A 57,671-nucleotide genomic window follows, 5' to 3' on the forward strand; every position below is an offset into this window, starting at 1 on the left:
TGCGGCTATATTCAGATACTGTAAATTGTTTTTGCGCAGGCCAGTCTTGCAGCATACCTACGAACTTTGCCTCTGGTTGGCGTTCCAGAACAGCTTTAACTGCTTGCCCGGCAACCTTGCTATATTTGGCTGGTGGCCAAAGCGTCTTGCCGCGATCCAGCTCATTGCCAAGTTCCCAGCGTAATACCGAGGGCTTACCAGCCTTGGCACGCTTAGCGGCATAAATGGCCCAGTCGGCAGCATCTTTTGCTAATACCGCAGCACTGCCTTCACCATCGTATCCGCCATAAATGTTGAGTACCACCCAAGGACGACCATCGACCATTTCGACAAAATCCAGATACTCATCGAACCCGAACCTTGGTGCAATGGGCCCCAACCAATCCACATGTGGACGCACTGGTCGAGAAGCCTGTTCACCTACCGTATCACGCCAATTCAGATAATTTGACCCTGTTCCACCTGGGTAACGATAGACCGCGCCATTAAAAGGCTTTAACCATTCAACCACAGAGGGCCTGACTTGCAGTTTTTTCGAATCCCACAAATCCTGCTGAAAATCTACCCATTCAAGGTTAAATCCAAAAAAACTTGGATTCAGAGTACGCATCAAAACATTATTAGGTAGCGTACTTACAATATTTTGTGACCCTGATTCTACAAACACTCGACCTTCACATTGAGAGCCAGAAGATACAGCCTCAACCGGCTTACAAGCTGTTGTGAGTAACAATAATAAGCAGACTGTCAAGCGGTTAACTTTTTGCATCATTTATCCAATAACTCTTGATATTGACGATAAACCTGAGCCGCAATATGGTCATAACGTCTATTCTCCTCCACCCAGTCAGGTCCTTTTTCGCCCATTTTCTTAGCCTCTTGTGGGTTAGAAAGCATTGATATTATGGCGTCAGCAAAACTTTGCTCATTCCAAGGTACGCATAACCCAGCCCCGCTAGAGGCTAGCGCATTCGACTGCTCTGGGTGTTCGTTGGCAATCACTGGCCTACCTAAAGCCATGTACTCATAAAGTTTGGTAGGTGAGCCTTGAAGAAAAATGAACGAAGGATAAATGGGACTTATACATAGCTCACTCTTTGCAGCCACTGCCCATGCCTGATCTATGGGAAGAAACCCGGTAAATATCACGCTATTTAAAAGCCCTAATTGTTTAACCATATTTTCCAGAAACTGCCTGTCTTCCGGAATATCACCCCTGCCAACCAAATACAATTTTGCACTTGGAAGTTGCAGAATCACCAAAGCAAACGCCTGGATAATTGTTTCCAGGTGCCGTGATCTGGCAAATGTACCCAAGTAAGTTACACTGCCGCGCTCAACTTCATGGTGCGCAGTTCTTTTCCATTCGAACAGTTTCATAGATACACCCATAGAGACTGGCGTCATCTTGTTTTTTGCCAGACCATAGGCCATTATGTTTTGTTTCATGCGTTCTGTTTGAACAAACACATGATCGGCCCTCGGGAGTACTATTTTGTAGAGCCACCACATAGTGAGTTTGCCGCGTAACCAGAAAATCAATTTTCGTAGCCCGGTTGATAGCTTGGCTTTTTCCAAGTCATTTTCCGGAAAAGGAAAAGACACCCAATAGATAAATTTACTGCCACGAATTCTAGCTGCCAGCCACGCAAAAAATGCTGCTGTATAACGATCATCCCGCACCTGTATAAAGTCATACCGCTGACCAAAAATGAGTTTTAATGTCAGAAAAATCTCACTCAACAGTTCCCCAAAGCGCCGAGCAATAGGCGTTATTATTGGAATCCCACTCAAAAAAAATGGCAAATAAATCGACTCACCATTTTTTCTGACAGTACGCCAGAGTCCGCTATCATCTCTACGCATACTCCAGTCGGTATGCAAACCGAGTTTCTTAAGTTCATGAGAAAAAAGCTCAGCCAAGTCGACACGCCAGGCTGGATATGAATCTGTAACAAAATAAAAAAGTCGCATAGTGAGTCAGTGTTTTATATTCATAAAATGGTCATGCTTGAAAAGAAGCAACATATTGATTACGTATCAAATATCCAAGATAACCGAGTACAGTTGCTGTAATCAATTCAAACGGCAGAAAATTGACCAAAGTACTATCGTAGAAGGTAAAAACTATAAACAAAGCGATACAGGCTTGAATAGCTAAAGCATCCGCACGTATTTGAGCGCTGCCAGCAATGGCTCTAAGGCGACCAGCCGATACCCAGGCAGCAATAAAAATAGTGAAAAACAACAGCAGCCCGATTAGCCCTGTATCCCACAGTATTGATGTTGCGGTAGTTAAATCAATCCCATATCCGATATATTGCACAGCAACATGACCTGCTATAGGGTTGGTGGGGCTAAAATACGAGCTTCCCAAGCCATGACCGAACAGTAAAGTGACGAGATCACTCAAGTGATGATTTTCCCACCAGAAGCTAATCACTGTTGTACGGTTAAGAATATAGGTACCATATCCTTTTGAACCGATATTAGAGTTCAATGCTTCTTTTAAGACATCTGAAGAGGTCAAACTACTAGCCCCAGTGTTAAGACCAAGATAAACAAGCGCAAAAATGGATGTCACTATCAACAGTCCGACAAATTGAAGTAAAAATCGACCTGATTTCTGCTTAATATCATCCCGCACCACTATTAACCAAACCATAGGCAGCAAGAAAATAACAATCTTGGTTTCCCCCAAACCGAGCGGAAGCAGGCAAAGCAGACACAGCCACACAACCCTTTTCTTCTCGATTAGCCCCTCTTTCCATCGCGCTATAAAAAATGCCATCGCCATGATAAGGAATGCCACCATTACTGAATTAGCACTACCTCCTTCTAGATTAGCTCCAAATGTTCCAGCAACTACATCTGTGGCTTCTGCACCGCCAACACCACGACCACCACGCATACCAACCAATATGAAATGTTCAAATAGAGAAAATGGAAGCTGCATTAAAGCGATAATCATCATCAACTTTAACCAGCGCTTATAATCTTCGGGTTTAAACGCCAGTAAAGCCAGCGCGAACATTAACCCGTACATTTGAAAATAGCGCTTGAATCCTGCAAAAAACTCTGAAAGAGAATTCAATTGCGCAAGCGTAGCTATCACCGTATAAATCATGAAAACCATAGCAAGCCAGATAAAAACAGGGATACGCTGGTTTTCTATGAATTTGATTGATACAGGTAATAGCAATAACATGCTTAACAAGGCCAGCGCCCAAGGCAGCTTGCTTAAACCTGGCACAAGGGACCCAAGAAAGCCAGAGAATAGGCCGATTATTAGCAACATCCAGACACTTACATTTGGCGCTTTTAGCAGCGCAACACCAGCAAACATTCCAACTAACAATGCCAATAATATAGGGTTGCCAGTAGAGGCTATGAGTCCGGTAAAGGCTGCTATTAAACCTGTTACGAGTATTACAACTATAGTTTTAATGTTCACACTCGCAAACATCAGCTTAATACGTTCAGACCTCATCAGCACGCCACACTTTTGACAGCTTGAAGAAACTCAGGCTCAATTTTCCGCCATAAATACGCCACACTGGCGCCGCTTGTGCGGCGTTTGATTAAAGGTAATTCATCTCGTGCTTGCCAGAGCCGCTGTATTGCATTTCCTAAACTTAAACTGTTATATTCGAAAATAACACCGTTGAAACCATCCAGAACATATTCGGTATGTGTCCTGATATTGCTAGCCAATACGGGTAAACCTGCCACTAAATACTCAAACAACTTGGTTGGCGGATTAAATCGGTACCACGGCAAATCTTCCCACAGGCACAAGCCAGCATCCGCCGCTTTCAAATAGTCCGGAATCATTTGTCCAGGCACTCTGCCGTGTATTGTGACTGAATGCGTGATTTCTAGTTTTTGCAGGGCTTCATGACAATAGGTTGATTGCTCAGCGGTAGCGCCGACAATTGTCAAATGTGCAATTTTCCCAGACTGATTGGCAATTGCCATTGCTTCCAGCATGACATCTCTTCCACGATCCTTGTGCACTGACCCCACATAAACCAGTTGTAGCGGCGCGTCTTCGTTCCGGATTAGGGCGGACAGGGAAACCTCGGCAAATGACTGCTCAACACCCATGTAGATCATCTGCACCCGATCACGCTTGCAACCATGAGCAAGCAGGTCGTCCCGATGCGCCTCCCCTATTGGCATTACCAGGCTGGATTTACGGGCACCCTGAAACATTAGCCACCGAACCAGTGCACGGGTTATGGCCTTGATTGGTGAAGCACCGGTTGGATCAGGGGCGACGTGCGTGGGGTGCTCGTTCCAGTAGGTAATAGTTGGAATACGGCCAACCAATAAAGCTACAGGAGCAGCCATCGAATGAAGCAATACCGCGACATCCGGCCGTTGTTGACGAATCAGTGAGGTGCAGCGCCAAAGGTAGCTCAACCAACCCAGCCGACCATCACCGGTGTGAATTACTACATAACTCACATTTGGCAGCTGCAGTTCTGACTGCGTGATCGGAAATGAGCTCACGACAGTCAATTGATAATGCTCAGCCAAAGACTTGATGCGATAAGAAAAATCAAGGAATCCCGGCTGACCTTCCGAGAAACAGGTTACAACAAGACAGTGTTTTTGATTCTTATCAGACATTGGGTAACCTACAGTCGTACTAACTTGATGACACAATTACTATAAACATCAGCATCTGACAACAATAAATCGGACTCAACCAGATTTAACATTGCCCATAGAACTCCATCCGTAATTTTCAAGCTGTTTTTAGTTGCACTAAAGAATAAACAAAATACCGCAACAACTAATTCAATGAATATACTAAGTTTTGTATAACACAAATTCATTACCGTTCACCAATCACACTATTTGCAAGAAAATTTTTCACTTCAATTGCCATAGGGTCAAAGTGTATATCGCTCCACCGAGGTGAAACATACTCATGAAATCCTTGCATTTCGGTTAATGCTGCTACCAGATCATCAGTCGAGTTAACTCGTTTGACATAATTAACATTGTCAAACCAATCAAACGCACTAGTAAGCTTGTGGTTATGTGTCTTCAATACTACGCATGGCCTTTTAACCAAGACAGAAAAAATCAAGCCGTGGTATCTGTCGGTAATAACTGCATCAAATTCACTTATGAATTTCAGATACTTGGTTAGCGTTTTGAACTTATCTTGATTTGGAAAAGAGTCATTTACATCTGTATCCCACAATCTCGGCTCATAACCAGCGTTTGAAAGTATCTTAGCAATGTCATTTTTATCATCCAGCCCATAAATACCCTCCTTATCATTGCGCATGATAAGGAGAATCCTTTTGAAATTTTGGGTTCGCCTCGATACTTCTTTGCTGAGTTGATTCTCAACAGTTTCCTGCAAAGATAGCACCATGTCAGGTCTGGATAAAATTGGAGTGTTGCAAAAAAGTTTTTTTGCAATTTCAGTGGACTGGAAGTCCCGACCAAAAATCAGCAATGAGATATGTTTGTTAATAACTTCCTTGCTACGGACAGATGCAAGATTGCCACTTTCCGTATCACTATAGAAAATGGTTTGAGGTAGCTGAATAATCCGATTACCTATCAACGATGATATGATGGATTCACGCATCAATTGTGTTGTGTACCAGTCATCCCCGAAGTTTCCACCACTATGCAGAAACACAATATCATTTTTATTGATATGCTTTTTAAGTAATGGTAAGCAGGATTTCACCTCATAATTTTTTATTTCAATAACAGGCATGTGAAAATGCTTCTTCATCCAAATAGGTATTGCAGCTGCTTGTGCTTGATCTCCCAGATTTGGAAATCTATCTCCGAGACCCATTAAATAAAAAATCCTTGGCCCAGCCCCAGAAATAAAAAGCCTACGGTAAAAATTAGTTTTCCATAGCGCAATTTTGATATTGGCTTTTATTTTTTTCAAAACATTTTTCATTTTTGTTCTATCTTCTCTCTAACAATAAGTGATTTAACTATCAACATTTCTTGCCAACTTATCGTTCTCATTGCCCACAGGGAAAGCGTGTAGATTGCAATAACCGCAAAGAGTGGAAACATAGCCATAAACAATGAACTAAAGTACCAGGACATTTCGTTAACTACATAACCAACTGATAAATACGAAAGCAGCCCAGATAAAGTGACTCCGCCAAGCATTTTCCAGGAAAGCTTGTAGCAGTGATTGGCAATGGCGAGTTGAAACACGATGTATAGGTTCATTGCCAGAGAGAATAAGATGGGCGCACTCAGTAGCCATATTGGAGAGGTGTTGATTGCAACCGCCATGGCAAGCAACAAGACTGGTAGTGCAACCATACTGGCGGTAATCAGCAGTTTGCTTTTTTCAAGGGAATTTAAAATGAGTTGCAAGAGCACAACATGGCTGCCAATGGTGAGCTGTATCATTACCAATATTAGAATCCATGACAAACCTTGAAATTTACCACCAGTCATGACAGCAACGATAGGGTCGCCAGCTACCGCGACCCAAGCAATCGCGGGTACCAATAATAGTAAATTTGACTTGTAAAGTAATTGGCAACGCTGACTTAGCACAGAAAAATCCCGATCTTTCAGATAACTGGCGATTATCATCGGCTCCAGCAACCCATAGAAAAAGTGTAATGGGATGTATTGCCTGATTTTTTCTGCAACACTGATAAAAAATCCGTAAGCAGCGACAATTTCAACTGGGAGATAAGCCGCGGTCAGTAGCTTCATGAAATATCCCTGCGGTGGCGCAGCCAGCAAAGTGAAGCCGTAATTATGCAAGCCGACTTCGGTTGCCTTTTCCCAATTAGGCCAATTTTCCCCTGCTACGCCAGAATTATCTGGGTCAGACAAACCAAGCAGATGCCGCTTGATAACCACGACAAATCCGATAATGCCAAGCATTTCTGGAATCGCAAAAATCCATAGAGCATCTTCCCAAGTAATTACAGATTTCATCCAAACGAAAGCAGCAATTAGCATCAGTCTGCCTGACCACTGAATAATCAATAAACGTGTTAGCGTTTTTTGCATAACAAGGGATTGTAAAACAGTCGAAAAATGCTGAAACATCACCTCAGCTACAATGAGACACGCCAATGCAATTGAAAAAAACTTAAATTCTGATACGGTGAGAAAGCGATCTACTACAGGCCATGAGACATAAAGCACCAACATAACAACCAAGCCGGCAAGCAGTCTGATAGCACTGGTAAACCAGATAAAACGACTAAGTTCAGTAACGGAATGATAAAGCCTGCCTTCAGGTATATAACGTGAAACAACCCGTTCCATTCCCAAACTAGCCAGCACACAACACAACGCGGCTAAACCAGTCAGTGCAGTATATGCGGCATAGTTATGCACATCCATGTACCGCACCAGCAATATAATTGAAATAAAACCAGCAATCCCCGCCGCCCCCCTACCCATTAGGTAGTGCTTTGCGCCATTCAGTGCTTTTTCTTGTGTATAAGGATTAGTATGCATGTCGTTCTTATGAAAACATCTGTTCGCTTAGAGCGACTTCTTCTAACTAAAGCTGATATTTTAGAAAGATCGGATTACGTTAATATGACAGACCACTGACTCGTGCGCGAAATTCCTGTGGTAGCGCTTTAACTAACGCTTCAATAAACATGCCCTGAATTTGATAAGCAGTTTGCGTGTCATCATCTATCGAAGATGCCCTAAATAATATTCCATCAGGAATCTGACCTTTGAGGGCATAACGTAATTTAGCTTTTTTACGATCCCAATCGTTATTTACCGCATAACTACCCACTGTAAACCAGTAAGTTATAGGCTCATGACGAGCGCCACTTGAAGCTTCCATACGACGCACTGGAATATCTCCGATACTAGTACGCAAAATATCCTTGCTTTTAGACATGATATGAAAACCTTGAGCAGGGTAACAACCTTCGGGGTCGTGTGCAGAAAGCCCGTCTGATTGATTTGCTCCGTATGGAATGGTTAGCATAATCCGATAACCTTGACTGTTAACATAAGTACGGTTAAGTACCTGAGTGTAAATTTTGTCTATTGACGCTTTAACTTCAGGGTTAACTTGCTGATAAACGACCTTATCATCTACCTTCCAGTTTTCAAATTGTGATGGAACCATTGAATCTAAATTTATTGGCGACCCTTGATTGGCTAAGTGATGGGTTGGCGTCGCTGCAACGGCGATGACTGCAGAAGCCAGCATAAGCCAGAAAACGTGTCTAAGTGCTGGATTCATGACTTAAATCTCCATGGTTACGATGCTTACGATTTGCTAGATATTGCAAGACAGAATCCACACCTATAATCAACGTTAACGCCACGATAAACAGCAACATTCCAGCAAACCCATGTATAAAGCCTTGCCCTGCCTCATTGCCAAAATGGTAGGTTACCAGAGTAAGTACTATTACACGGATGACGTTGGCGGTGAAAGAAATTGGAACAATGAGAATAGCCAGCGTAACATTACGGAACACCGAGTTATGCTTCACCATATTAAGATAGAGCAATCCTAAGGCTTCAAGCGAAACGAGCGTATGCATACCCGCACAGGCATCAGCTACCAGCAACTGATATTTACCGATTTGTAAAACCACTCCAGCTCGACCGATGTTGTAGCCAAACCAGTGCAAGACATGTTCAGCAACATATGACACGGCCATTTTCATAGGTAAGGTTACCGCATCAAGAAAAGCCCCAGGAAGCGGTATCATAAAAAATATGAAAAATAGTGGAAACCACATCGCTTTAAGTGCAGGCATACCACGCGTGATTAGCAGAATTCCAGCAATAACCGGGATTTGTGAACCAACATCAAGCAGTAGAATGTCTTGCGAACGCCCTGCGATATAACACAACAAGCCAAATACAATCAATAAGTTACCTAATACAGGCATTGTCTTAACCGCTGGGTTATAAAGCAACTTATCGCGATTTTTCCAAAAAAGAAAAAGCACTACTATCAGCACGATCGGTCCGTGTGCCTGATCTTCGTAGCTCCAAGCACCTTTACTTAAGGCGTAGTAAGTTGGCGCGTAAATTATAAATAAGCCAATAATGGCTGGTAACCATTCAATAAAATGGTCTTTAAATTTCAAAGCCCCTAAATTTGAAACAAAGTTGTTTGCGGCTGAACTTGACACCTAAAACTCCTGAAGTATACTGCCAACAACTTTAGCGCCAGCTTGCCCAAGTTGCAGATTAAGTTTTTGAATTTTGGCGGCTAAAGTATAGTCTTTCCGTGCCACTATCACGGCTGCCTTTGCCTTAGCTGCAACAGTGAAAACATCAGAGCCTAAGCTTAGCGGGGACGTATCAATTAGAATAATGTCATATATTTTCTCTAAATCCAGCAGTAATTCCGCAAACTCCTCCTTGCTTAATAATTCTTGCGGATTCGGCACCTCAGTTCCTGCAGTCAAAATATATAAATTAGGCAAAGACTGCTGCCGCGTTAACTGATAGCTACCTTGCTTATTGGCTAAAATATTAGCTAATCCCAACTTAGTTTCAACATCAAATAGCTTGTGCTGTGTAGCCTGGCGTAAATTAGCATCAATCAGTAATGTTTTTTTATTGAGTTGAGAAAAAACGATAGCCAGGTTTGCAGCCAACTGATTAGCACCATCTTCAACGTTTGCCGATGTCACTGCTAATGATTTATTCCCCAGATCAAACCAACGGGTCAATAATTGACCTCTTAAACTGCGCAGATTTTCCGCTTCTTCACTAAACGGCGCATGTGCTGCAATTAGTATTTGATTAAGCTGACGACTATCTTCATGAACATAGGCATAGTTAAACTGTTGCGATAATGCTTTTTTAAGATCAGCGTCACTGATTAAACCCAGCTGCTTGGCTGCATCACCAAACAAGATGTTTTTCTCTTTTTGCAATGCCAATATGCGTTCTTTATCTTGCTGTGTTAATTTCGCATGTGCAATTAAAGCATCACCAATCATCACATGATCATTCTCTAGAGGAGCATTCTGCTGATGATGGTGATTCTCCTGATGATCATTATTTAATTGATAGGTATTATTTGAATAATCCATTAGCAGCTTACTTTGCAAAAAGTTGATATTTCGGAATAGTGTGTTTTGGAGAAGGCTTCTTTTTAAATATTTGACGTAATTTGCTTAATACTCCCGCTGCATTTTTCGCCGTATTATTTAAATCGGCCAACATTGGCGTATCTACCAGTTGCGCTAAATCTTCAGCAGAACGCACGCGCCTATCTAACATTTCATAGACAATCGCAATACCAATGCCTAACAGCATGCCTAATATGATGGATAGGAAAATATTGAGGAAAATTTTAGGACTAGAGTGTTTGATTGGTGGCACTGCAGGATTAAGTATTGCTACATTAGTTTGACCGGATTTACTCTCCATGTTGGTCTGCCCAAACCTTAGTAGCGCATTATCGTATATCCGTTGAGCGCTTTCAGCTTCTCGCAAAAGCACCGCCATTTCATCCCGTTCACTTTTAAACTTCAGCACATGCTCTTTTTGCGCAGCAAGAGCAGCCTTGATTTCGCTTTCTCTTTGTTTTGAAACCCGCGCAGTTTGACCAACGCTACTGCTTGTTTTTGCAGTTTCGGCGTTAATTAAATTTCGCAAATTCGTAACTTCTGCCTGTGCGGCTTGATATTGAGGGTGATTGCTACCAAGATGCTGAGAAACATCCATCAATTTATTTTGCGCTTGAGCCAACTGCGATTTAAGGCCTTGGATAAGTGAGTTTGCCAGCACTTCAGGCGCTTCGGATTCAACGCCTCTTTTTAATTGACTATGCCGCGAAGTACTATCATAAGTTTGTGCTTGCGCCATCACCAGCTGATTAGAAAGCTCGTTTAATCGCCCAGTTTCTATATCTAAACGGTCATCTGAAGAAGCAATACCATGCTCTTTTTGATAAGCCGATAGTTTTTGTTGCGCAATCTCAACGTTTTGACGCAAACCTTTTATTTCCTGATCGAACCAAATTGCAGCTTGTTTTGCCGGTTCAATTTTTAATTGCAGATTTGTATTGATATAGGCTTGTGCAAAAGCATTTGCCAGCGATGCAGCAAATTTAGGGTCAGCACCTCTATAACTAATTTCAATCACACTGCTTTCGCGCGATGGTTTTACATCCAAATTTTGTAAAAATAGGTCTGCGTACCAATCGCGTATATCACCCTCACCTTTTGTCGCTTTTTCAAACTGGGATTGAGCTAATGGACTACGAACAACATCAAGCTTATCAACCACTTTTAACGCCACATTGTGACTCTGAATAATATCGACTTGAGTTGCCATATAACCAGGCATTAGTGTTGCTGGCAACATAAATCCTGTTACTGGGTCAGCACCCTTAGAATCAATCACTAATGATGCAGTTGCAGTATAGGTTTTAGGTAGTACCAAACTGATGATAATAGTTGTCGTAACCGTCACTAGGAACACCCAACTGAGTATTCCTTTACGAGCTGCTAAAATTGATAATATTTGCGAAAAATTCATCTTTACCTATCGATTAACTAATTTTTAGTACAAACTTTCGCCTACAAACACAACATCATCTGCTTGCAACAAATCACTAGCTTTAGCATTAAGCGTTTCCAGCACACCATTAACTAAGCGTTTAATCTTCATTCCACGCTCAGTACCTCTTGCTGAAAGCCCACCACCTGTCGAAAGCGCTTGTGATAAATTCATATTGCGCTCTAACCTAAATGAACCTGGACGTTGCACTTCACCGTATATATAAAATACTGGTGTTCTGGGAACGTAAATTGAATCACCATCAGCCAATTCAAAATTGCCTGATGTATCACCCGTGCGATAGAGCAGATCTACATCAATCTCACGCTTTAGTATTTTTCCATTGCGCTTGGTCACTACAATAATTTTGTCAGCACCACCAGCAGAAACACCACCAGCCTGTGATAGAAAGTCAATCACGGTACGCACGCCGCTCACAACCGAATATTTACCAGGTCGATTAACCTGCCCTAGCACAGAAACTTCACGGGCATTTACATAGACAATGTCGTCACCACTCACCTGAGGATTGCTGCCAGCATCGGCTTTTGTAATTAAATCTCTAAAATCGTAATTTTCTTTAGTCGTTTTTCCTGCTGTGGTGCGTATTAAGGTCACCATATCTGAACCGTTTGGGGTGATGCCGCCAGCTAAAGCCAGCACATCAGAAAGCGTGCTAGGTCTATCGAGGGAGTACTTACCGGGCTTATAAACATCGCCCAGCACAGAAACAAACTGACTTTGATATTGCAGAACCACTAGATTGACTTGTGCTTTTTTTACAAATCCGCCTTTTTCCAGTAAATCAGCAATTCTCTTTTCTGCTGCAGTAGGGCTGGTGCCACCTAGTTTCAGTTCACCAATCAATGGAAAAGTAATTGTGCCAGCAGCTGACAACCTTGCTTCTGTGAGCATATCAGGCGCACCGTAAACGTTAATTCTGACCAAGTCACCTGCACCCAGAATGTAATCACGACTTGCATTAACCTCTTTTTTAGTACTTTCTTTTGTAACGGTATCAGCCATACTTACTGAGCACGACAAAAACATTAACATCAGCAATATCATTCTATACATATTGATTTAAACCTTATTTGATAGACCCGCAAGAAAATGCATTAAAGACCAGACAAACCTTTATCCATATTCAATTGGTCTGCGTCAGGTTTAGCCTTTGATTCACTAGATTTATCAATAATCGACTGGGATTTTGCATTGGTTTCAGATGCAGGTAACGGTTCTGCATTATTGGAAACAGTTGCAGTGGGATTTACTACTTCTGATTTTGCTACTTCTGATTTTCCTATATCTGAAAATGCACCTAAGTATTCAATCTTCGCCTTATCTTTAATTTCAGACATGTCTTTTTTTGCCAGTTCAGCTCTACTCCGGTTCAGGAAAAACTGCTCAATAATCGGCGCCGCTTTTTCACGCGTAACTGGTGATGTCTGAGATGCTGCCAAATGAATAATGTTGATAGTGCGCTCTGATGGCGCCAGAATAAACTCACCGTCTTTAAGCGGTTGCAATTTTTTAAGTAAATCAGATGGGATTTGCTCAGCCGTTCTTACATTGCTGTTAGCAGTAAATACATATTTTTTAGTACTCAACCAAGTTGCAACTTCGTTAATTCCCTTGATATCTTTTAAACTGCTTTCAATTTCTGAAAATTTATCTTTACTGACATCAACTACAAGTTCTTGTAAGCGAAATATCCTACGGTTTGAAAACAGTTCTGGATGTTCATTGTAGAAAGTATCAATTTCAGTCGCAGATGGTTTAGCCGCTTTTGCCAACAACTGCTCTAAATAAGCTTGCGCCAATATTTCATCGCCAGAGGATTCAACCGCTTGCACAACTCTGGGATCACGATCGATCTTTGCTTCTAATGCCTGTTGCTTTAATAGTTGCTGCTCTACTAATCGCGTCAATATTTTTTCTGCTGCCGCTTTACTCTGTGCTTCATTCATCTGCCCCATACGCGTAAGCTGAAAATTAACTTGATGTATGGATATCTCATCGCCATTCACTTTTGCAACCACTTGTGTTTCTGGTTTTTCTGTGTTTTCTTGATCTTTTTTTTCACAGGCCGTGAATGCAACGGATGTGCCAATTAACATCAATACCAAATATTTTTTTGTAAAACTCATGCGGTTCTTTCATCCAATTCTAAAGTTCTTCTACTATAAGAATTAAATGTGAATTTAATATGTCAGGAATACGTCATATTTATGATGAGGGATATCGCAAGGATTATTTTGTATTGGCATTACTACGCAATTCTAACCAGCAATTTATTTGCCTAAAAATCATACCGCATAGAAAAATTGATATTGTTATATTGATAATTGGCGTTACTAGCATTGGACTCCCGCTTTTCGCCTTGATATTGCAATGCCACCAGTGATTTCATAGTCGGAGTATATGTGAGGGATACGCGTGCAAGTTTTGATTCATCGTACCGATCGAATTCGACGCTACTAAGCAGGATGCCTGCACTCCCTAAATAATTTCGTTCTTCGTAGCCTAAACCTGCCTGCACTGCAATTTTATCGGTCAATATCCAGGATGGATTCACACTAAAACCTGTAACTTTTACATAGGTTGATATGATGTCATCAACTGGCGCTATATCCTGATAAGCAGTTAGGTTAACATTTGCTTTACTTGTAAATGAGTGATCTAAACTCCAACGCTGGCTAATCCCATTAAAATTGCGTTGTGGTAAATTTTTTATATCCAAATTTACATTAGACAATCGTGTAGAAACCCTAGTTTTAGCACTAGGTAACCATACTGCGTTGACAACAATCTCTTTTTTTGAACTTTCATCGCCATAAAAAACCTGTTCGAAACCAGATCTATTTGGGAAAGTTGAATCAGATACCCGATATGCAACACCTAACTGTGTACCACGTTGATTTTGATAGCGAATTCCAGCCTCATAAATATCATCTTCTCTATTAAGTGCATTTAAACTACTGAGTTCATTTTCAGATTTACCATATTCACGTGTCGCACTCAGTGTCCAGCTCGGTTGTAGATTCCAATTGATATTAGCAAGTTGCCTACTGGTTGTTCTTAAGTTTTTAACTCGCTTGTTAATTTCATTAAATCCTGAAATTGCTTCATTTTCACTAGCACTTACCTCTCCATACAAATCATTACCCAAGCGCCAGCTCCAGTTTAATTTATTTGATTTACCAGTATTATTCAGAATATCGAATCGATCATAACGACTTTCATTGATACTTGATGACAATGTTACTAATTGACGACTTAATCTGAGATTGACAACAACTCCTAAATCAACTCGCTTCACTACATCGGAGGTGTTAGACGAGCCAAAGGTTGCTTTTGCTTGCTCAGAAGATGAAAACCGAAATAAGTTATCATCGTAATTGATGCTCGCGTTCACATAAGGCTTAATGTCTACCAACCCTTCTGCTAAAGTGTATGTAGAAATAAACAGCAGACTGCAAATAACTGTAATTTTAATTGCGTGATTAATCATTACCAATACTGCCAATTCCCGGTAGTCATTACCCAAAGGCCAAGAATGCCGTTGGTCACCGCGTGTGCAAAAATTGGCACCCACAAATTTTTATAAATCTTATATAACAGCCCATATATAACCCCGGCAAACAAACCAGCTAGCCATAGTTGATGTTCTAAGCCGAACAAACATGAACTTACGATAAGGGCATAAAATGAGATGTTTTTAGGGGATAAACTCTGAAACTCCTTGTTATCGATCCATCGCATTACAAACGACCGCCAGAATAATTCTTCCATCACTGGAACAATCAGCGCTGCACCACAAATACGTACGGATAACCACAGAATTAATTCAATTCCATCTGAATTTTTATTTGGATTCAAACCACTAACATCACCGCCAAGTATCGCCCAAGCAGGGTATGGCAATATCCAAAGCAGAAAAACCAACAGTCCAGCTAGCGCGCCGACACATAAGTCCTTCACCAGAGGCTTAACGCTAAGTTCATTGTAGTTACGGTAAAAATATATCAACAACGCAATTACCAATATAATTTTTATTGCATAAATCCACTTAGAATCAATGCCAACACTTTCTAATAGCGGAGATAAAAAATCACTCAACCCTAGAAATAATATATAAATAGCAAACGGCAGAACTCTTGGGAGTATTTTATTTAGATTTACCATATTTTCACTCATATAGTGAACAATGGATATTACGCAGAGATTATGACGGCATTATTTCTAACGTTACATTTTTAATGCAACGTTAGAAATTGAAAGTAAATTTATCTCTTAAGGTGAGGGGCGCCCGCTTTTGGTGAGTCCCTCTCGACCGTGAGGTTAGACTGCATACGCCAGCGCTGAAGCACAAGGAAATTAAGAATTGCCGGCGCTAGGAGCATCAGCCCGAGGAGAGGGAAGAGAATAAGCACGGCGGCTGGCTGTACTATCGTAAACGTAGCTAGAAAGATCACGACGAAAACAGAAAGAGCGAGATTCGTCAGGTAGATACCACGGTGAACATTGCTGTCTGGACGACGGTATGCATGTGCCGCTAGGGCGAGTGGAATTAAAACCAAGAACCCAACTACTAAAGCCACCACTAACCTGTCGCCGTTAAAACCTCGAAATGGAGCCGTCACGATCGCGAGTGTGAGAAGGAACACGGATGTCATGTTCCAGAGTTTGGCAATTTGTTCCATATGCAGTCTAACTGAGCTTAGTAAGTAGGTTTGCTTTTTACCAGATGCTCATCATTAAGTTTATCTTGGTAATTTTGCAGTATGTTTTCTAATTCCACACGTTTTAGCTGTAAGAAAGATTCTTTACGCATTACCGCGTCATAAGCAGTTGGCTTATCGTATATTTTGATAAGATCTGTACCAAACTGATGTAATTTGGTATTTTTTTCTTCGCAAACACTCAGTGACTTATTGGTTTGTGCCAAGTTAGTCGAAAGTGTTTTTCGCTGATTATCGTTAACCTTAATATCCGCTTGAGCCTGACTGTATTGCAACTGTAAATCTGAAAGTTTAGTCTGTGTAGTCTCTAGCATTAATTGCGTTTGTTGCAGTTTGGTATCCAACGCTGCTTTTTCAGTGTTAACTTTAGCAATATCGCTTTCTAGCTTTTTTACTTTTCGCTGTGAAGTTTCCAGACTCTTATCAAGCTCTTGCAATTGCTCATCTTTGCTTAGGATTTTATCTTCAAGCTCTTTTTTTTGTAAATCAAACTGAGTCTGCATCGCTGCTTTCTCCTGCTCTGCTTCTTGCTTGATTTTTTGCATCATCAGAGCAGCACGTTTAGCTGATTTATCTTGTTTTTCAGCTGCAATTACACTTTCTGGGGAAAAAAGCCCAATCAATAACGATGCAAAAAGTAGCCAGAAAATACTATAAGGAAGTTTTAATTTCATCATCACTCTCAATTAGAACTTAGCATTTAAATCTAGCATTAACACATCAATCGATAATGGTGAGAGTGAAGCACCAAATAGACTTGCGCCACGAGGTTCAATTTCATCTGCGCTGAACCATCTGGCTGTCAGCCATGTGTTTTTATCCAAGCCATAGCTACCACCCAAAACCCAGCCTTTTGCATTTGTACCACCTAGGTAAAAGTCTGAATCTGTATAAGCATCAAGCACAGAATCCGCTTCCAGGCGCTTGTATGCAGCGAAGGCTTGCCAGTCATGCGCTTTGTAAGTGCTAGGCATGCCTACAGTTAATTTCAACTGATAGGCATTCACCTGTTTTTTAGGAAGGAATGAATTATTGAGGCCTGTTCTCCTACTAATTTCCTTGCTATCAAAGCCAATATTTCTTACATAATCACCAGTCAGAATGACATGCACTGGATCAAAAGCCGCTATATCAACCTCCCCAGTTAAGTTAAGTTCCCTAAATTTAGAGGCTAGACTATACTTTGAAGTTGCGACATTATTAAACTGCTCGTTTATATCAAAATAGGAATTTCCTTTAGTACGGAAGACTGGAACGGTTGCATCGTAGGAATTTAAGTTATTTGGATTGGAAATACCTTCAACATTATCAAAATCATAGAGAGCAACGCCTACTTTCGCCGAAGACTTGTTGGCGGATGTCCACTTTATACCCGCTTGTGATCCATACATCCATTTGCTTTTGGCTTTATTTAAATTAGAACCTTCAATTTCATCTAATGGAAATGCGCCAATAGTGGCGAAGCCTGACCAATTGTCATTAATTTTTGGCGTGAAACTAACCGCCACCCCATCAAATGCCAAATCTGGGTCCCACACTAGATCTGTTGAGAACCATGGATTAGCAAATCGCCCACCGACCACATTAAGCCAAGGTTTGATTTCTGCATTCATATAAGCACGATCAACTCCTAAGGTATATTTTGCTGAAGCTGCTTCTTGAGTTTGATTGGGTGAAATCGGGTCACCCAGTGAACCAGTAGTCATTCTTAACCCAGCTGACATCCAATCATTCACTTGCGCTTTTACCCCTAATCTGGCGCGCAATCTTGTGCGACTCCTATCGTCAGAAGTGTTATTCAAATCTGCACCTCCATTTGCCAAGTTGAAGTCTCTTGGGTCAGGGTTGCCAGTAGGGAATTTATCATTTTGATATCTAAATCGTAAATCACCTTCCCAAACCATACGGTCTATCCATTCCGGCATGCCAAGGCGTGTACCTGCTTTATAGTTGAGCGTAGTCATCACTTCTTTTTTGATTTCTTCCCGCATCTCTTTTTTTACAATTTCAGGAACATATTGAACTCTGACCATCTTCTCATCAACAGCTTTATCCACAGTCGCATTTTGCGTGCTTGCTGCGTCAGCTACCGCATCTTTTTCTTTAGCCTTGAGTGCATCCTGTGTAGCTTGCTTTAGTAAATCATCAGCCTTACCTTTACTGAGCACACCTTCTTGAACCAATAAATTAACAAGATTAACTGTGGTCGAGCGCAACTGTTCTAAAGATTCACGTTCACCAGCATGAGCAGTGTTTATTGCTGTTCCAAGATAAATTGTAGCAATTGCAGCAACCATTGGTTTTAAAGTTGTACGTGCATCATGTAACCGAGCAGTGAAATCGCGATCTTGCTTTTTCGAGATTCCCTTGAGTTGTTGTGCTTGTATCATGTTAATTTCCGTTTCATATTCAAAAAAATTTGTCATCACATTCCTAACTTTAATTCCGATCATACTCAACCGACAGAACGTGCAGTGACTCTTAGTTTTACTGGCTGAGGCATATCGCCAGGAGGAGGATCAGATAATGGCGGCATCTCATCTAAAGCTTTTTTAACCAATGCGTCTTTATCTGCATCTCCACTTGAACCAACCAATTCATAACGCTGAATTCGTCCACTGGACGCTACCCAAACCTTAACAACCACCTTGTAAGAGCCATTTGCAAGTGCTTTATCTTTTGCCATAGCATTTTCAATTTGGCTTTTAATCAAATCGGTGTACCACGCAAACTGGTATTTGCTAGGTCCACCACCAATCTTGGTGCCAACTTCCCCACCTTGATATTCATTATTGACCGCACCTGCAGCAAACGGGCTAGGGCCATCGCCAGCGGCGCCTTCCATTTTAAGAACTTCAGCTGGAGGTGCTTGTTCAGGCTTAGGCTGTGGCACTTCTTTCATCTCCTTTGGCTGATCTTTGGGTTGCTCTTTTGGCGGCTCCTTAGGCGGAGGGGGGGGGGGTGGTGGAGTATCAGGCAGTAGCTTAATCGTTGTAATTGCTTTTTTGTGAGTTGTGCCGCCAGAGAACAACGATTGCATCGCGTAACCTAATAACCCTAAAACAACAGCCGCGACTAATATAATAGCTATACGTTTAAGCCAAATAGCGCTAGCCGTTGGCACTTGTTCATCATCTTCTAGATATATGTCAGCGCTTTGCATCAGGTACCTATCTTCCCAGTTACCAAGCCTACATTCGCGATCTCCATCCTGGTAACAAGATCAATCACACTAATAACACCTGCATAAGGGGCATTAGCATCGCCTCGAATCATGACGGAGAACTGAGGATCTTTTAACTTCGCAGCATTAAGTTGTGTCTCAAGCTCGGCGATGCTTACTCCTATGCCATTGATGAGTACACCCCCACCTTGCTGCACCTGTACAATTTTTACGTCGTGCTTTTCAGTACTGGGTTTGTTAGATGGTTTAGGTAAGTTCATAGTGAGGCCCTGCACACCAGCAGTGGTCATCAGAATAAAAATAACCAGTAGCACATAAGCCAGATCCAGCATGGGCGTGATGTTAATGGTGTCATAAGGCTGTGCGTCGTTTTGTACTTGCATCGTGCTATCCTGCCTGCTTCTTGGTTACCAGACCAACTTCAGTAATATCCAGTTTTTTGCATATTCCCAGCACCTCCGAGACTTTGTCGAATTGTGCGGCTGCATCCGCTTTTAGCACTACAGGCAACTCGGGATTGCCACTTTTTAATTCACCCAACCTTTGCTCTAAGGTTGCCATATCAACAGGATAAGCATCCAGATACACAGACCCGTCACTGGTAATGGTAATAGCCCGCATGTTTGGTTTAGCCAATGGCGCGGTTGCTTTCGTTAGTGGCGTATCGACCTTCACACCCTGTACAGAAGCTGTTGTCATGATGATAAAAATCACTAACAGCACATAGGCGAGATCAAGCATCGGCGTGATGTTAATCTCGTCATAAAGCTGGTTCTCTTCTTTTATGCCTTCAGACATAATGTCTCATTTGTTGTGCCTGGATTTTGCATGAAGAAAAAATCATTTGCCGTACAACTCGGCAGTACGTGTAACAAATTCATCCACGAATATTTGCATGGCAATGGTGATATTTTTAATACGGCTGGCTAAATAGTTATAGCCAAACAACGCAGGAATCGCGACCGCTAAACCTGCTACAGTCGCTAACAGAGCTGCGGCAATCCCAGGTGCAATTGCATTCACATTCACATCACCAGCGGCAGCAATCGCAGCAAAGGTAATCATCACACCGACTACCGTACCCAAAAGACCCAGGAACGGACCACCGGAAATCGCGATAGTAAGCAGCACCATGTTCGAGTTCAAGCGCTGTGTTTCACGGACTAAATCAGCATCAATGGCAGCTTTAATTGCATCCATTGATGCACCGCTCAATGCTAATTTTTCATCAGCAGTTTCACGCTTACGAATTTCCCTTAAACCGGCTGTATAAAGTTTATACAATGAAGAATGCGGATACCTGCCGCCCTTATCCAGACTCAGCAAATCGTTACCTGCATTTTGAAAGCGTGTCAGGAATTTTTTATTGTCTTTATCAGTCTTCATTACAAGTGCGGCTTTCACCCACATCACCCATAGACTGATCACAAACATCACCGCCAAGATACCAATCACGATTTCGGCATCCAAGGTCAGGCTGCTGACCAATATGCCGATATAATTGACTTCACCTTCTTCCTCAGCTTCACCACCCTCACCCATTTCAACTTTTAGCAACTGGCTATCCATGCCCTGTGTACTAGCGGAAAATTTGAGCCAATTATCACTTCGGGCTACGTTGGCAATCTCTAACTCATCCATTTCACCTGTATAGCCTTCGCCAATTTTAATGTCAGACTCCGCATCAACGACTGGAGCATCTCCTGTACCAACTGATACACCATTAACAAAAATACTGGCCCTGCCGCCTTCCAGCGTAAAAGCAACATACTGCCATGTGGCTGCCTTAATCTCACCACCAGATACATTGCTGGCGCCTACGTTTAAGCTTAGCTTTTGACCATCAATTTTTAAGACAACTGCATCACCTTGGTTATACAGACTGGCTTGTTGAGGCAAACTTGCCGGCTTAATCCAGGCAGACCATGTATAGCCAGCGCCTGCAGCATGTTTGACTGCTGGATTAACAGATATAACGAATGGTTTACCTGAAAAAGTAGCTGCTTCACCTATCAACCCTGCCTTTTGTAGTGTAATTTCACCACCGGCCCCTAGCTCAGTGGCAGAGCTATCCTGTGACAGTGTTTTTTCTGCAAAATGGAAGTTTGCAACGGTGTTGGCATTCCATGCAGTTTTTACTCCAGTGCTTGTCGTTGCTTTTTCGTTGCCAGAATAAAGCCAAAAATGTGCATTTTTGTCTGTGGTATCAACTTTTGGTAATTGCACCCAAATAATGGCCAGCTCGTTTACTGCATCAAATTTTTCCATGTAATACTTAAGTTCGGTTTTATCATCTCCTGCTATAAAACGGATATCTGAACCATCAATGTTCACGCTTGTGAAATCAAAATTGCCTGAATGTAAGCGCACTACTACAGGCGCCTGAGAGGAGGCCTCAGTCAGACCCTGTGCATTAATAGATATTTTATTTTGCACTGTCCAATCTGCATTCCATGCAGCAATACTTGATAAGGGAATAAGCCCAGCCATCAAAAATAATAACGCCAACAATCTTTTCATACTGAATATCCCTTGATTAAATTTCACTTAGTTTCACGCTTTATCAAATCGACAACTAACCATTAAAACTCATACCAGAGGCGCATGTGACTTGCAAAATCGCCACTTTTTGTAACGCCACTATCGTTCAACGGCCATGCCAAATCCAGATTGACATTTAAACGCTTCAACGCTTTCATACGAACACCAAAACCAGTACCTGATAAAGTTGATTTCTCGTTTTGCCCTACTGATGGATCTATTGTTTTGATCTGAGCAATATCATAAAAGGCAGAAAGCTTAAAATCTTGCAACCAGGCAATGTCTTTAAACAATGAAGGTGTGCGAATTTCAAGGGTTGAATGCAACGCCTGGTCTCCAGATGCTTCCGCCTCTAGATAACCTCTTACCGTATCAACACCACCTGCAAGATACTGTTCATTTGATATCAAAGGCGCGCCTGAAAATTGACCATCAACCTTTGCAAATCCCTGAAAACCTTTCGGTAAGGTTTGTGTATGTTGCAACTCAGCTTTTGCTATAAAAAAGTTAGGTTTGGCCCCTGCTCGCTTACTTGCAAACTCAGCTTCATCTGATACCAGGCCTCGCATTCCAAAGTTAATGCCAGTTGTTAACTGAGTGCTGCTTAATGTGTTTTGCCATGTACCTGAATACACCGCCGACAATGGCATATAAGTAATAGGCGTATCAAAACTACTGCCAAACACGACGGTTTGACCAAAATCCTTGTAATCCAACCCTAGTGAAATAGAATGATAATAAGTATCTACCGAAGGTAGCGGTTTGATTAAGCGCGTGCCCAAAATGGTACCCTTACCTAAAATATTAATGCCGCCAACAGTGGCAACACTGCTGTTTGATTTAACGCCATACAAAGCTAACATCATGTCGCTCTCATCAAAGCGCATTAGATAATTCGCTGAAAGTACCTTAACTTCATCAATGTTTTGCGGAGAAACAAGGAAATTGAGAGATAAACTATGCTCTCGCTGCCACAAGTTGTCGTATCGAATCATGCCACCCAAACGCCAGCGAGTAGTATCCTGACTATAGCGGTCATTCAACTCAAGACTGGCATGCAATGGTAAGTTGTCTTCTACTTTCAAATCGACATCCACCGTACCAAACGCCTTGCCTGCCTTCATCACTGGCGTGACACGCTTATCAGCAGTACGGTTTAATCGAGCAATATCTGCTTGAACGGTAGGGAAATGTGGCACTTCACCTTCTTTTACTGATGGCGAAAGCTCTTTAATGCGTCCCAGTGCAAAATAATGCGAGTCTTTAACCCGCAGGCGGCCAACTTTGCCTTCTGTCACATTGAGCTTAACAATCTTCTTGTCTACATCTTGCTCAGGGATATCTACCAACACTGTAAGATAACCAGCTTGGTGATAGGCCTTTTCTAAAGACTCCCTTGCTTTATCAACATCTGCAATAGTCTTTTTCTCTCCCATTTGCGGGTACACTGCTGCCTCAATTTGCATTGTGGTAAGCTTAGTATTGCCTTCCACCTGAAACTCTAATATGTCAAAGTAATTGGTATCTTTATTATTTGTTTTCTCAGATGTTAAAGCTTCTTGATCAGCTACTTCTTGCTTTACAGCGACAGGCAAGACTTCTGCACCTGATTGTTTCTCAGGTTGTGAAAATGGTGCGGCAGATTCTGACTTAAAATCAGAAGTTTCATTTGCGTACAATGGGGCAACTTGCCCAAGTGACAGAAAAATAAAAATAGCTGTGCGCGTTTTATAGTTATCTTGTTTGCACATATCGAAAAATAGTCCTTAGCAACACAAGCACTGGGACAAAAATGTCTCAGCGCTTGTGACTTATTGCTTGTGATAATAATGAATGTTTATTACAGGAAAAATAACTTGACTAGTTCTTACAGTCTTTTTTATTACTTTCATCTTTACATTGCGAAGTTGACGCTGCAGACTCATCACCCAAGCTAAGAACTTCAACAGTAATTAGAGAGGGTAACGCAGCAAGTTTGGTGTTTGATGCTTGTTTTGCCGCATCACTAACCTGATCACCCTGCTTACTCGTGCTTGTTGAGTCGGTAGATGCAGGAGCAGTTACACTTAAACCAGCAACGCTAGCAACTGGCGCACCGGTTGTTACACCACCAGCTACAATATTATCCGCCCCTGTAATAACGCGAGCGCCTAAATTTATATTACCTGCTGAGCGAATACCTGCCTCGCCTGCGTTAATTTCACCATAGGGAGCAAAAAGATCAACCGTGCCTGGCTTGCCCCCAGTTGAGGTAAGGGCTGCAATCCCGCTTCCTGCTACTGCACCTGAGTAATCGTATACTACCTGCCCATTAACAATACGGACTTCTGGCGGTGGTGTGGAAGATGAAGTCTTCGCACCTTTACCAGCATCAATATCATCAAGTGCAGAGTAAAGCATTAAATCGCTGCCTCCCAGCGTAAATACTCGCGATTGATTGACTTGAAAGTCTTTTCTCACAAAGCCAAGTAACTCCCCGCCACGAAGAGACACAATACCAAGGTCGGTATCTGGTTTTACTGGCCCGCCTGCTACAGCAAGTCCAGCATTCACTAAACCTCCAGGGACTAGCAATTCAACCCGCCCACCACGCTCACTTCTAATTTGGCTATAGAATAAATTCAAATCGCCTGGGTGTGTCACTTGCTCATTGGCAATATTGCCAAAGTCTTTCATGATCGAACCTACTTGAGAGACAAGTGTTTGGTTAGTAGTAAATTCAGGGAACATCTGCAAAATAGCACGTTCAGATCGTGAGTAATCGCCAAATGAGCTGCTCTTGGAATCAATCGCATCGCGCCCACCTGCTTTTAATTCAGCAAAGAATACCTGGTTAATAAATGCTGTTTGCGCTAGCCTATCTAGCATTTTAAAGTCTGCCAGTGCCTGAGTATCTGCCAGATTGCTATTTCCAGTCCTTTGTCTCATGAGTTGTGTCAACTGCGGCAAATAAGTACTTGAATACTGCGATAGCGGGTCCACATATGCGCGAAGAATGCCGTTGTAATCAGCCACAGCCGCGGCGCCTGGTTGCACCATAATATCCGCGCCCTGTTCAGGCAAGAAAGGATTATTGATATTGCCTATTGATTGAATACCCTTAGAAGCCCCTAAATCAATATCACCATTTGCAATCAAGTGTAATCGACCGGGGCCAGCAATTTGTATTCCAGCGTTAATAGCCAAAGTTTTATCGCCAGATCGCTCAGGGTCGCTGTAGCGAATATCATTACCCGCCTGAATCAATGAAACATCTGTTGATTTAAGGTTCTGAATAATCAGGTTAGGGTCTACTACATCATGTCCTGCGATTATCTCGGTCCGTTTTGGGGTCACTAATGGATTATCTTTTTTAAATATCACGTCATGTTGTGCATAAACCCTGACAGGTTCAACATCAGCGATATGTAACAATCCTTCAGTATGGCCTGATATTCCCTGATAGTTATTTAAAACCGGGATGATTGCCGTTTTAATCTTGGGTGTAGTAATCACTGGTATCGCACCTGGGTCTACTTCAGACATGACTAGCGAATTAATATTTACATCATGCCCGGCAAGTAATGTGACATTGCCTGTTTTTGATGGATACAGCACTACACTTTCTACATTCACATCGCCATCAGGTGCTGCTGCAAATAGTTTTGATGGAAAAGGCTTCTCACCGCCTTTAACAGTTACATTTCCTGTCAATGAGGTCGCGCCAATCGATGTTTGGTCAGCATAAGTATAAAAATTTACCCTAAACTTATCATCGGACAAGCTAGACAAATGATTGGTAGCGTTAGAGACGTTAGTAATTGCAAGGTTATTGCTTGCAAGCAATGCCACCTTGGAATCCATTAATGACAACTGAACATTAGCATCTGCCCCAGCATTGGCTGTTATGTCACCTTTAGCCGAATGTAGTAAAACTTGATTGATTGAACCTGCGGCCTGAATTTCAACATCTCCGCCGCCAAGTTCAAGGAAATTTGCCATGCTTGGCGCTTCACCAGGGTTGCCTCCCATACGACCATTGCTTGCTGCTGATACTTGCAGATTATTTAAATCACCACCCGTCTGAATGCTAACATCACCACCACCAAGCGTGGCAATGCCATTAGTAAAACCTTCTGACCGTGTTTTAGTACCGCCAGATTTGACAGTATCATAGCGACTCCACCATCTTGCCTGACCATTAATTGAATCTGAGCGTACGCCAGTATATAGCCACTTTGCAACATCTTGAGTTTCTGCAGTAGTAGCAGAGCCAGAAATATTTCCGCCTGCATTAATTTTTATGTTGCCTCCTCCATCACTATAAAACTCTTTATCTTGTGGGTTGAGCTTAACGAAATTTACGGGGTTTGTAGTATCTGGCAAACCTAATGTATAAATGGCTGCACCTGTACCATCTTCTTTACCAAGCTGAATATCATTACCTGCTACGGCGTGAATGAAGCCTGTACCTGTTCTCACGAACTTTGAATCTGCCAAAGTGATATTACCAATACCTTTTGTAACAATTTCCGGATTTATTGAGGCTGCATCTGCACCAGCAACCAAGCGGTAACTCCAGCTACTAGGGGATTGCGATTGGATGTAATTGATATTGCCGTTCAATATAAGATTTTTGGCAGCGCTTAAAGTCAATATGCCACCGCTTGGCATTTCGTCACCTAAAGTCCAATCACTGGATAAAGTCAGATCTCCAGAGCTTTTCACTTCTACACCGGGAGCAATAATTGCCGACTTCCCATCACGTGTTTTGCTGTAGCCATCAATAACTCCTGCGATATTTGCAGCAAAAGTGTTGGTATCATTGGCAATAGTAATCTGCGCTGTTGCATCAACTTCGCTGTAATCATATTTCTTAACCGCCTCTACTAATACTCGCTTGGCACCAGTAACCGCTGCTGGCGCTTGCTTGTCTACATTCACGCCATCACCCGCGCCAGTCCCAGTTCTGGCTGCCCTAAAAATCACCTCGCCGCCTTGGCCTTTAATAGCGCCTACTTGATCACCTGTCACATCAATCAATGCACCAGATAATCCATTGACATCTGGCGCAGCTACGCTAACGCTGCCTGCGTCAGAAGATAGCAATACATCACCGCCATTCCCCAGACTGCCAGCGGTGCTGGTTTTATCCGCTGTACCTTTTGCCAACAATTGTGCGCCAACGTTAATGGTGACATCATTTTTAGCAAATACTTCTATACTGCCGCCTTTATCGCCAGATGCATCTATTTTTCCGTTAACCGTAATCTTGCCGTTATCTGCAACTACAATCACACTTTTCGCGGCAATTGCATCTCCAGCGGCAACGGTAACATCACCCTCTCTAACACGATATGATTGCGCACCAGAGAAATTACTTAAGGCTGCAATTGTTTGACTAATATTATTAACCACCTTGGCATCAATACTTGCGACTGCGTTTTTACCCTTAGCCCCTGCTTCTGCCGCTTTAACCGTACCTGCAATCTTAGCCTCTCCTTTCACAGCAGAAACTACAAATTTACCAGCATTGCCTGTCCCTGCCGCCGTTAAATCAATCAATGCACCTTGCTGCACATCAACATCGCCGTTTTTAGATATCAGATTCACTTCCCCTGCTGGTAATGCTACGGTTTGGTTATTCAGCACATACGAACTACCCTGTACTGAAATGCTGGAACCATCAGCAAGTTTAACGTTATCTGTTGCATCTACACCAGTTGCTTCTATAGTAACCCGACCCCCACGCGCGTCAATTTTGGCGCCGCTAGCAAGCAGAACCTGATCGCCACTTAATTTAAGTTTACTGCCTTGTGACGTAGATGCAGCCAAACTTGATGGACTATCAACAACACCCTTAACTTGTAATAAACCATTCGTTGCTACAAGTTCATGATCGGCTTTACTACTAACAGTGATTCGCCCTGAGGCTAAGGTGAGGTTTTGGTCTGCTACTAACTTATTGGGTGCGACTGTACTGTTACCCTGAGCTACTATTTCTTTACTCGCTGTAATTTCCACCTGGTTAAAGCCAGCTAAACGTACTGTATTATTACCACTAAGCACGGTTTCTGCTTTAATGTTTAAATTTCCCGTACCTAATTCAGGTGTCGTACCCCCAGTCAATGGTACTGCAGCTGCAAAACCCACGTTATCTTTATTGGCAATGGTTAAAGTACGGGTCGTGATAGTGGCCGTTTTACCTGTATTTTGATAGCCCGCAAGACCCGCACTTTGCAGCGTTAAGTCAAAATCGTTATTGCCAAAAGAAGTATCCCCATATACATCAATGGTTGACCTACTTTTTAAAAACAAACTACCCGCATCTGCAAATTTGTCGAGTTGTGCCTTTTGTAGCCATAAGCCATTCGTCACCGCCTCATTGTTATCAGGAGAGCCTAAGCTTACATGCCCTGATGCAAAACCAAGTGCAGCACCTTTTGCAAATTTAACATCACCAGCAATTGTCGTGTTTTTGCTGGCATCCAGCAATAATGAACCATCACCTTCCACAGTTGCGCCTGCTGCAATAATTAAATCACCACGATTATCATCCGTGTTTAAGCGTGTTACCTGCACGGCCTTTCCGCCTGAAACCCTCACCAGTGCACCATCACCATCAGCTCCACCTACAGCACCAATAGTTAAGTCTTTCGCAGTTGCACCTGTTCCCGCACCTTTTAGTGTTGCGCCTGAATCTAAACGTACTGTATCCGTTGCTGCCAATACCACTTCAGGGCCAATTAAATCAGCATTACCGTTCATACGCACTTCTGTGGAAATCACATCTACTTTACCGTTGCTGCGTGTTCCGCCCAGCAATAAGCTGGCCGCATTAAATTTTGCTAATGAAGATTCATCTATTGCTAGATAGGTCACGCCATTTTCAGTCACCTGGCCTGTTGCCTCACCTGCACCCACCACCAGTAAACGTGGTGCGGCAATATCGACCTCAGCTCCTTTGCCTCCTTGACCAGGCAGTGCATCCAAAATCCCTTTAAGCACCAGGCTATTGGTTGCCGCGAATGATAAACGACCAGCATCTGCGGTTTGTTGTGCCTGTGTGTTTGCTTTAAAGAAAGTACCTGCGGTCGTTGTGTTGTACTGCGCTAACTTATAGGCATCAGACCCTGGCCGCACCACAAAGCCTGCAGTGCGGGATGTTTGTGCATAACCATTAGATGTATAAGCCGCCAAATGACCAGAAACCAATGTGCTGCCGTTAGCAAGTGTTTGGGTTTGCCCTTCGGGTCTATCTTGATAGCCAGCGACAGCAGAAACCAACATTGCTCCAGGCAATAGTGCATAACGTGCTGGCAGTAATGAGTAATAACCCGCTGCCAAGCCTGGCACACCAGAAATATACACGGCATCACCCGCTTTAACATCGCTACCCTGCCAATATTGAGTGTCATAACTGGCAAATGTTGTATTACTTGCGGGCATAATCGCCCAAGTTGCGGTTGTTCCTTTACCAAAAGCGTTTTGGTTAGCGCCACTGGCCAACACGTCAGCGCTTCCACCAATACCTGGCACCCACTCATAAGCAAATAAATCTCCGCCACCGCTTATATCTACTGTACTACCAGTAGCTTGATTGATATTTGGTGCAGAAAGTTTTACCACACGTTCGGGAGGTGCAACGCCCGTAGTAGATTCTGAAGTTGATTTAAATTGCTGCGTATTTGAGCCAAAGTTATATAAATAATCTTGTCCATCACGGGCTGTGTAGCCAAATGGAATTAACGCACCCTGTGCAGACACTGAGGTCAAACTGCCTGCGTTCAAGTTCAGGGCATCGCTGGCATTCAGGCTAATTGTGCCAAAAGGCGCCAGCAATACACCGTTTTGATCAATCGTTTCAGCATTCACAGTAAGTTTGCCACCTGCAGACAGCACTTTGTCATGGCTGCCTGTGCCGTTAAAACTTACTCTGCTACCTGTACCAGTTGCTGTCACAGTAAAATCAGAAAGTGATGTCGGGAAAATCTGGCGGGCATTAAAACTAAGTGCGCCCGTAGTGAGCAATTCACCCTTAAAACCTCCGCCTGGCACAATCGCGCCACTGTAGCCAGTCAGCCTGACATCACCTGTACTATTTAACGATGATGTTGCAAAGCCCGAAAGTGCTAGCTGCCCTTTTAAATCCAGCAGATTAGTGTTCACTACTAGATTAGCTGTACCCGCCACTGGCGTTGCTGCAATATATTCGCCTGTGGGTCTTAATGCTTTTGTTTCATCAACATTACTCATTACCACATTAGAGGCGGTTAATTTCACTTGCGAATCTGCTGTGGCTTCAATCACTTTTGCATTAAAAGTGATACTACGTGATGCTTTTAAATCTACATCACCAGTAAACCTTACACCATGTTCAGACTTTAAAGCCACATCACTAAAGCCTGCATTCATGATGTTATTAGCAGCTATTTTCGCCAAACCGCCAGCAACGGGCTGTATTGAGTCACCTGCATTAAGGTTTGTCGGTACAAATGATCCTGCTTGACTTACATCTACATACCATAGCTGATCAGGCGCATTTCCAGGATTTCCATTTGCGGGGTCTTCTAAACTGCCAGGATACGGGGATGACTGCAAACCAAGCGTGTGAGATGCACCGCGAGTGAGTCGCAATTCCAAGCTGCCTGCTAGAGCACCAGGTGCTGTCGCTTTAAATGTGGAATCCAACAACATACCTTCACGGGCGCTAATAGATACATCGCCACCATTGCTGGCAACTGTAGTAGGCGTATATCGATTGACATTTTTAACATCAAATACTGCAGAAGTACCAGCAACATCAATCACTGAACCAGCTTTAGCCACCACATAGCCTTTTTTGGCATCGATACTAACGTTGCCGCCATCATAAACATTACCTGCTCTTAAGCCATTGTTTGTAGGCGTTGTTTGCGTATACCCTGCGGCTAGTAGTTTTGCATTAGCCCCCAACCATATCGCCTGTGCCGCGTTGTAGCCATTATCGGCAGCTGCGGTTGGGTCGCCATTCATGGTCAGCGCAATATCACCGCCAGGTGCTTGCAATGTACCATCAACATAGAGTTGATTATCCCAGGCTGAAAGCGCAATGCTTGGTAGTGCGCTCTTGCCATCAGCATCTTTACGCACGCCATTAGCATTCACTTTCAAACTTGCGCCTGTTTCCACCACTACGCTGCCCCTTGAAACGCCACTGGCTGCATATGCCTGTGACGCATCAATAAGTGGAGAAGACTTACTGGACAATGCCAAACTAGTTGAACTGCGCTTATCTGCTGGTAGTAAGGCAGTCGTCGCAAAATCATGCACATTCGTACCTGTTGCTTTAAGGCTGTAATCTCTATTGAGTAAATAGTTTTTAGCGACTACATCAACATTGGTATTGCTGCGCACTATTACGCCATCACGCCCTGTCAGATTAAAGCCAGTAAAGCCGCTATTTTGGAAAAAATCTGGTGTTGCTAAAAACTCACGTGCATCTCCAAAACCGCTATTACCTACCGTAATAAATGGCGCGGTAATTGATAAATTGCCACCTGTGCCCAATGCAAAACCGCGTAGTTCGCCATTCAGCAAGGGGGCTTTGTAAGTAAACGGACTGTCTTGGCTGCCTTGACCAACTTGTCCAGCAATATTGATGCTACCAGCATCGCCATTTACCAGTTTCTTATCGCGCTGCAACCAACCGCCGCCAGATACATCAACCAGACTGCCTGCCCCTAAAGTGACTTCATCAGCTGAACTAATGGTTACTTTACCGCCCTTAGTAAGCACACGACCTGTAGCTGGTGTGTTTAGTGCATCATTAGTCCAATTGCCGGACACATCCACCTTAACCCCATTGGCAACGGTGACATTGGTATCATCGGCAATTGTTGTGCCATTAGTAAGCTGGCTATTCAATGTAACGCTACCACCACGCGCCACAATACTTTTGTTTACTTCAACATCACGGCCTGAAATTGCAAGCTTGCTGCCTACGGCCAAATTCATTTCTGAATTCACCTTTACTTTGCCCGCAGTACTTAAAGCAATATCTTCAAAGCCACTGCGGTTTAGCATGCCTGCGTCAATTTCAACGGTACTGATTCTTGAGTTTGGTAATGGGTCTGTGGAATTAAAACCAGCGTTAAGCGGCGTGTTATTGGCAATCGTTAGATCATGGCCTAAACTGCTAATATCATTCAGCACATTAATGGCTAATTTACCACCCAAGTTGGTAGATTCACGCTGCCGCTCACCATAAACCGCACCACCAGATAATTGACCATCCAGTGCAACATTAACCGCTTTGATTTCTACAGTACCAGCCGCTTTACCTTCGGTGTAACCCGTTTCTTGCTTTAATAAAGTATTAGTGCCGCCAACAAACCCTGTGAACAAGGTATCCACTGGGGCATCGCCAATGGCATAAGTTTTGCCATTAGCAGCGACCACCCAGGTTTCTTTATGTATACCCGTTTCAAATTTGAGCGACCCGCCTGAAACATCTACTTTTGAGCCACTACTTTGAATTAAATCGCCCTCAGACTTCAGTTTCACCGTACCTGCAGTCGCCAGCTTTTCACCTAGTGAGCGGGGTACTTGCTTTACAAACCCGGCAACATCAGCCACGCGAGATTCTGGTAAATTACGAATATCAAACCAGACTTTTTTTCGATATAAAAAGCCATCTCTATTGAGTGGATCATCTTTTAAATCAAGCAATGTGAGCAAAGATTCTATAAAATTTCTATCCATCGCCACAGACACATTTTGCAAGCCAGCCACATCAATCAGCGTATTTTTACCTAAAAACAATCGTGAGTCTGAATCCAGCAGACCTAAAGGACTAAATTCCAATCCAGACTTCTGTGCAGAAATATTAATAAAGCCGCCTGGCGCTACAATCTTGGCATTGTCGCCAATGGTCACTTGGTGACCTGTTGCTTCTATGGTAGGTGCACTAAATACCTGGTCATCTGTCAGGGTTGTGCCTTTAACGTTAACGGCAGCCAGCACTTTTTCTACATAAGATTGTTCACCCGCTTTTGCCGCAGGCTCACCAATTTGCGGCGTTGAGAAAATCTCTTTGGCCTTGCTCAATGCAGCACTATCTTCTGACAATACCGTAGTGATACTGTTTGCGCCAATATTGAGTTTTCCAGTACGGCTACCAGCTATTAAAGTATTATTTTCAGTTACTAATTGACCAGCATCTTTGATTTCGCCCTTTGAAGTAACTGCGTCAGCAAAACCTGTTGCCGAAGTGTCTCTTGCCAGTAAGCGAATAGAGCCTTTTTGGCTGGCAGAAGAAGTCGCAGTCACACGACCATTCTGGTTGACCATAAAACCTGCCAAAGTCACATTATTGCGTTGTGCAAGAATGCGACCCATCGTATCGTTAGTGACCTCCCCGGTAATTTCTTCAGGGGCATCTACTGCATCGGATGCTTTCTTTTTATAAGAATCAACTTCTACCAGCACACCAGCCAAACCTCTGTAGGGAGAATCTGGGGCATAGCTGTAAATGTCTGTGGTACCAGCGCCTTTATTTAAATCTGGCGCATAAGATAAATACACCTTTTCACCTGCGGCCATGGCCACTTGGCCTTCAGTAGTTTCTATGCTGCCTTGGTTGATCACTTTAGGTGCAAATAACATCACCGAGCTACCTAAGGCAGCTTTAATGCGCGCATCAGGTTCTACCTGTACCACCACCTCTTTAAAGCCTGCACCATCCCCACCCCAAATATACGCAGCTCTAAACTTACCATCATCCCTCTTACCTTCAAACGCTGCTTGCAGATGCCCGCGGTCACTCAAAAAATCACCATCGGTGATATTTAATGCTGAAGCGACTAAGCCATTTACATCTACCCGAGCACCATTGGCAAACAAAATGCCGTTCTGGTTGATTAGATAAATAGCACCATTTGGAGAGTTGAGCGCACCTTCAATGATGCTTTTCGGCCCGTTAATCCGCAGCAGCGTGGCTGAGCCTGCGCCAGCAGTGTGATTAAAATTAACCGCACTGGCATTACCAATATTAAAATTGGTGCCTTGCATAATGCCTTTTAAACTGGCTTGATCAATATTGAGTAACCGTCCGTTAATATTGGCGGGATTTACCACGGGAGCATGAATGGTGATATTGCCTGTGACTGCTTGCAAACCTGTTGGAACAGTGCCTGCAGGTATTAATGCACCAGCAAAAGAGATACTGATTGATTCCATTGCACTAAAGCCTAGCAGCAGAATAAACAGGCTTTTTCTGGCGCGTTCCGCTTTAATACGGCTTCTTTTTGCTTGTCTAACTGAACTGCTTTTTCCTGCCTGGTGGCTCCGTACATGTTCACCCACCGCCATCCATAACCCTCGAGACGAGTTGAATACAAGACGATAAATTCCATTATTCATAACATTAACCCTTAACCAAACAAGAAAAACCTCTTTACTTTACTACGCTAGTATTAAAGCTTTGCGACAACCAACTAGTCCTATTCGAATTTCTGGCCTTATTTAAACTTCTGGTCTTATTTAAATTTATGGACAGAAAATACTCGCTCGCGATTGCACCATAGCTTCGCGACGGGGCGTCGCTCCTACAGGTGTGGCTTAATAAACTTAGCACCACATGACATTATTTTTGAGATTAGCCATACAAACACAAAAGCCCTCCCCCAGTTTCAGGGAAGGGCTAGATTCATTACATGTTATTCACATGCAATTCATTGCAACGATTACAGTGATGGGAAGCTTACCAATGGTGCGCAAGTATTACCATTACGTGAGAATTTAGATACAAATGCTGGTTTTAAATCGTAACTAGCTGTAGTTGGTAATGTAGCAAAAGCATTTGGCACTGAAGTGAAAGTACCACCATCATTACCTGTGTACTTAGTTTGGCCAGCGCGTTTTACGAACTCTGTGTAGAACGCATTTTTCACAGCATCGGCTGTAATTGCAGTACCCGCACCAGCAGCAGCATTACGTGCTTGCATGGATAACTCAACCACGAAGTCGTATTTACCATTCACCAAGTTAGCTTTTGATGGGGCAATACCAGTTGCACCAGCTGATGATGTTTGCGTAGCACCGTTAAAGGTACCAGCGCCATCTAAATGACGGAAGCTGAAACCTGAACCAGCAGTGTTTGCATTGTTGTAGCTATCTAATGAAAGTACACCGATAGCTTTAGATGCGCCGCCAACACCTGAGAACGTTACTTTGTAAACCTTGTTGTTTGAACCAGTAACAGTAAAGTCAGTACCGTTTTGTGCTGCTTTTAAGCAGTTACGTACATCACCGGAACCTGAGTTCTCCACAATAGTTAAACCAGCAGTAGGATCAACAATGTATGGGTCAGCAGCTGTACCTGCGTGAGCGCCATCATAACCAAAGCTGTCAGCAACGCCTGCTGGTGGAGTATCTTGTGAACCAAGTGATGCATTGTTACATGGGAAACCGGTAAAGAACCAGTTGTAAGAAGTTTGCGTACCAGAACCATTAACTCGGCGGCAAACAACGACTGGGGCAGCTGAACCATCAACTTGTGACCAATCTCCCAATTTACCAGCAAGCATAGCACCGTATTGTGAACGGCTGATGTGCGTTGAAGCCGCTACTGCGTCAGTGGCTACAATACCCATCATAATTTGGTTAACACCCTTATTAGATAGTTTACCTAATTCAGCATTAGATAAAGCTGGCAGACCATTCTCGGTATTATATGGCGTTTTAAATAATGCTGGCTCAACATCAGATACACCAAAATCAGGCACTAAACCGGCAGCGCCGCCTAAATCAGCAGCTGAAACTGGATCAACCCCTTTAGTGCCGCATGACCATGCGTATGGTTGAGCAGCAGTAACTGTTAACGCTGTACAGTTATTTAAATCCAAAGTTTCAACACGTTGTCCGCGAGCTACTGGGTCTACACCAAATACTGAACCACCTTTTGAGCGTTTGATAAACAGTATAGATGTACCAGCAGTCACACCTGCAATGCCAGGACCTGCTGAACCCAAATAGGCGCGGTGTAAAATACCTGCATCGTTACTGCGAATTAGTGTTGCACCAGGTAACAGGTCAGTAGCACTACCTGTCATCATATCAGCCAAAAAGTTATCAGGTGCAGAAGCACCAGACAAGAATATAGTTTTAGTATTTGCTGGAATAGTAGGGCCAGCAGCTTGTGCAGACATGGCAGCAACCGCTAAGCCACATGCAAGCGCGATTTTTGAATATTTCATGATTCAGTTTCCTTTAATGTATGTATAAAAAATTACTTAGCAATAATTAACGTCAATTTTGTCAACATTATTTATTGTGTTCACGTCAATTTTGTTAACGTTTACATTGGGTAAAACAACCCTTAACCTCGGTGAAAACTGGTTGAATAAATCAATCAAACCAAGGCTAAGGTAAGCAATAAGTTCAGCGATTAACTTAAACTGAATTGTTGCGACGACGACGAGCAATAAAACCCATTAAACCAAGGCCAGCCAACAACATGGCATAGCTTTGTGGCTCAGGTACAGCAGCTACTTGCACAGCAGAAATATTTAAGCGCCATGCACCATCTTGCAAGTAAGTTTTTGCAACGATAGCGTTACCGTCAAAACTAAAAAGTTGTTGTTGAAGAGCTGCAGCATTGCTTGAAGCTAGAGTAGATTGAGCTAACAGATACATGAATGATTGACCGCCAAGAACATTAGTCGTATCTGAAGTATTGTTACTCCAAGCACTACCAGCAACACCAGCATATGCAGCACCATTTGTATCTACAGTTAATGCATAAGTATCGTCATCCGGAGTAACGAGGAATGAATTAGAGTCTGAAGTATAGAGACTAAAAGCGGTAGCAGCAGATTTAGCTTGATTTGAAGTTGATGCAAATGGAGCATATGTATCACCTTGCGTAGTTAACATCCGATTACGGCCAATGTTATCTACTGCTGTTAGATTCCATTGGACATTAGCTACGTTAGCACCAAATGGTAAACCAGTTAATACATCATCAAAAATTACGCCGCCAGCACCAATCATTGAAGCACCCACTTTTGCATTGGCTAGCAATGCTGCGTTACCAGTAGATGCAGCAATAACTGAAAGAGTAGTTGAAGTTGGCGCGGCTTGGTCAATACCAACCATATCATTGAGAAACTTGTTCCAGTTCAAATCGTAAGTGTATCCAACACCTGCGTCTGCATCCCAAGCGCTGAATGCAAATTCAGAATTACCTGCATTCAAATCTAATGCAGCGTTAGCAGATGTAGCAACAGCAGATAAAGCCACTGCAGCCACTAAAGTTTTTAATTTAAAATTCATTTCCATACCCCTTTTAAAGTCATTAAAAATATTTACATTTACTACATAAAAAATACTAAAAAATTACCACCATAAAACCACTCAATTTTTTTGCTACTCAAAGCCGCGATGATTCCCATACTTGTTTCTTTAAACCATAAAGCTGCTGTAAATCAGCGCAATACCTTTTCGCGACAGTTAGCATGTTATGGGTCGAATATGAAGCGAGTGTGTTTTGGATATAGTCCTATCGGCCTAGAACAAACTCGTTGTATTTTCCCTAGCTACATGCCTAACAATATTTAAGTAAGCCTGCTAAAAATTACTGTTTTACTTCAGCGTTGCAATTTTTAAATATTGAAATGACAAGCATTCGAAATGGTTGTAGTTCTTATGGACTATAAGGAAATGAGGCCTGTTACCAAATGCAATCCACCGCACGCTCAGAATGACGGGATTTGATATTTTTGTTAAAATTTGTGCCATTTTTTGTTTCGTGCAAAGCTCTCAAGACATGTACTATTTTAGTTAGTCACATTCGCGTAACTTTTCAAACGTACGATATTGAGCAGTAAACCAACTTACTATTAATCAATATCAAGGACTAACAATGGCTTCTTCAAGAATGACTTTTTCAAAAAAAATATTTGTCTCACTTTTATCTGCCGGGCTATTATTGAGCGGCACAACTTTGGTCGCACAGGCCAATACAGCTGACGACATTGCGACCATTAAAAGCAATCTCGAAAAGAGAAAACCAGCCATGATCGCAAAGAGTATTAAACCCTCTCCGCTGGCTGGCCTTTATGAGGTTTACGCTAACGGCAATATTTTTTATGTCGATAAAACGGTTTCTTATGTCATGGTTGGTGGCGCATTAATGGAAGATTCAACTAAAAAAAATCTGACTGCAGAAAGACTGAGCGAGTTGACCAGCATCAAATTTGATACGCTTCCAATAAAAAATGCGATTGAAATTAAAAAAGGAACTGGTGCTTACAAATTTGCAGTGTTTTCAGATCCTGATTGCCCATATTGCAAAACACTGGAACAAGGTTTAGATAAAATGAACCTTACCGATTACACTGCTTATGTTTTTTTGTTTCCGCTTAAAGAGCTTCACCCCGACGCAACTGTAAAAGCAGAATCTATATGGTGTGCAAAAGATAAAAAAGAAGCCTGGTTCAACTGGATGGTAAAAGGGACAACACCAGAAAAAGCCACTTGTGGAAACCCACTAGCAGCCAATGAAAAACTAGCTGATGAATTTGGTGTTGCGGGTACGCCAACCATTTACTTGAACAACGGTAAACAAACCCAAAGCCCACAGGAACTGGTTGCAGCCATTAAAGAGAGTAAATAATAATGATTTCGTGTGGGTATGGGCAGAAGTGATTGTAGCTTGCACCCTCACCTACGTGATTTGGCAACATAATTTACCTGGAAGTTCTGATTGCAAGGCTTGCAAGACTTAAGTTGCGCGTCGTATCAAGTTTTCGACGCATACCAATAAACCCAGATTTTCCATTAGAACCGAACCGTTCCTTCCCCCTTGCAGGGGGAAGGCTAGGATGGGGGTAGAGCAGCAACATTGCCACGTTTCGACCCCCTCCCTAACCCTCCCCCTGCAAGGGGGATGGATCTTTAGCCTAATGGAAAATCTGGGATAAATTATATTTTGAATTTATTTTGGCGAATTTACTTTAGCATTTTTATCAAACCTAGTTTAGCTGCTTTAACCGCAGCCTGACTGCGGTTTTGCACATCCAGTTTGCGTAAAACGTTTTGCACGTGATTCTTCACGGTGAGTGGGCTAATATCGAGAATAGATGATATTTCCCAGTTGGTTTTACCCATATGTAGCCACTGTAAAATCTCGGACTCTCTTTTAGTCATTGTTTTCGTTTCATTCTCACTATTGACTACCACATTGCTTTTATTACTCGTTACCCTGATTAATGCACAATGCAGATGCGGCATGATTAATTCCAGTATGTGAGCATGATTAGCACTTGGTACCTTATGTAAGCGGCCAAATACAACCACACTCGAAATTTTGCTATGGTTATCACCAAAACCATGCGCTACAAAACACTTTAACTCTGAGCTTTTTAATTCATTATCATCAAAATTAATAACAGCGTAATTATTGCAGTCTATTGGTTTAACTAGATTAGAGACAAATAATGGTGATGCAATATTTTTCCATAAGTTAATGATATGACTTATCAGCCCAGATCCATTTTCAATTACCTTGGTAAATTGAGTATCACTAAAATAACGCGCGCTGGTAAAGTATTCGTATTGATACGAATCACTGTCTGAAGATTTAACGCCAAAAATCAGCACCTCATGACCAAGCAGGTATTGAAACTCTCCTTGCAGCCAATTAAACAGATGCGTACGTTGCGAAATACGTAACGACTCGGTAATGACATCCATAAAAACAATACGCTGCTCAGCACTTAAGCAATCATTGTTAATCGCCAGCATATTTGTATTTAGTTGGGAGTTAATAGCAATTCTTCTAGTTTTTAAATTTTCACAATTTTCAACTAGCTTAGTGACAATAAGATTAATACTTGATGTTAGTTTTCTTACAGTTTTATAACAAGGACTAGAAGACCATGCTAGAAAACTGCATAATCACTGTGCGACATGGCTCAAATCAAACCCCAACCATGCCACACAGCTTACTTTTTACGCATTAGTTCGATTACTGCTTCAAACTATTGATTACTTCACTACCAATTACTTAACTACTGGCAATGAAGCTGGGTTGCCAGTATTTGCACAGGTAGGTTGCTCCCATCCATCAGTAATGTTGTTGCTATTACCATTTAAGCTGTCATAGACAATATTATCCGGGCGGGTTGCATCACCAGATACACCACCAACACCGGCTAGATTATCCAGCCCTAAGTTTTTACGCACTAACCAAGCCTGATTATGATCTGCACAAGAAGTGTCACCTGACAAACCTACGGCACCAATGACTTTTTTAGCGCTATTATAAAGTGCCAATCCACCGCCAAATACATTAACACCACCAACACGGGTGCCTACCATAGGGTCAAACTTAGTGCCAACTGCAGCAGGATTGCCGCCATATGCAGCAGCCGTGTCTACCGGGTTGCTAAATTGCAGGCCATATAAACTGCCGCCTAGTGGGCTGGCACCTGAAGTACCTTGTACCGCTGAATATAGATTACCTGTTGAAAGCGCCAAACCATTCAAGCTAAATGCGTTTGCCGCATTGGCTTTTTGTGCTGAAATCACACGGCTACCTGGCCACTGATCGCCACGCTCTGAACCGGAATATGCAACAGCACAAACAACGCCATCACGGTCTACGATTGTTGCCCACATATTCAGGTTAAAACCAGTTGTATCAGCATTAACAGCGCTATTAAGTGCCGCTTTTAATTGTGCATGGTTGGGCAAGCCTTTACAGCTATTTGATTTTTTACCATTGAAGCCAGGTGGTCCATCATTGAAAAAACGTCCATCGTCAGTCGCTTGCGCACTAATGCCTGAAACAAGTAATGTACTAGCCACTAAAATTTTGATTAATGTTACTTTATGCATTATTTCACCCCTTAAGAAAAATTGATCGAAAGTTGCTAAAATCAAGCACTTACTTTTCAATAAAATCGTATGCGCTATTTTGATAACAACTGATAAATTATTTAATGCAGAGGTGACAATGTCGTTTCAGAGGCTAGTCCAATAGGACCAATGAATCATGATTTATATCGTGAATGATTCAATCATGTCCTATCTTTTCTCCTAAAGTTGAATTTAATCCTATGATAAATGCCTGTGCATTTTTTTGGTTATGTTGAAATTAAAAACGGGAGCATACGCTCCCGTTTTTAATTTCAACTGCAATAACGAACCATCACTTATAGCTCTTGGATTTTCTGCCATTTCTTGACATAAATCCTAGCAGTCCAAAACCAACTAAAAACATAGCGTATGTTTCAGGCTCAGGTACTGCTGGTATTGCTGACAATACGATGAGCTGTGATTTTTGCAGTGCTACAGGAACGCCAATCGCAAAAACTTCCTGCACTTGCTCCGCAACTAGGTAGATATTGCCATGCTGATCTACTGTAACACCTTCGATGCCATTACCAGGCAGGACGTTAGCTAGATCAAAGCTGCTAAGGATAGTGCCAGAGCGGTTAACTTCAATAAGCTTACGTGAACTTAAACTCAGCAAAAGCAGATTATTTTCCCCGGGAGTTCCAACTAAAGCATCCACTGATGACAGCGTCTGTACATCTGAAAAGCTACTCAATCCTGTTAAAGATGGATTAAACAACTGGGTCATATTGGCTACGCCAGAGAGATTAGACCCAAATGTTAATGTTCCAGCAAGAATATCCAACGGACTATCCTGTTTAACAGTTACATAACCACCATTACGTGAATCATAACTAATACCTTCTATACCACTATTACCCACGGTTGCATTGCTAATGGATACAGAGCTATTAGCTAATGCAGCAGTACCACCACTTAAATAGTCAAAACTGTATGCATCATATAAGCGTTCTTCTGACACCACGAGCTTACCACCACCAAGATAAGTTAAGCCTTCAGTATCATGCTTGGTGCTGCCAGTGCCAGTCCAATCAAAGTTCATGAAGCCCAATGTCTGACCAGTGAGCGAAATTTCGACTACGCCTGTACCTTCATCGCCTACGTAAAAAAGTGAGTTACGATCCCTAGCATAGGTGACTGCGGAAGCTTCTAAGCCAGAAATGCCACCGCTAATGCCATTTAATCTATCTAGTGCGTAAGTACCTGTAACTTGGTAATTACCCAGATTAAGTAAATTGGCAGCGTGTGCGTTAAGAGAAAATACCGAGGCAACTACAACAATCAGGCTGGTAATTTTCATGTTGATTTCCCTTGACGTTTACGCGCAGCAAAACCGATAAGACCTAAGCCAGCCATCATAAGTGCATAGGTTTGTGGCTCTGGTACGGCTGTCACAAATGAAGTTGAACCTGGGCTGCCAATGCTGTTAAAAAGAGAAGTTCTTGTGCCTTCTCCATCACCAACTGCTGATAATACCCAAAGATTTGCATTATTAGCCCCAAGTGCTGCAAAACTACCAGGGCGAGCACTTGTTGTATGCGCACGCGGACCAAGTGATGCCTGGTCGTTATAAGTGAGTCGGTCAATCAGCGTGTTAGTATTGTCATAAATATTAATCTCATCGTCACGACCAAGCGCTTGAACTGTATTGCCACCTAACACTTTAACAGTTGATGCCAAATTCCATTCGGTACTAAAGGCAAATGCTGTTTTATCTGTAATGATAAAAGATTCGCCTGCTGAAATCGTTCCTAGACTGGATAAACTTAAATGGCCTGGCGTTCTTGCCTTGTCAGAAAAACTCCAGCCAGCCAGATCAATAGAAGATGTGCCAAGATTTGTGAATTCCATAAATTCACTTGCACCAGATGCAGCCGTGTATAACCACTCGGTAATTTTGATGTCCGTATTTGCTGCATGTGCATTTTGTACAAATGCACTGGTGATTATGGCCGCTAGAAAAAGATGGCGGATTGGGGCTTTAATATTCATTTTCGTTGCCTTATCAGTAGGATGTAATTGGAAATAATGTACTTAAACTAATTGAATTAGTTAAGATAAATTATTAAAAATGCAAATGACAAGAGCTTAATTCTATCTAGTCCATTCGGACTAGCTAAACTGAATACATTTCACCTAAAATTAGCTGCGAACTACTAAATTTTATTTAGTCACTAAAATTTGTAACATTGTCAGCACAAACTGACGTGATGAGAAACTCAGTCATCATCCTTATATTAAAAGCACTCGTCGTGATGCTTGTAATGTCATCTGGCATTGTAAAGGCTGATGTCTATGTAGATTTGTCGCAGGCTGATGAAATAAGCATAGTGAATACTAAAATTGAACAAAACTACACGTTTAAAATTGACGAACCAGCTACGCCAAATACAGTTGCAAAATTTAAAGCCCATGAGAAAGATAAACTTGGCTCGTCATACAATCACAACTTACCATTCAACAAAGAGGTGATAATCGCCGCGAATAAGACTGCAATTGAGCCTGCATTGATTCATGCGTTAATCACAGTTGAATCCCGGCATAATCCACGCGCACTCTCTAAAAAAGGTGCCTATGGATTAATGCAGTTGATGCCAGAAACTTCGCGCCGCTTTAAGGTGTTGAATAAAGATGACCCAAAACAAAATGTGCTTGCTGGTGCCCTATATCTTAGAGAATTGCTCAACTTATTTAATGGAGATTTGAAGCTTTCTTTGGCAGCCTACAATGCAGGTCCTGCTGCGGTGAAGAGGTGCGGCGGCAAAGTGCCGCCCTATAGAGAAACGCTGGACTATGTTCCAAAAGTCATGAAATATTATCAGCAGTATTCCTAGTCCAATTAGCTTAAGTACGAATGTTAAATTGAAGTTTTTGAATGAGAACGTTCTAAATTCCTGCACCAAGCGTTACTGTTGCTGAAGTTGTCAGGCTTGAAGCTAAAGTACCCGGACTATAAATGAATTTCCAATCACTATATTTTTCAGCCGTACTGAATACTTCATACTGCAGTGGAAATCCGATTTTTTTGATTGGATGTTGCTTCGACATGCTGTAAATACCAACAATCTGTCCTTGTTGCAATTCTATTCCCCAAGATTCTTCTAGCAGCATGGGATCTACGTAAAGCTTACGTATATGCCGTTTGATACCAGGAAGTCGTCTATCTAGAACTAAATCATCAAGAGTCTTGGGAAATTGTTTGGCATCACTCGGGCTACTCTCATAGTAACTACCAATCGCCTTGCGATATTCCTCACCAATAAAAAGTAATTCTTTTTCGCGTTCACGCTGTGCATCCTGATGCCAAACAATACCCACTCCAGCTAGAGCAATACCTGATATTGCTATCATCATCAATAAGCCAATATAGGTGAACCCCAAGCTTATATTTTTGCTATTGACGAACTTATTACCAGTCCTCATAGCGTGTGCCATCTTTTGCTAAAGCCTTTGAACCACTATGTATATCGTAAATATCCCCCTCTAATGGAGGCTCAGGCGGAGTAAATATCCATGTTGTGGTTTTTTCAGTCATTGGATCTACGGGCATTTTTCGAATGTATTTTCGATCTACTAAGTCTTCTAATGTTTTTGGATATTGACCATTATCTGCATAAAATTTATCAATACTTTCTCGCAGGGTGTTGAGGCTTTGTTTCAGCGCGACATCTTTTGCACGTTCTATGCTGGTAAAGTATCTTGGTACGGCAAGGGTAAGCAATAGTGCCAGAATTGCTAGGACAACAAGGAGTTCAACCAAAGTAAAACCTACACTATTAGGCTTTACTGTTCTCAAGCAATTCTTCATAGTTACCTTACCATTGTGAATACGGAATGCCGTTTATGCCTACTTGTTTGCTTAACGAGTACACATCATAAACATCATCACCCTCAGCTGGGTCCGAAGCCTCACTGGCGTAACTACGTAAGCCCCAATTATTGATTGATCCATTTTCAGATCTATTTGAAGACTGGGTGGTTTGCATAGGATCTAAAGGGATTTTTCGTAGAAATCTAATCTTGTGCTTATTTGGATCCTTTTCATCTACAACACCCTCCACCAAGACTTCTAAATTTGGCGGATAACCTGTCTGACCAACCACTTTTTTAATTGGTCCATTTTCAATATCGGCGACTTTCTTGTAAGCATCGATAGCTTCACGAATTTCACGCAAATTTGCACGCAACTCGTTCTCTTTTACTCGCTGAACGCTCAGTTGCAACATAGGCATAGCGACTGTCGCTAAAATAGCAACTATCGCTACCGTTACCACGAGCTCTATTAAGGTAAACCCATTAAATTTATATATTGAACTTTTAATCATGGCGCAACTGGAGGGTTCGCTGGGTCTATGCTAGGTGGTGTTATTTCCGGATTAACCACGCCAGTATTTTCTGGTTGAGGTGCCTCCACTTGCTCTGTAGTTGAAGCCTCATCAGTTGTTTCTATTGGGCTGGTTCGGTTTAGTGGCGCTCTAATTCTCTCCCTAAATTTATCTAGAGCACTAAGTGGCGCTTCGCTCACTGGAACAGTCACTTGCGGCTTGTCTGAAATTAAGGTTTCTGTACCGGACCAATATTCAGAAATCTCTGCCGTTGGTCTTGCAATATTAGCCAATATACGCGGCGTAATCGCTAATACTATTTCAGTTTTAGTCTTTTGATCTTGTTGATTTGCAAATAATCTGCCGATTAAAGGAATGTCGCCTAACCCTGGCAACTTACTCGCATTCTTGCGTTCATCATCAGATATCAATCCGGCAAGCACCTGTGTTTCACCATCTTTTAAGCGCAATATGGTATTAGCATTACGCGTACCAATGGTATATACAGTTGCGCCATTTCTGGTAATTGTTCTTTCCCCTAGCGAGCTCACTTCAAGCCCTACTTTAATATTGACATAATTGTCCGCAGTGATTCTGGGTTCTACGTCAAGCTTTAAGCCAACATCAACATACTGCACATTTTCAGAAATCCCAACATTCGCCGTTGAAGTAGTTGTGATGACAGGCACTTTATCGCCAACTAAAATTTTTGCTTTTTCATTATTACGCACTCTAATTCGTGGATTAGAGAGTAAGTTGACATCCCCTGTCGTTTTTCTAAAATTTACCGCAGGGTTTGGAGATACATCAAATCGACCTTTATTAAGATTGAGTAATCCTTCTAATGTTAATTGCGTCGAAGTATTGACCGTTGAACTTGCTACTACACCCGTCGCTGACGTGACTGTGGTAATTGGAATTAAACTATTAACTGCAATCCTGTTAGGATATTCAACACCCAATTCCTGTAATCGACTGCGACTAACTTCAAGCACCTCTATTTCAAGCATCACCTCTGGGTCAGCCAAATCATTGGCTGCCACCAGTTTTTCAGCAATACGGATGACCTCAGGTGTATCGCGCATTACTATCATATTTAAACGTTCATCAACAAACACGTCTTTGGTTTTAAGCATGGACTTAATAAGCGCAGCCACTTGCTTGGCTGTAGTATTGCTCAGGTAAAAACTGCGTATCATCAAATCCTGATAGTCTTTTAGTTTCTGTTGAGTACCGGGAAACACAAGTACAGTGTTTTCTGATAACACTTTTTTCTGTAAGCCATTACTTGAGAGCACCAGCTCAATAGCATCTTCAATACGCGCTTTTTTAACAAAAATTGTGGCTTTAGTGTCGGGCTTAATGTCTTTATCTAAAATGAAATTAATCCCCGTTGCTCTTGATAATGCTTCAAAGGCCACTTTAATATTCACATCTCGCAACTCTAAAGTCACAGGCTTATCAAATTGAACCTTAAGCTGCGGGGGCTTTGCATTCGAAGGGGGTAATATATTATTGATTTGCTTCTGAAGTTTGAGCGCCTCTGAATGCTGCGGATTTTCTAAAAGCACATCATGTACGGCATCTTTGGCTTCTTCTATTTTATTACTCTCAATTAACTCTGTGGCCTTAGTCAATTTTTTTGATTGCGCCAATTCACGACCAACTTTAGTTTTTCCATTAATAGCAGTAGGATTGTCTGGCAAGAATACTAACACCCGATCGTAAATGCTATTAGCCTCTTCATACAATCCTTTTGAGCGAGCCTGCTCTGCTTCTGCAAATAATTTAGTCACTGCCAACTCACTGGTTACCAGTAAATTTTTACGTTTAATTGTTGCCTCTGGATCTTTAGCTAAGTTTTGTTTTGCTTCGGCCACCAGCGCCTCTGGCGCATTACTTCTATCAATAGGTTTATCCCAATGCGCGAAAGCACAACCTGAAATTTGCGTAGCCAACATCACCATTAGTACACCAAGTCCATATACTTGCTTAGGCTGACATTTATTTTTGTTTAATTTCATGTAATAAGTCCTTTTACTGATTTATTTCTGCTGCAGTTGACACAACTTGCTTGGCGGTTTTTGATAGGACTTGCTTCAGATCAAGTGGCATATAAGTTAATCGTAATGTACCGGCATCTTCACTATCCAACCTCCATTGCTGGTTGATTTTTTCACCCATCACTACCGAATAAAGCTTGTTGCTTTCCATTAAAAACACCAGAGTGCCTTTAGGTGAGTTTTCTAATTTACCCATATAGATAAAAGGTGCGGGGGGAGCCTCAGGTGGCGGTGGTGGCGGAGGCGGAAGTGCTTTTTTAACAGGCGGTACAACAACCCATGAATGCACCTTAAATACATCATGTGGCTTATTTTCCTCAGGTTCACGCTTTAGTCTTTCCCATGGAATAAGGCTGCTTTGATTAAATGAAGCCTGCACGTTTTTTGCAGCTGATGGTTGATTTAGCCTGCCTGAACCAGAATTTCTTGCTAAAGACTGCTTATTCTCAGCTGATGATTGATTGACTTCAAGTTCAACATTGATTTCCTCATTGGCATCATCACTATGCATAGCTGTCCATGCAACTGAGCCCAATGTAATCAACAAGACAATATAAAGCCATTTATTAGATGACTTTGTATTGTCAATCTCTGATTGATTCATTTTCACCATGAATCACCTTGTAAAAACAGCACAAAAACCAATCGCGCTTCAACCGTAGGAGATAAGGAGTTTTCGCGTTTAATTTGTAAATCACTTAATGCCAGCGCCGGTAAATTTAGCAATACCTCTGCAACAAACTGCCGTACTTGAGTATATTTTCCAACAAGAGGTAACACTATTTCATAGCGCAATAATTGCCCCTGCTTAGTTTGCGAAAGTTTGTAATCCCCACGATTTAAAATCAGATGCTGCTTAATCGCGACATCTTCTATTGAATTCAACCATTTTGGTAAACTAGCCCCAGCTGGAAACCTCTTATAAAATTCATTGATTTCCTGTGTGGAAGTCTGTGCAGGCAACACTTGGCTATGAACTAATTCGGTTGAATTTTCTTTGATATGAACAAGTTCATATTGTGCAGCTGTAATCTGCTGGCCTAATTTCTCAATTTTAGCAATATAAAACAATAGGCAACCTATAGTAATGACGATGCCAGTCAGACCCCAAATATTAAGTGCCTTTGCAAATCTGCCCAATAACCAATAAAAGTAATATAAATCCAATTTTTTCATTTTTAATTATTTTTCTTACATTAACCACTGTGCCAACAAAGTAAATCTCACTGGTTTAAAAGCATTCACTTCATCAACATGATGCTTTTGTAGATAAACCTTATCCAGCATAGGCTGTGCTTCCAGGTTCTGGATATAATCCAGCACGGACTGTAAATTCTTCGCCTCCCCGGAAAGTATTAGCTGCTGTTTTTTGCTACTTGGTTCTAAGTTAAGTAATGCGATATCTTGCGTATCAGATTTCTCAACCGCTAATAGCAGTTCATTCCAAGGAATAGTCAGCGCGGCAACGGTAGTCTGAATTTGCAGTTTTTTTTCTGGAGGTATTTCTGTATTTACAATATTGACCGGTAATTTTTTTTGATTGACTTGGCGACTAAACTGATTCAGCTTTGAAGAGATTTCATTCTCTGCAAGTTGTCTAGTTTGATAATGCTGCCATGTAAATACTGCCAGTACTAGGCTAGTCAAAAAAAGGCTTAATCCTAGCAAGCTCCAACTTGATGGCGCAAAAGAGGAGTGTTGAATAAAATCCAACTCCAGTTTCGCACTCACAATGCGGCCTCAAGCATGGCGAAATGATAATTACTCAGTACATTTTTCAATGTTCCGATACGCTTAACCTGCCAACCTTCAATTGCATTTAACGGAATGTTTTTTTGTACTGGAGCATAAACCAATATCTCTTGATCTTTGTTCTCGCTTAACAATAACTCGCGCATCATTAAATTTTTTAGCTCAACTTGCCAATCACTACCTAATGTAAAACTACGCACATTAATGCACCTGCCTTTATCGAGGTTAATCAGCAATAATCGATTAAACTCAACTATCACTAAATAACCGTTTTTTTTGCCAATTTGGCTAGTCAAACAATTAAATGCGCTCATTAAATAAGGCTTAACACTGATGAGTTTAAGCTGATATTTAAGTGCGATTTGCTTAAGCACTTCAATCAATTTTCCATCTATCGCTGCTGCAATGGTTGTTTGATGTGCAGGTACATCATGCAATTTCATTTCCCAGCCATCAACTACGGCACCATGTATTTCGCGATAAGCAGCTAGCGCATAGGCTAATTTTTCAGTGCCGCTCATATATATCTGTTGTGGCGGTAATGCTAGATACCTTACAAAATCACTTGCCAATATTATATTTAACTGAGTTTTTGGTTTAACCTGCATTGAGGCCAGTAAAGCATCAAGTCGATTGGTCGTCTGAAGCCAAATCGGTGTTTCTCTTTTTAATTCATCAAGTTGCTGTGGAAAAAGCACGTGCTTTTGATCAACAATACGACGACGTAAACCAAGAGACCGATTCACCAATGCGACACTCTCGGTGCCTAGCACTACCAACAATTGATTAACCGACAAAAGTGACACGATTGATCTCCTGTAATGTAGTAAGTCCATTGCCTACAGCTTCTAATGCTGCTTCTCGTATGGTGCGCATTCCACTATTTTTTGCGGCTTCTTTCAATTTTCGAATTGGCTCGCGGGCGACAATCATTTCGCGTAACTCATCATTAAGTATCAGTAATTCTGCAACCGCCTTACGCCCGCGGTAACCTGTTCCACGACAATGTCCGCAGCCTTTAGCATTTTTAAATTTCATGCCAGCAGCCATTTCTAAGGAAATTCCTGAGTCCGCAAGCAACTGCTCATCTGGCAGATAATCTTCTGCACAATGTGGGCAAATTGCCCGTATTAATCGCTGGGCCATGATGCCGTTCATTGCCGAAACAAAATTATAGGGGTCGACTCCCATGTGCATAAATCTTCCAATCACATCCAATACGTTATTAGCATGAACCGTAGTAAAAACTAAGTGTCCTGTGAGTGCGGCTTGCACCGCAATTTGAGCCGTTTCTGAGTCTCTAATCTCACCCACCATTATTTTGTCAGGGTCGTGACGCAAAATAGAGCGCAAGCCTTTTGCAAAAGTTAATCCTTTTTTTTCATTCACCGGGATTTGCAATACGCCTGGCAATTGATATTCCACCGGATCTTCAATCGTAATAATTTTGTCGTGACCAGTATTAACTTCTGAAATTGCCGCATAAAGTGAGGTAGTTTTTCCGCTACCGGTTGGACCGGTAACCAGCACCATGCCGTAAGGCTCAAGGGCGAGGCGACGAAACTGGCTAATCGTTTTTGCATCAAACCCTAAGGCTTGTAGACTTAACCCTTGCGCCTCTTCAGACAATGCTTTTCTATCCAGCACGCGTAATACTGCATCTTCACCAAATACACTCGGCATAATAGAAACACGGAAATCTACATCACGACCCTGCACTACTACCTTAAAACGACCATCTTGCGGAGTGCGTCGCTCAGCGATATCCAACTGAGCCATTACCTTGACACGTGAAATTGCCTGGTCAGCATTTTCCAAACCTTGCATACCACCCACACTATTCATTACTCCGTCTATACGGTATTTAATGGATAACCCTGCGCTTGAACACTCAAGATGAATATCACTAGCACCCACTTTTAAGGCATCGTAAAGTGTCGAGTTAATCAGTTTTATAATTGGATTAGTATCTTCATTAATGGACTTTAAAGATAAATTGGCCACTGATTCGTCAGACTCAGATGAAGAAGTATGGTTATCATTATGTAAACCATCCATGGCGCGCATTGTTTCTTCATGCCGGGCTAAATACGCCGCAATATCATTTCGATGCGCTAAACGCCAAGTAAAGGGCTGCCTAATATTTTCGATGATCCATTCTTGCAAGCCCTCATTAAATGGGTCAGCAAAAACCAATATCAAAGCTTGATTCAACTCATTTTCGTTTGCTTTAAAAGCTAAACACTCTTTCTGCTGTGCATTGGAAAATGAAATTACCTCAAAAGCTGCAGCTAACGTATGAAGTTCTTTCATGCCAATCGCATCAAAATGCAAAGTCAGACTCAATGCCTGCAAAAATGCATCTTGGTCATGCTCAGTATGTTCCTCCAAAACTTCCAGTATCCGCCGTTGCTGGACACTAGCTTGCATTTTTGCCTGCTTAACCTGTTCAGCGCTTATTAGTTTTGGTTTTAAAGTATCGGCTATCACTTGAATATTCGATACTATCTCTGGCTTTTGTAATACTGCATTCATTGAATATTCCCTGCTAATTCAAAAATTGGCATGTAAAGCAGTAGGACGACGACGCCAATCACTAATCCTATAACCAACATGAGTATCGGTTCAAAAAGCTTTGTAAACCAATCTATCCAGCGCGCCAACTCATCATCATAAAAAGCCGCTATACGCTCCATCATGTCGCCAATCCGCCCGCCCCGCTCCCCTACCCGAAGCATGCGTAAAGCAATCGGTGTAGTTAACCCTGCTTGCTCCATTGCCACTGATATGGTTTGTCCTTCTTGTATTGCAGCGGAGGCTTGTTTCATTTTGTTCTGAAGTACTGCATCTAATAAGCCTGCAACTGAATTTAAAGCGACTATGATTGACGTTCCGCCTTTAAGTAACATGCCTAATGTTCGATAGAACCGCGCTAATTGAAAAATCCGCAATCTTTTACCCAATGCAGGAATACGCCAGATAAATTGTGTAATCCATTTTCTTACTGATGCCTGAGATAAACCAAAAAACAACCCGCCAATAAACAGACCAGTAACAACGAGCAGCTCCTTACCATGACTTTCCAAAAACAATCCCCAAGCCAAAAGTACTTGTGATAAGAATGGTAAATTTCCACCTGTTCCTTCGTAAATTCGGCTAAATTTAGGTACCACAAAACCAAGTAAGAATAAAATCACTAATCCACCGACAACCATTAATAAAATTGGGTAGATTGAAGAAGAAACTATCTTTTTTTTCACCAATCCTAATTGCTGTTCATAACTTACATAACGACTTAAAGCCTCAGGCAAGTCTCCCGTTTTTTCACTCGCACGAACAGTCGCTATATACAATATGGGGAAAATAGCAGGTTGCTGCTCAAGTGCAGACGAAAATGTCTGACCTTGGTAAAGCGCTTGTAGCAGAGCATCAAGCGTATGTTTTATCTGGTTACCCTGCTCTTTTTCAGCCAGCGTTTCAATAGCTTCAACAAGGTTAAGTCCTGCCTCTAGTAATGCGAGCAATTCTTGACTAAACAGAGCTAAAGGAAATTTCTTATTTTGTCCATTTGATAAAGCAGAACTGTTAGATTTAGCAGTGATCGGCGTGTAGCCTCTGGCTTGCACTTGGGCAAATGCATCATCTGCATGTGTTGCAGAAATGCTTAGCAGGATAATTTCTTTCCCACGAACTGCTTTAACTTGATAATTCATAGCGGTGAAAGTTAAACTACCAACCAACTACATCTTCAGATTCTTTAGTTCCACCCTGCTGGCCATCTTTACCAAATGAGTAAAGATCAAAGTCACCATGTTCACCAGGGGACTTGTAAAGATAAGGTTTATTCCAGGGATCATTCGGAACGGCTTTCTTTAGATATGGGCCTGCCCACTTGGTATCATTGGCGGCATTTTTATTAAGTGCTACCAACCCTTGTTCAGTGGTCGGATATTGCCCGACATCAATGCGATATTGATCTAAGGCTTTACCAAGTGCATCTATTTGAGCTCGTGCTGTTTTAGTTTCCGACTTTCCAATTTGTTCAAAATACTTGGGACCAACATAGCCAGCAAGCAAGCCAATGATGACCATGACCACCAACAATTCAAGCAGCGTAAAGCCTTGAGAACTTAAATTATGATATTTGGAAGTATTGGAATTTGACATATTTAATCGCACGAAGTTAATTTCATATGGCAATTTTAGTCAATCTTGTTTTCAGTAAGATTTCATTTTTGTGACACTTTTGTCACAATCCATCTGGTTGGTCGCCATTTAGAAAATGTAATCTTTTATCTATAACACTAGTCACTCACAAGAATTATTACAGTCTTGCCTGAGCATAGTTTGTTGGATAAATCACTTTCTCTCTCGCATCAGACCAAATTAAATCACAAGCATCATCATCTACATGAATCATTCTGCCGTGTTTATCTACACAATACTCGCCACATACAACCATTTCTTCAAAACAATAATCCTGTCCAACACGCGTATATTCAAACAGCACACTTCGAATTACTCGGCCTCCGCGCTGAACATGACAACCATCGCTAATCCATGTTGGACCCAAAATTTCAGTTCCCTTATCGATGCGTGATCCAGAACCGATATAGACTGGGCCTTGTATTATTGTATTCTGCCAATCAATATGAACATTCAAACCCACCCAAACTCCTGGTTTTACCTGCTTCCCAGGCATTTTCATTGATGGCACTTCGCCGCGCAGTAGTTGCTGCATGACCTTCCAATAATCAGACACTAAGCCAATATCTATCCAATTAAACTGTTGATTGATTGCATAAAATGGCAGCTTCTTTTCTACTAGCAGTGGAAATAAATCCGAACCAATATCAAATGCACTATCCGATGGAATCAAATCTATCGCTTCCGGTTCAAAAATATAAATACCTGTACTTGCCAGGTTAGATCGTGCTTCAGTTTGACTTGGTTTTTCTTGAAAAGAAATTATCTTCCCATCATCATCTGTTAGCACAATGCCGTAATCTGACACCTTATCCATCGGCACTTCTTTAGCAACCAGACTTACTAATGCACCACTCTTTCGATGCTCTGCGACTGCTGCTGTAATATCTAAATCTATAATTGCATCGCCACATATCACTATGGTGGTTTCGTTAAAAAATCCTCCAAAATCCTGAATCTTGCGCATGCCTCCAGCCGACCCCACTGGACTGGGTATGATTTTACCGTTACTGATATCACCTTCAAAAGAGTATCCAATTTCAATACCGAATCGATGCCCATCACCAAAGTATTGTTGAATCTTTTCGTGCAGATAGCTTACATTGATCATCACTTCACTTATATTGTGCTTTACCAAGTGTTCAATCAGGTAAGCCATTACCGGCTTACCTAAAAGCGGAATCATCGGTTTAGGTAACTCATAAGTAAGTGGGCGAACACGGGTGCCTTTACCAGCGGCTAATATCATTGCTTTCATAACTTAAGTTTTAATACTCTCAGAATGATTATTTTTTTCTACCATGCAGGAATTCAGACTATAGACATGAATTGTTAAGTATTCATGACGTGAAGAACTAAACAGGCTCAAGCCTTCAAAAAAAACGGCCCATTAGGCCGTTTTTTACAGAAATAATCCACTTAGCTTTTACGACGTTTTACAGCACCAAGCATCAATAATCCGGCTAGTAACAATGCATAAGTTTGAGGTTCTGGAACTGGCGTTACTGGAAGCTTACCGACTACAACATTATTGAGTGAAAACACTAAATCATCATAATCCCTATCACCACCATTGAAAATATCTTCAAATCCTACGTTGACAGATTGTCCAGAGGTAATATCGAAAGCAGAGTGAATAAACTTATCTGGATTTTTATTTTCATCACCTGTGTAATAGGCAAATCCTGTGGTTTTCACAAAAATTGTAAATGCCAACTCTGCACCCGCCTGAAAGCTACCAAGTGAAAACTGGGTACCTGGCGTAACTTTCTGATTATTTAAAATGCTGTCTTCTGTACCTTGCAAATAAAGATCGCTTGAATATGATGCTGTTTTAGACAAAAACGTTAAAATAACCTCCCCAGCAGTAGCAACATACAAACTATCTGTTGATGGTGTTAACGCATATGGTCTCGGTACTGCAGACATGGCAGTTGTGGAAAGTGCCATCAAAATTAAACTTACAACTAAATTAAATACTCTCATTACATTCTCCTTAAATTAAACTTCAAAAATTAATATCACTTAAAAATCTGAAATGAAGATTAAACTTTGAATATGACAATTGAAGTTAATTTGGTGGCTAAAAGATAGTCTTATGGGACTAGACTAGCCCTAATGGGTGAGTTTAAAAATTGATATTGTAATTATTTAGATGGTTATTTTTTTCATTAAATTAGATATAGAGTATTCCATTCTGTGGTATGGAATGAAAAAGAACGGTCGTAATTAAGATCACTAAATCGCCCCAAATTCGCAGCTCATAGTGTTGCCAGGCAAGAACCTGAATCCCTACCGCATGATGCTGATAGGTCTCGGCTTGATAAGATTCGGATTTGTAGTGAGTCTTCGCAAAGGTACGCAAGCAAACCATAAGGATGATAATTGGAAAGACTGATGGGAACCAAGAGCTACCATTATAGATTGCAGTGGTTTTGACCTGCCCCCAGAAAAAAGTGGTCCAATTTTAGGTTAGTACAGTCTCTTTAAATCAAACATTAAAGATAATTTTTTGACCTAACTACAACTTTACAATTTACCCACCGACTAGCATTTAACTTCACACATTAGTACTACTCCTATTTTCATCTAGTCCGATTGGACTAGATGAACTTTGATTTCATTCATCGTAATGAAATCTGCCTCAGTCAATATTACTGGACATTATTGTTTGGCAATAAGGGGTTGATGAAGTGAGTTTTCTGAAGAAATTACTACGTAAAGTAACTTTACCATTCTGGCTAAAAAGTTTATTCGAATTGATAAACTCTTTATTATCCAATTCTTGTCAAAATATTTATGATTTGTTTGATTTTCGGCATTCTAAATTAAATTTAGCTTACGAGTCTTCATATATAGAAGCTGTTACAAAATCCGCCAATTCCCAACCTATTAATATTAAGGCTTTTAATTCTAATACACAGTTAGAACATGATTTAAATTACTCAGCCGCATTGGCAAGAGATAATGAGATATTTGCTAAACCGTTACGTGTCATGATGTTAGGTTTAAGAGGATTTCCAGATGTTCAAGGAGGCGTAGAAGCACATACAGAACATCTGGCACCTTTATTGGTCAATTTAGGCTGCGATTTAGAAGTTGTAGTACGGTCACCATACCAAAAAGTTGGGATAGGTAAAGAATGGTGTGGCGTTAAGTTTACGCGTATATGGGCACCAAAATCCAAAGGATTAGAAGCCATTATTCATACTTTTCTAGGCGTGTTATACGCTGCAATTAAACGCCCTGACATTTTACACATTCACGCAATTGGACCTGCATTGATGACACCTTTAGCTAGACTTCTTGGCTTAAAAGTAGTGGTAACACACCATGGCCCAGATTATGACAGACAAAAATGGGGTAATTTTGCACGCAATATACTATTGCTTGGTGAATGGATGGGAATGCGTTTTTCTAATGGTAGGATCGTGATTTCAAACGTAATACGTGAATTAGTAATTCGAAAACATGGTATGCATTCTGCATTAATATTTAATGGTGTTGTAATGCCAAATACAGATATATCGGAAAAATACCTTGAACAGTTTGAAATTAAAAAAAATAAATATATTTTACTAGTTAGTCGTTTTGTACCTGAAAAACGTCATCTCGATTTAGTTAATGCATTTAACTTGGCGAATTTACCTGGACATAAATTGGTATTTGTTGGTTCATCAGATCATCCTGATGCCTATGTGCAATCAGTAAAGGATGCGGCGTCAACCAACCCAAACATTGTGCTGACCGGCTTTCAAACGGGAGATACCCTGCGTAGCTTATATGCACATGCTGCAATGTTTGTGTTGCCTTCATCACATGAGGGTTTGTCTATTTCATTATTAGAGGCATTAAGTTACGGCTTGCCTGTAATCGCAAGCGACATACCTGCAAATTTAGAGCTTAAACTAAATCCAAAATGTTATTTTGAACTAGGCAATACAAATGAACTTGCATCATTAATTAATATGAATATAGATCAACCTACTTCGGTTGAAAGAAGGAAGACTTTAAGAACATGGGTAAATAATCAATACAATTGGCGCGTTATAGCAGAAAAAACCTACAGTGAGTATCGAAATTCGATATAACAAATATATTTGTAAATCTAGGATAATAGGTACGGCAATGATTGAGTAGACTAGTACAACAACCTTTAATATCAATTATTCCCAAGATATTAGGTATGAAGGTTGATATCTCCAATCATACATATTAGTGTCATATTTATACTTTAAATTGTAAGTCTTATTGGAATATATAATATGCTTGCATCATGAAATATCAGCAGCACCTCAGTTTTAACAAATCACTAAACCATTCCCTCTTAATCAAAATGCTGATAGATCCAGTATTGATGATTATCACACTTTATTTTTTAACAATCTACTTTGAAAATAAACTGACGTCACAATATATTGTATTGTCAATTTTGTTA

45 protein-coding genes (2 of these 45 cut by a window edge) are annotated in these 57,671 nt (G+C 41.6%); 4 read left to right on the forward strand and 41 right to left on the reverse strand.

The window, feature by feature from the left end; translation table 11 throughout:
• From Q8J82_RS06565 to Q8J82_RS06680, 24 genes are all read right to left on the reverse strand, one after another.
• Positions 1-772, reverse strand: partial view of a hypothetical protein gene (locus tag Q8J82_RS06565; RefSeq protein ID WP_304908393.1) — the beginning only. It extends 776 nt beyond the left edge of the window; only the first 772 of its 1,548 coding nucleotides appear in the window; it begins with the start codon at positions 770-772; its stop codon lies beyond the left edge, outside the window.
• A complete protein-coding gene (locus tag Q8J82_RS06570) occupies positions 769-1,974 on the reverse strand; it encodes a glycosyltransferase family 4 protein (protein WP_305327981.1) in 1,206 nt (401 codons plus the stop codon). Before Q8J82_RS06570 ends, Q8J82_RS06565 begins: the two co-directional genes overlap by 4 nt.
• A gap of 31 nt (positions 1,975-2,005) precedes the next feature.
• Positions 2,006-3,490, reverse strand: coding sequence for a hypothetical protein (locus tag Q8J82_RS06575; RefSeq protein ID WP_305327982.1), 1,485 nt, complete (start codon positions 3,488-3,490; stop codon positions 2,006-2,008).
• Positions 3,490-4,635, reverse strand: a complete 1,146-nt coding sequence (locus tag Q8J82_RS06580; RefSeq protein ID WP_304908390.1) for a glycosyltransferase — start codon at positions 4,633-4,635, stop codon at positions 3,490-3,492. Before Q8J82_RS06580 ends, Q8J82_RS06575 begins: the two co-directional genes overlap by 1 nt.
• 208 nt (positions 4,636-4,843) lie before the next feature.
• Positions 4,844-5,944, reverse strand: coding sequence for a polysaccharide pyruvyl transferase family protein (locus Q8J82_RS06585; protein ID WP_304908389.1), 1,101 nt, complete (start codon positions 5,942-5,944; stop codon positions 4,844-4,846).
• The gene (locus Q8J82_RS06590; protein WP_304908388.1) at positions 5,941-7,488 is read right to left on the reverse strand and encodes a lipopolysaccharide biosynthesis protein; all 1,548 of its coding nucleotides are present in this window, start codon (positions 7,486-7,488) and stop codon (positions 5,941-5,943) included. Before Q8J82_RS06590 ends, Q8J82_RS06585 begins: the two co-directional genes overlap by 4 nt.
• A 79-nt stretch (positions 7,489-7,567) precedes the next feature.
• Positions 7,568-8,242, reverse strand: coding sequence for an exosortase-associated protein EpsI, B-type (gene epsI, locus Q8J82_RS06595; RefSeq protein WP_304908387.1), 675 nt, complete (start codon positions 8,240-8,242; stop codon positions 7,568-7,570).
• Complete coding sequence (gene xrtB, locus Q8J82_RS06600; protein WP_370690384.1) at positions 8,226-9,149, reverse strand: exosortase B; 924 nt, start codon at positions 9,147-9,149, stop codon at positions 8,226-8,228. The genes epsI and xrtB overlap by 17 nt, the downstream gene beginning before the upstream one ends.
• Positions 9,150-10,061 (reverse strand): polysaccharide biosynthesis tyrosine autokinase, encoded by a 912-nt coding sequence (locus tag Q8J82_RS06605; protein ID WP_304908386.1) that lies wholly within the window; start codon positions 10,059-10,061, stop codon positions 9,150-9,152.
• A gap of 7 nt (positions 10,062-10,068) precedes the next feature.
• Positions 10,069-11,514 carry a chain length determinant protein EpsF gene (gene epsF, locus Q8J82_RS06610; RefSeq protein WP_304908385.1) on the reverse strand — a complete coding sequence of 482 codons (1,446 nt, stop codon included), beginning with the start codon at positions 11,512-11,514 and terminating at the stop codon, positions 10,069-10,071.
• Between the two features lie 24 nt (positions 11,515-11,538).
• Positions 11,539-12,612, reverse strand: a complete 1,074-nt coding sequence (locus tag Q8J82_RS06615; protein WP_304908384.1) for an SLBB domain-containing protein — start codon at positions 12,610-12,612, stop codon at positions 11,539-11,541.
• 41 nt (positions 12,613-12,653) lie between these two features.
• A complete protein-coding gene (locus tag Q8J82_RS06620; RefSeq protein WP_304908383.1) occupies positions 12,654-13,685 on the reverse strand; it encodes an EpsD family peptidyl-prolyl cis-trans isomerase in 1,032 nt (343 codons plus the stop codon).
• Between the two features lie 152 nt (positions 13,686-13,837).
• On the reverse strand, positions 13,838-15,049 hold the full coding sequence (gene epsL / locus Q8J82_RS06625) for an XrtB/PEP-CTERM-associated polysaccharide biosynthesis outer membrane protein EpsL (protein WP_304908382.1): 1,212 nt from the start codon (positions 15,047-15,049) through the stop codon (positions 13,838-13,840).
• Complete coding sequence (locus Q8J82_RS06630) at positions 15,049-15,723, reverse strand: CAAX prenyl protease-related protein (RefSeq protein ID WP_305327983.1); 675 nt, start codon at positions 15,721-15,723, stop codon at positions 15,049-15,051. The genes epsL and Q8J82_RS06630 overlap by 1 nt, the downstream gene beginning before the upstream one ends.
• Before the next feature lie 535 nt (positions 15,724-16,258).
• Positions 16,259-16,954 (reverse strand): hypothetical protein, encoded by a 696-nt coding sequence (locus tag Q8J82_RS06635; RefSeq protein WP_305327984.1) that lies wholly within the window; start codon positions 16,952-16,954, stop codon positions 16,259-16,261.
• 12 nt (positions 16,955-16,966) lie between these two features.
• The gene (locus tag Q8J82_RS06640; RefSeq protein WP_304908379.1) at positions 16,967-18,706 is read right to left on the reverse strand and encodes a putative porin; all 1,740 of its coding nucleotides are present in this window, start codon (positions 18,704-18,706) and stop codon (positions 16,967-16,969) included.
• Positions 18,707-18,735: 29 nt separating this feature from the next.
• Positions 18,736-19,443: an energy transducer TonB gene (locus Q8J82_RS06645; protein ID WP_304908378.1), complete on the reverse strand. Its 708-nt coding sequence runs from the start codon at positions 19,441-19,443 to the stop codon at positions 18,736-18,738.
• On the reverse strand, positions 19,443-19,847 hold the full coding sequence (locus tag Q8J82_RS06650; protein WP_304908377.1) for a biopolymer transporter ExbD: 405 nt from the start codon (positions 19,845-19,847) through the stop codon (positions 19,443-19,445). The genes Q8J82_RS06645 and Q8J82_RS06650 overlap by 1 nt, the downstream gene beginning before the upstream one ends.
• Positions 19,848-19,851: 4 nt before the next feature.
• Positions 19,852-20,262 carry a biopolymer transporter ExbD gene (locus Q8J82_RS06655; RefSeq protein WP_304908376.1) on the reverse strand — a complete coding sequence of 137 codons (411 nt, stop codon included), beginning with the start codon at positions 20,260-20,262 and terminating at the stop codon, positions 19,852-19,854.
• A gap of 42 nt (positions 20,263-20,304) precedes the next feature.
• Positions 20,305-21,984 carry a DUF2341 domain-containing protein gene (locus Q8J82_RS06660; protein WP_304908375.1) on the reverse strand — a complete coding sequence of 560 codons (1,680 nt, stop codon included), beginning with the start codon at positions 21,982-21,984 and terminating at the stop codon, positions 20,305-20,307.
• Between the two features lie 62 nt (positions 21,985-22,046).
• Positions 22,047-23,756, reverse strand: a complete 1,710-nt coding sequence (locus tag Q8J82_RS06665) for a ShlB/FhaC/HecB family hemolysin secretion/activation protein (RefSeq protein WP_304908374.1) — start codon at positions 23,754-23,756, stop codon at positions 22,047-22,049.
• Positions 23,757-23,865: 109 nt separating this feature from the next.
• Entirely contained in the window at positions 23,866-34,386 is a 10,521-nt protein-coding gene (locus Q8J82_RS06670) for a filamentous haemagglutinin family protein (RefSeq protein ID WP_305327985.1), read from the reverse strand.
• A 323-nt stretch (positions 34,387-34,709) separates the two neighbouring features.
• On the reverse strand, positions 34,710-36,221 hold the full coding sequence (locus tag Q8J82_RS06675) for a substrate-binding domain-containing protein (protein WP_305327986.1): 1,512 nt from the start codon (positions 36,219-36,221) through the stop codon (positions 34,710-34,712).
• 196 nt (positions 36,222-36,417) lie between these two features.
• Positions 36,418-37,299 carry a PEP-CTERM sorting domain-containing protein gene (locus tag Q8J82_RS06680; protein ID WP_305327987.1) on the reverse strand — a complete coding sequence of 294 codons (882 nt, stop codon included), beginning with the start codon at positions 37,297-37,299 and terminating at the stop codon, positions 36,418-36,420.
• Between the two features lie 589 nt (positions 37,300-37,888).
• On the opposite strand from Q8J82_RS06680, the gene Q8J82_RS06685 reads away from it, so the two are divergent.
• On the forward strand, positions 37,889-38,641 hold the full coding sequence (locus tag Q8J82_RS06685) for a DsbC family protein (protein WP_305327988.1): 753 nt from the start codon (positions 37,889-37,891) through the stop codon (positions 38,639-38,641).
• 335 nt (positions 38,642-38,976) lie between these two features.
• Here the strand turns inward: Q8J82_RS06685 and epsA are convergent, their stop codons facing one another.
• From epsA to Q8J82_RS06705, 4 genes are all read right to left on the reverse strand, one after another.
• The gene (gene epsA / locus Q8J82_RS06690) at positions 38,977-39,771 is read right to left on the reverse strand and encodes an XrtB/PEP-CTERM-associated transcriptional regulator EpsA (protein WP_305327989.1); all 795 of its coding nucleotides are present in this window, start codon (positions 39,769-39,771) and stop codon (positions 38,977-38,979) included.
• 258 nt (positions 39,772-40,029) lie between these two features.
• Positions 40,030-40,866, reverse strand: a complete 837-nt coding sequence (locus Q8J82_RS06695; protein ID WP_305327990.1) for a heme-binding protein — start codon at positions 40,864-40,866, stop codon at positions 40,030-40,032.
• A gap of 313 nt (positions 40,867-41,179) precedes the next feature.
• On the reverse strand, positions 41,180-42,187 hold the full coding sequence (locus tag Q8J82_RS06700; RefSeq protein ID WP_305327991.1) for an SdiA-regulated domain-containing protein: 1,008 nt from the start codon (positions 42,185-42,187) through the stop codon (positions 41,180-41,182).
• Complete coding sequence (locus Q8J82_RS06705; protein WP_305326380.1) at positions 42,184-42,879, reverse strand: lamin tail domain-containing protein; 696 nt, start codon at positions 42,877-42,879, stop codon at positions 42,184-42,186. Before Q8J82_RS06705 ends, Q8J82_RS06700 begins: the two co-directional genes overlap by 4 nt.
• Before the next feature lie 263 nt (positions 42,880-43,142).
• Between Q8J82_RS06705 and Q8J82_RS06710 the strand changes: the two genes are divergently transcribed.
• Positions 43,143-43,721 (forward strand): lytic transglycosylase domain-containing protein, encoded by a 579-nt coding sequence (locus Q8J82_RS06710; RefSeq protein ID WP_305328000.1) that lies wholly within the window; start codon positions 43,143-43,145, stop codon positions 43,719-43,721.
• Positions 43,722-43,773: 52 nt separating this feature from the next.
• Here the strand turns inward: Q8J82_RS06710 and Q8J82_RS06715 are convergent, their stop codons facing one another.
• The 13 genes from Q8J82_RS06715 to Q8J82_RS06775 form a co-directional block, all read right to left on the reverse strand.
• Positions 43,774-44,310 carry a type II secretion system protein gene (locus tag Q8J82_RS06715; protein ID WP_305327992.1) on the reverse strand — a complete coding sequence of 179 codons (537 nt, stop codon included), beginning with the start codon at positions 44,308-44,310 and terminating at the stop codon, positions 43,774-43,776.
• On the reverse strand, positions 44,297-44,695 hold the full coding sequence (locus tag Q8J82_RS06720; RefSeq protein WP_305326382.1) for a type II secretion system protein: 399 nt from the start codon (positions 44,693-44,695) through the stop codon (positions 44,297-44,299). Before Q8J82_RS06720 ends, Q8J82_RS06715 begins: the two co-directional genes overlap by 14 nt.
• 7 nt (positions 44,696-44,702) lie before the next feature.
• The gene (locus Q8J82_RS06725; protein ID WP_305326383.1) at positions 44,703-45,212 is read right to left on the reverse strand and encodes a type II secretion system protein; all 510 of its coding nucleotides are present in this window, start codon (positions 45,210-45,212) and stop codon (positions 44,703-44,705) included.
• Positions 45,209-47,236: a secretin N-terminal domain-containing protein gene (locus tag Q8J82_RS06730; protein WP_305327993.1), complete on the reverse strand. Its 2,028-nt coding sequence runs from the start codon at positions 47,234-47,236 to the stop codon at positions 45,209-45,211. The genes Q8J82_RS06725 and Q8J82_RS06730 overlap by 4 nt, the downstream gene beginning before the upstream one ends.
• Before the next feature lie 13 nt (positions 47,237-47,249).
• Positions 47,250-47,879, reverse strand: coding sequence for a hypothetical protein (locus Q8J82_RS06735; protein WP_305327994.1), 630 nt, complete (start codon positions 47,877-47,879; stop codon positions 47,250-47,252).
• A 2-nt stretch (positions 47,880-47,881) separates the two neighbouring features.
• Complete coding sequence (pilO, locus tag Q8J82_RS06740) at positions 47,882-48,451, reverse strand: type 4a pilus biogenesis protein PilO (protein WP_305327995.1); 570 nt, start codon at positions 48,449-48,451, stop codon at positions 47,882-47,884.
• A gap of 15 nt (positions 48,452-48,466) precedes the next feature.
• Positions 48,467-49,006 carry a PilN domain-containing protein gene (locus tag Q8J82_RS06745; protein ID WP_305327996.1) on the reverse strand — a complete coding sequence of 180 codons (540 nt, stop codon included), beginning with the start codon at positions 49,004-49,006 and terminating at the stop codon, positions 48,467-48,469.
• Positions 49,003-49,833: a hypothetical protein gene (locus Q8J82_RS06750; protein ID WP_305326388.1), complete on the reverse strand. Its 831-nt coding sequence runs from the start codon at positions 49,831-49,833 to the stop codon at positions 49,003-49,005. The genes Q8J82_RS06745 and Q8J82_RS06750 overlap by 4 nt, the downstream gene beginning before the upstream one ends.
• A complete protein-coding gene (locus Q8J82_RS06755) occupies positions 49,814-51,457 on the reverse strand; it encodes a GspE/PulE family protein (protein WP_305326403.1) in 1,644 nt (547 codons plus the stop codon). The genes Q8J82_RS06750 and Q8J82_RS06755 overlap by 20 nt, the downstream gene beginning before the upstream one ends.
• Before the next feature lie 101 nt (positions 51,458-51,558).
• On the reverse strand, positions 51,559-52,740 hold the full coding sequence (locus Q8J82_RS06760) for a type II secretion system F family protein (protein ID WP_305327997.1): 1,182 nt from the start codon (positions 52,738-52,740) through the stop codon (positions 51,559-51,561).
• 16 nt (positions 52,741-52,756) lie between these two features.
• Positions 52,757-53,194 (reverse strand): type II secretion system major pseudopilin GspG, encoded by a 438-nt coding sequence (gene gspG / locus Q8J82_RS06765; RefSeq protein ID WP_305326390.1) that lies wholly within the window; start codon positions 53,192-53,194, stop codon positions 52,757-52,759.
• Positions 53,195-53,351: 157 nt separating this feature from the next.
• Positions 53,352-54,491 (reverse strand): NDP-sugar synthase, encoded by a 1,140-nt coding sequence (locus Q8J82_RS06770; RefSeq protein WP_305326391.1) that lies wholly within the window; start codon positions 54,489-54,491, stop codon positions 53,352-53,354.
• A gap of 161 nt (positions 54,492-54,652) precedes the next feature.
• On the reverse strand, positions 54,653-55,219 hold the full coding sequence (locus Q8J82_RS06775; RefSeq protein ID WP_305327998.1) for a DUF4114 domain-containing protein: 567 nt from the start codon (positions 55,217-55,219) through the stop codon (positions 54,653-54,655).
• Positions 55,220-55,926: 707 nt separating this feature from the next.
• Here Q8J82_RS06775 and Q8J82_RS06780 point away from each other — a divergent pair.
• Positions 55,927-57,324, forward strand: coding sequence for a glycosyltransferase family 4 protein (locus Q8J82_RS06780; RefSeq protein ID WP_305326393.1), 1,398 nt, complete (start codon positions 55,927-55,929; stop codon positions 57,322-57,324).
• A gap of 185 nt (positions 57,325-57,509) precedes the next feature.
• Positions 57,510-57,671 carry the 5' end (the start) of an undecaprenyl-phosphate glucose phosphotransferase gene (locus tag Q8J82_RS06785; RefSeq protein WP_305326394.1) on the forward strand. 1,215 nt of this gene lie beyond the right edge of the window, so 162 of the gene's 1,377 nt are visible here — the first part of the coding sequence; the start codon lies at positions 57,510-57,512; its stop codon lies beyond the right edge, outside the window.

Source organism: Methylotenera sp. (genome assembly GCF_030684185.1).
Classification (GTDB): Bacteria; Pseudomonadota; Gammaproteobacteria; order Burkholderiales; family Methylophilaceae; genus Methylotenera.

Bases quoted from the DNA above. Each gene is read 5' to 3' on its own strand.
- Q8J82_RS06675 (WP_305327986.1), bottom strand. From the start codon at position 36,221: ATGAAATATTCAAAAATCGCGCTTGCATGTGGCTTAGCGGTTGCTGCC.
- Q8J82_RS06685 (WP_305327988.1), top strand. From the start codon at position 37,889: ATGGCTTCTTCAAGAATGACTTTTTCAAAAAAAATATTTGTCTCACTT.
- Q8J82_RS06570 (WP_305327981.1), bottom strand. From the start codon at position 1,974: ATGCGACTTTTTTATTTTGTTACAGATTCATATCCAGCCTGGCGTGTC.
- Q8J82_RS06700 (WP_305327991.1), bottom strand. From the start codon at position 42,187: ATGAAAATTACCAGCCTGATTGTTGTAGTTGCCTCGGTATTTTCTCTT.
- Q8J82_RS06755 (WP_305326403.1), bottom strand. From the start codon at position 51,457: ATGCAAGCTAGTGTCCAGCAACGGCGGATACTGGAAGTTTTGGAGGAA.
- Q8J82_RS06760 (WP_305327997.1), bottom strand. From the start codon at position 52,740: ATGAATTATCAAGTTAAAGCAGTTCGTGGGAAAGAAATTATCCTGCTA.
- Q8J82_RS06670 (WP_305327985.1), bottom strand. From the start codon at position 34,386: ATGAATAATGGAATTTATCGTCTTGTATTCAACTCGTCTCGAGGGTTA.
- Q8J82_RS06660 (WP_304908375.1), bottom strand. From the start codon at position 21,984: ATGAAAAGATTGTTGGCGTTATTATTTTTGATGGCTGGGCTTATTCCC.
- epsL (WP_304908382.1), bottom strand. From the start codon at position 15,049: ATGATTAATCACGCAATTAAAATTACAGTTATTTGCAGTCTGCTGTTT.
- pilO (WP_305327995.1), bottom strand. From the start codon at position 48,451: ATGAAAAAATTGGATTTATATTACTTTTATTGGTTATTGGGCAGATTT.
- gspG (WP_305326390.1), bottom strand. From the start codon at position 53,194: ATGTCAAATTCCAATACTTCCAAATATCATAATTTAAGTTCTCAAGGC.
- Q8J82_RS06770 (WP_305326391.1), bottom strand. From the start codon at position 54,491: ATGAAAGCAATGATATTAGCCGCTGGTAAAGGCACCCGTGTTCGCCCA.
- Q8J82_RS06630 (WP_305327983.1), bottom strand. From the start codon at position 15,723: ATGGTAAATCTAAATAAAATACTCCCAAGAGTTCTGCCGTTTGCTATT.
- Q8J82_RS06665 (WP_304908374.1), bottom strand. From the start codon at position 23,756: ATGTGCAAACAAGATAACTATAAAACGCGCACAGCTATTTTTATTTTT.
- epsI (WP_304908387.1), bottom strand. From the start codon at position 8,242: ATGAATCCAGCACTTAGACACGTTTTCTGGCTTATGCTGGCTTCTGCA.
- Q8J82_RS06620 (WP_304908383.1), bottom strand. From the start codon at position 13,685: ATGAGTTTTACAAAAAAATATTTGGTATTGATGTTAATTGGCACATCC.
- Q8J82_RS06645 (WP_304908378.1), bottom strand. From the start codon at position 19,443: ATGCAAAGCGCTGACATATATCTAGAAGATGATGAACAAGTGCCAACG.
- Q8J82_RS06650 (WP_304908377.1), bottom strand. From the start codon at position 19,847: ATGCAAGTACAAAACGACGCACAGCCTTATGACACCATTAACATCACG.
- Q8J82_RS06655 (WP_304908376.1), bottom strand. From the start codon at position 20,262: ATGTCTGAAGGCATAAAAGAAGAGAACCAGCTTTATGACGAGATTAAC.
- Q8J82_RS06705 (WP_305326380.1), bottom strand. From the start codon at position 42,879: ATGAATATTAAAGCCCCAATCCGCCATCTTTTTCTAGCGGCCATAATC.
- Q8J82_RS06605 (WP_304908386.1), bottom strand. From the start codon at position 10,061: ATGGATTATTCAAATAATACCTATCAATTAAATAATGATCATCAGGAG.
- Q8J82_RS06695 (WP_305327990.1), bottom strand. From the start codon at position 40,866: ATGCATAAAGTAACATTAATCAAAATTTTAGTGGCTAGTACATTACTT.
- Q8J82_RS06730 (WP_305327993.1), bottom strand. From the start codon at position 47,236: ATGAAATTAAACAAAAATAAATGTCAGCCTAAGCAAGTATATGGACTT.
- Q8J82_RS06590 (WP_304908388.1), bottom strand. From the start codon at position 7,488: ATGCATACTAATCCTTATACACAAGAAAAAGCACTGAATGGCGCAAAG.
- Q8J82_RS06710 (WP_305328000.1), top strand. From the start codon at position 43,143: ATGCTTGTAATGTCATCTGGCATTGTAAAGGCTGATGTCTATGTAGAT.
- Q8J82_RS06580 (WP_304908390.1), bottom strand. From the start codon at position 4,635: ATGTCTGATAAGAATCAAAAACACTGTCTTGTTGTAACCTGTTTCTCG.
- Q8J82_RS06715 (WP_305327992.1), bottom strand. From the start codon at position 44,310: ATGAGGACTGGTAATAAGTTCGTCAATAGCAAAAATATAAGCTTGGGG.
- Q8J82_RS06615 (WP_304908384.1), bottom strand. From the start codon at position 12,612: ATGTATAGAATGATATTGCTGATGTTAATGTTTTTGTCGTGCTCAGTA.
- Q8J82_RS06735 (WP_305327994.1), bottom strand. From the start codon at position 47,879: ATGAATCAATCAGAGATTGACAATACAAAGTCATCTAATAAATGGCTT.
- Q8J82_RS06575 (WP_305327982.1), bottom strand. From the start codon at position 3,490: ATGAGGTCTGAACGTATTAAGCTGATGTTTGCGAGTGTGAACATTAAA.
- Q8J82_RS06640 (WP_304908379.1), bottom strand. From the start codon at position 18,706: ATGACAAATTTTTTTGAATATGAAACGGAAATTAACATGATACAAGCA.
- Q8J82_RS06680 (WP_305327987.1), bottom strand. From the start codon at position 37,299: ATGAATTTTAAATTAAAAACTTTAGTGGCTGCAGTGGCTTTATCTGCT.
- epsF (WP_304908385.1), bottom strand. From the start codon at position 11,514: ATGAATTTTTCGCAAATATTATCAATTTTAGCAGCTCGTAAAGGAATA.
- Q8J82_RS06635 (WP_305327984.1), bottom strand. From the start codon at position 16,954: ATGAAATTAAAACTTCCTTATAGTATTTTCTGGCTACTTTTTGCATCG.
- Q8J82_RS06720 (WP_305326382.1), bottom strand. From the start codon at position 44,695: ATGAAGAATTGCTTGAGAACAGTAAAGCCTAATAGTGTAGGTTTTACT.
- Q8J82_RS06585 (WP_304908389.1), bottom strand. From the start codon at position 5,944: ATGAAAAATGTTTTGAAAAAAATAAAAGCCAATATCAAAATTGCGCTA.
- Q8J82_RS06775 (WP_305327998.1), bottom strand. From the start codon at position 55,219: ATGAGAGTATTTAATTTAGTTGTAAGTTTAATTTTGATGGCACTTTCC.
- epsA (WP_305327989.1), bottom strand. From the start codon at position 39,771: ATGCTGGCGATTAACAATGATTGCTTAAGTGCTGAGCAGCGTATTGTT.
- Q8J82_RS06725 (WP_305326383.1), bottom strand. From the start codon at position 45,212: ATGATTAAAAGTTCAATATATAAATTTAATGGGTTTACCTTAATAGAG.